This is a genomic window from Solemya velesiana gill symbiont, assembly GCF_002020805.1.
Lineage (GTDB): Bacteria > Pseudomonadota > Gammaproteobacteria > Chromatiales > Chromatiaceae > Sedimenticola_A.
In genome coordinates this window covers 1-49,591 of record NZ_MPRJ01000019.1, presented here as the reverse complement: position 1 = coordinate 49,591, position 49,591 = coordinate 1, and the positions used below count along the sequence as shown (strand labels likewise).

43 protein-coding genes, 4 pseudogenes and 1 riboswitch are annotated in these 49,591 nt (G+C 57.3%); of the genes and pseudogenes, 20 read left to right on the top strand and 27 right to left on the bottom strand.

The window, feature by feature from the left end; genetic code table 11:
* Positions 1-115: 115 nt before the first annotated feature.
* Together BOW53_RS04445 and BOW53_RS04440 are read right to left on the bottom strand one after the other, a co-directional pair.
* Positions 116-655: a hypothetical protein gene (locus tag BOW53_RS04445; protein WP_078486306.1), complete on the bottom strand. Its 540-nt coding sequence runs from the start codon at positions 653-655 to the stop codon at positions 116-118.
* Positions 656-697: 42 nt separating this feature from the next.
* Entirely contained in the window at positions 698-1,690 is a 993-nt protein-coding gene (locus BOW53_RS04440; protein ID WP_078486305.1) for an outer membrane protein assembly factor BamB family protein, read from the bottom strand.
* A gap of 132 nt (positions 1,691-1,822) precedes the next feature.
* Here BOW53_RS04440 and hemH point away from each other — a divergent pair, with 132 nt between their 5' ends.
* Together hemH and BOW53_RS04430 are read left to right on the top strand one after the other, a co-directional pair.
* Positions 1,823-2,836, top strand: coding sequence for a ferrochelatase (gene hemH / locus BOW53_RS04435; protein WP_078486304.1), 1,014 nt, complete (start codon positions 1,823-1,825; stop codon positions 2,834-2,836).
* 13 nt (positions 2,837-2,849) lie between these two features.
* Positions 2,850-3,602 carry a hypothetical protein gene (locus tag BOW53_RS04430; RefSeq protein ID WP_078486303.1) on the top strand — a complete coding sequence of 251 codons (753 nt, stop codon included), beginning with the start codon at positions 2,850-2,852 and terminating at the stop codon, positions 3,600-3,602.
* On the opposite strand, the gene BOW53_RS04425 is transcribed toward BOW53_RS04430, so the two are convergent.
* Positions 3,562-4,422 carry an HDOD domain-containing protein gene (locus BOW53_RS04425; protein WP_078486302.1) on the bottom strand — a complete coding sequence of 287 codons (861 nt, stop codon included), beginning with the start codon at positions 4,420-4,422 and terminating at the stop codon, positions 3,562-3,564. The two genes, BOW53_RS04430 and BOW53_RS04425, sit on opposite strands and share 41 nt — an antisense overlap.
* Before the next feature lie 370 nt (positions 4,423-4,792).
* Here BOW53_RS04425 and BOW53_RS04420 point away from each other — a divergent pair.
* The 7 genes and pseudogenes from BOW53_RS04420 (at position 4,793) to BOW53_RS13080 (ending at position 10,356) form a co-directional block, all read left to right on the top strand.
* Positions 4,793-5,764: pseudogene (locus BOW53_RS04420) on the top strand (AAA family ATPase).
* A gap of 55 nt (positions 5,765-5,819) precedes the next feature.
* Complete coding sequence (locus BOW53_RS04415; protein WP_078486301.1) at positions 5,820-6,737, top strand: DUF58 domain-containing protein; 918 nt, start codon at positions 5,820-5,822, stop codon at positions 6,735-6,737.
* The gene (locus BOW53_RS04410; protein WP_078486300.1) at positions 6,734-7,252 is read left to right on the top strand and encodes a DUF4381 domain-containing protein; all 519 of its coding nucleotides are present in this window, start codon (positions 6,734-6,736) and stop codon (positions 7,250-7,252) included. The genes BOW53_RS04415 and BOW53_RS04410 overlap by 4 nt, the downstream gene beginning before the upstream one ends.
* The gene (locus BOW53_RS04405) at positions 7,245-8,291 is read left to right on the top strand and encodes a VWA domain-containing protein (RefSeq protein WP_078486299.1); all 1,047 of its coding nucleotides are present in this window, start codon (positions 7,245-7,247) and stop codon (positions 8,289-8,291) included. Before BOW53_RS04410 ends, BOW53_RS04405 begins: the two co-directional genes overlap by 8 nt.
* Positions 8,284-9,309: a vWA domain-containing protein gene (locus BOW53_RS04400; RefSeq protein ID WP_078486298.1), complete on the top strand. Its 1,026-nt coding sequence runs from the start codon at positions 8,284-8,286 to the stop codon at positions 9,307-9,309. The genes BOW53_RS04405 and BOW53_RS04400 overlap by 8 nt, the downstream gene beginning before the upstream one ends.
* Positions 9,306-9,659, top strand: a pseudogene (locus tag BOW53_RS13840) (tetratricopeptide repeat protein); the annotation flags it as partial. The gene BOW53_RS04400 and the pseudogene BOW53_RS13840, both read left to right, overlap by 4 nt.
* A gap of 166 nt (positions 9,660-9,825) precedes the next feature.
* Positions 9,826-10,356 (top strand): hypothetical protein, encoded by a 531-nt coding sequence (locus BOW53_RS13080; protein ID WP_245831995.1) that lies wholly within the window; start codon positions 9,826-9,828, stop codon positions 10,354-10,356.
* Here BOW53_RS13080 and BOW53_RS04390 read toward each other — a convergent pair.
* Positions 10,357-10,580: pseudogene (locus BOW53_RS04390) on the bottom strand (dodecin). It abuts the gene before it with no gap.
* Between the two features lie 123 nt (positions 10,581-10,703).
* Between BOW53_RS04390 and BOW53_RS04385 the strand changes: the two are divergent.
* The 4 genes and pseudogenes from BOW53_RS04385 to BOW53_RS04370 all read left to right on the top strand — a co-directional run bounded on the left by BOW53_RS04385 (position 10,704) and on the right by BOW53_RS04370 (position 14,001).
* The gene (locus BOW53_RS04385) at positions 10,704-10,955 is read left to right on the top strand and encodes a KH domain-containing protein (RefSeq protein WP_078486295.1); all 252 of its coding nucleotides are present in this window, start codon (positions 10,704-10,706) and stop codon (positions 10,953-10,955) included.
* Between the two features lie 61 nt (positions 10,956-11,016).
* Entirely contained in the window at positions 11,017-12,003 is a 987-nt protein-coding gene (locus BOW53_RS04380) for an MBL fold metallo-hydrolase (RefSeq protein ID WP_078486294.1), read from the top strand.
* A 73-nt stretch (positions 12,004-12,076) separates the two neighbouring features.
* Positions 12,077-13,081 (top strand): annotated as a pseudogene (locus tag BOW53_RS04375) (phosphotransferase).
* A complete protein-coding gene (locus BOW53_RS04370) occupies positions 13,078-14,001 on the top strand; it encodes a 3'(2'),5'-bisphosphate nucleotidase CysQ family protein (protein WP_078486293.1) in 924 nt (307 codons plus the stop codon). Before BOW53_RS04375 ends, BOW53_RS04370 begins: the two are co-directional and overlap by 4 nt.
* Before the next feature lie 68 nt (positions 14,002-14,069).
* On the opposite strand, the gene BOW53_RS04365 is transcribed toward BOW53_RS04370, so the two are convergent.
* From BOW53_RS04365 to BOW53_RS04355, 4 genes are all read right to left on the bottom strand, one after another.
* Entirely contained in the window at positions 14,070-14,432 is a 363-nt protein-coding gene (locus BOW53_RS04365; protein ID WP_078486292.1) for a hypothetical protein, read from the bottom strand.
* A gap of 10 nt (positions 14,433-14,442) precedes the next feature.
* Complete coding sequence (locus BOW53_RS04360; protein WP_172838762.1) at positions 14,443-14,913, bottom strand: glycosyltransferase family 25 protein; 471 nt, start codon at positions 14,911-14,913, stop codon at positions 14,443-14,445.
* Positions 14,900-15,070 carry an MGMT family protein gene (locus BOW53_RS12720; RefSeq protein ID WP_172838761.1) on the bottom strand — a complete coding sequence of 57 codons (171 nt, stop codon included), beginning with the start codon at positions 15,068-15,070 and terminating at the stop codon, positions 14,900-14,902. The genes BOW53_RS04360 and BOW53_RS12720 overlap by 14 nt, the downstream gene beginning before the upstream one ends.
* A gap of 121 nt (positions 15,071-15,191) precedes the next feature.
* On the bottom strand, positions 15,192-15,584 hold the full coding sequence (locus BOW53_RS04355) for a hypothetical protein (protein WP_245831994.1): 393 nt from the start codon (positions 15,582-15,584) through the stop codon (positions 15,192-15,194).
* 183 nt (positions 15,585-15,767) lie between these two features.
* Here BOW53_RS04355 and BOW53_RS04350 point away from each other — a divergent pair, with 183 nt between their 5' ends.
* The 3 genes from BOW53_RS04350 to BOW53_RS04340 are packed head-to-tail and all read left to right on the top strand — an operon-like array spanning position 15,768 to position 17,938.
* Complete coding sequence (locus BOW53_RS04350; RefSeq protein WP_078486290.1) at positions 15,768-16,661, top strand: phosphoribosylaminoimidazolesuccinocarboxamide synthase; 894 nt, start codon at positions 15,768-15,770, stop codon at positions 16,659-16,661.
* Positions 16,662-16,701: 40 nt separating this feature from the next.
* Positions 16,702-16,959, top strand: coding sequence for a glutaredoxin family protein (locus tag BOW53_RS04345; RefSeq protein WP_078486289.1), 258 nt, complete (start codon positions 16,702-16,704; stop codon positions 16,957-16,959).
* Positions 16,952-17,938, top strand: a complete 987-nt coding sequence (locus BOW53_RS04340) for a serine/threonine protein kinase (protein ID WP_078486288.1) — start codon at positions 16,952-16,954, stop codon at positions 17,936-17,938. The genes BOW53_RS04345 and BOW53_RS04340 overlap by 8 nt, the downstream gene beginning before the upstream one ends.
* 37 nt (positions 17,939-17,975) lie before the next feature.
* Here BOW53_RS04340 and BOW53_RS04335 read toward each other — a convergent pair whose 3' ends face one another.
* The 14 genes from BOW53_RS04335 to BOW53_RS04270 form a co-directional block, all read right to left on the bottom strand.
* Complete coding sequence (locus tag BOW53_RS04335) at positions 17,976-18,287, bottom strand: hypothetical protein (RefSeq protein ID WP_135606996.1); 312 nt, start codon at positions 18,285-18,287, stop codon at positions 17,976-17,978.
* A 439-nt stretch (positions 18,288-18,726) separates the two neighbouring features.
* Positions 18,727-20,031: a DUF58 domain-containing protein gene (locus BOW53_RS04330; protein ID WP_078486286.1), complete on the bottom strand. Its 1,305-nt coding sequence runs from the start codon at positions 20,029-20,031 to the stop codon at positions 18,727-18,729.
* Positions 20,028-20,996: an AAA family ATPase gene (locus BOW53_RS04325; RefSeq protein ID WP_078486285.1), complete on the bottom strand. Its 969-nt coding sequence runs from the start codon at positions 20,994-20,996 to the stop codon at positions 20,028-20,030. The genes BOW53_RS04330 and BOW53_RS04325 overlap by 4 nt, the downstream gene beginning before the upstream one ends.
* Positions 20,993-22,279, bottom strand: coding sequence for a DUF4350 domain-containing protein (locus tag BOW53_RS04320; RefSeq protein WP_078486284.1), 1,287 nt, complete (start codon positions 22,277-22,279; stop codon positions 20,993-20,995). Before BOW53_RS04320 ends, BOW53_RS04325 begins: the two co-directional genes overlap by 4 nt.
* Positions 22,266-23,777, bottom strand: a complete 1,512-nt coding sequence (locus BOW53_RS04315) for a DUF4129 domain-containing protein (protein WP_078486283.1) — start codon at positions 23,775-23,777, stop codon at positions 22,266-22,268. Before BOW53_RS04315 ends, BOW53_RS04320 begins: the two co-directional genes overlap by 14 nt.
* Positions 23,764-24,753, bottom strand: a complete 990-nt coding sequence (locus BOW53_RS04310; RefSeq protein WP_078486307.1) for a stage II sporulation protein M — start codon at positions 24,751-24,753, stop codon at positions 23,764-23,766. The genes BOW53_RS04315 and BOW53_RS04310 overlap by 14 nt, the downstream gene beginning before the upstream one ends.
* Positions 24,753-25,454: an RDD family protein gene (locus BOW53_RS04305; RefSeq protein WP_078486282.1), complete on the bottom strand. Its 702-nt coding sequence runs from the start codon at positions 25,452-25,454 to the stop codon at positions 24,753-24,755. The genes BOW53_RS04310 and BOW53_RS04305 overlap by 1 nt, the downstream gene beginning before the upstream one ends.
* 29 nt (positions 25,455-25,483) lie before the next feature.
* Complete coding sequence (locus BOW53_RS04300; RefSeq protein WP_135606995.1) at positions 25,484-26,680, bottom strand: BPSS1780 family membrane protein; 1,197 nt, start codon at positions 26,678-26,680, stop codon at positions 25,484-25,486.
* Between the two features lie 382 nt (positions 26,681-27,062).
* Entirely contained in the window at positions 27,063-28,127 is a 1,065-nt protein-coding gene (gene fba / locus BOW53_RS04295; RefSeq protein ID WP_078486280.1) for a class II fructose-bisphosphate aldolase, read from the bottom strand.
* A gap of 13 nt (positions 28,128-28,140) precedes the next feature.
* On the bottom strand, positions 28,141-29,616 hold the full coding sequence (gene pyk / locus BOW53_RS04290; RefSeq protein WP_078486279.1) for a pyruvate kinase: 1,476 nt from the start codon (positions 29,614-29,616) through the stop codon (positions 28,141-28,143).
* Between the two features lie 54 nt (positions 29,617-29,670).
* Complete coding sequence (locus BOW53_RS04285) at positions 29,671-30,852, bottom strand: phosphoglycerate kinase (protein WP_078486278.1); 1,182 nt, start codon at positions 30,850-30,852, stop codon at positions 29,671-29,673.
* 155 nt (positions 30,853-31,007) lie between these two features.
* A complete protein-coding gene (gene gap / locus BOW53_RS04280) occupies positions 31,008-32,012 on the bottom strand; it encodes a type I glyceraldehyde-3-phosphate dehydrogenase (RefSeq protein WP_078486277.1) in 1,005 nt (334 codons plus the stop codon).
* Positions 32,013-32,100: 88 nt separating this feature from the next.
* The gene (gene tkt, locus BOW53_RS04275; protein ID WP_078486276.1) at positions 32,101-34,110 is read right to left on the bottom strand and encodes a transketolase; all 2,010 of its coding nucleotides are present in this window, start codon (positions 34,108-34,110) and stop codon (positions 32,101-32,103) included.
* A 346-nt stretch (positions 34,111-34,456) separates the two neighbouring features.
* Complete coding sequence (locus BOW53_RS04270) at positions 34,457-35,011, bottom strand: thioredoxin family protein (RefSeq protein WP_078486275.1); 555 nt, start codon at positions 35,009-35,011, stop codon at positions 34,457-34,459.
* Positions 35,012-35,359: 348 nt separating this feature from the next.
* Between BOW53_RS04270 and metK the strand changes: the two genes are divergently transcribed.
* The 4 genes from metK to BOW53_RS04250 all read left to right on the top strand — a co-directional run bounded on the left by metK (position 35,360) and on the right by BOW53_RS04250 (position 39,894).
* Positions 35,360-36,532 carry a methionine adenosyltransferase gene (metK, locus tag BOW53_RS04265; RefSeq protein WP_172838760.1) on the top strand — a complete coding sequence of 391 codons (1,173 nt, stop codon included), beginning with the start codon at positions 35,360-35,362 and terminating at the stop codon, positions 36,530-36,532.
* Between the two features lie 93 nt (positions 36,533-36,625).
* Positions 36,626-36,706, top strand: a riboswitch (S-adenosyl-L-homocysteine riboswitch).
* Between the two features lie 14 nt (positions 36,707-36,720).
* On the top strand, positions 36,721-38,136 hold the full coding sequence (ahcY, locus tag BOW53_RS04260) for an adenosylhomocysteinase (protein WP_078486273.1): 1,416 nt from the start codon (positions 36,721-36,723) through the stop codon (positions 38,134-38,136).
* A gap of 128 nt (positions 38,137-38,264) precedes the next feature.
* Positions 38,265-39,116, top strand: coding sequence for a methylenetetrahydrofolate reductase [NAD(P)H] (metF, locus tag BOW53_RS04255; protein ID WP_078486272.1), 852 nt, complete (start codon positions 38,265-38,267; stop codon positions 39,114-39,116).
* Positions 39,117-39,162: 46 nt separating this feature from the next.
* Complete coding sequence (locus BOW53_RS04250) at positions 39,163-39,894, top strand: 16S rRNA (uracil(1498)-N(3))-methyltransferase (RefSeq protein WP_078486271.1); 732 nt, start codon at positions 39,163-39,165, stop codon at positions 39,892-39,894.
* 31 nt (positions 39,895-39,925) lie between these two features.
* Here BOW53_RS04250 and BOW53_RS04245 read toward each other — a convergent pair whose 3' ends face one another.
* From BOW53_RS04245 to BOW53_RS04225, 5 genes are all read right to left on the bottom strand, one after another.
* The gene (locus tag BOW53_RS04245; RefSeq protein WP_078486270.1) at positions 39,926-40,390 is read right to left on the bottom strand and encodes a chemotaxis protein CheW; all 465 of its coding nucleotides are present in this window, start codon (positions 40,388-40,390) and stop codon (positions 39,926-39,928) included.
* The gene (locus BOW53_RS04240) at positions 40,387-46,263 is read right to left on the bottom strand and encodes a hybrid sensor histidine kinase/response regulator (RefSeq protein ID WP_078486269.1); all 5,877 of its coding nucleotides are present in this window, start codon (positions 46,261-46,263) and stop codon (positions 40,387-40,389) included. The genes BOW53_RS04245 and BOW53_RS04240 overlap by 4 nt, the downstream gene beginning before the upstream one ends.
* An 89-nt stretch (positions 46,264-46,352) precedes the next feature.
* The gene (locus BOW53_RS04235; RefSeq protein ID WP_078486268.1) at positions 46,353-48,389 is read right to left on the bottom strand and encodes a methyl-accepting chemotaxis protein; all 2,037 of its coding nucleotides are present in this window, start codon (positions 48,387-48,389) and stop codon (positions 46,353-46,355) included.
* A gap of 81 nt (positions 48,390-48,470) precedes the next feature.
* Positions 48,471-49,016, bottom strand: a complete 546-nt coding sequence (locus BOW53_RS04230; RefSeq protein ID WP_078486267.1) for a chemotaxis protein CheW — start codon at positions 49,014-49,016, stop codon at positions 48,471-48,473.
* Between the two features lie 8 nt (positions 49,017-49,024).
* Entirely contained in the window at positions 49,025-49,390 is a 366-nt protein-coding gene (locus tag BOW53_RS04225; RefSeq protein WP_135606997.1) for a response regulator transcription factor, read from the bottom strand.
* Positions 49,391-49,591 lie beyond the last annotated feature (201 nt).

Genomic DNA, 49,591 nt, shown 5'->3' with positions numbered 1-49,591 from the left:
CCACTGGCTTCTAGGCTTTGCTGTCTCATCGTTTTCCTGGGAGTGGAGATCAATAGATCGATGGTATACGATTTTCGAAATTAATCAGAGTTGCCTTAGCTTTTCTATGGGCCAGCTATTTATAGCGATCATGATTGAACACCAGGTCACCACCGGGTGCCGCCTTGTGACAGGCGATACAGCCCGCGATCGCCCCCTTGCCTACCAGGCCCGCCAGGGAAGCACCCTTGGGATTTTTCAACACTGAACCATCCGGCGCGTACTTGACCCAGAACCAATCCTTTGTCTCGGGATCGAGGCCGGCACGCTTGTACATCACGGTAACGGCCTTCAACCACTTGGCAGGATCATCCGCCACGGCCTGCTTGCCGACCCCTTCACCCCCGTAGTTGCGTTTTATGATCACCACATTGGTCTCACCACCAACGTTGAGAGGTGCCTCAATGGTATCGAGAATTGCGCCGTGGGGATGTACACCGGTATAGGGCGTCGACATCAGTGAACCCTTGCCAACAAGCCCGCCACTCTGCATCGCGCTCCAGAGCTTACCCGCATAGACTACATCTTCATCGCTTCCAGACATGCCAGCCGCCGAAGCGGTACCAGCCAAAGTAAAGGCAAGCGCCCCCACAGATACCAGCATTTTCATATTCATTTCTCACTCTCCCGATGTATTGGTGGAATCACACACAGGTGATCAGTTCACACTTAAGGAGACCGAGGAGGATTGGAGATTATTTCTCACCCTGTAAAAAAAGAGGGCTTGATTGTCTGAAACATAGAATCCGACCAGGGGATCACCGTACAACTTCCCCTGCTGCACAACTGTTCCGGCTGCGACATTCAGAAACAGATATCGGCCATCATCCACAATCACCATGAGCTTGCCGGCACGTTCCTGTGGTGGGGTTACCAGTTTGCTGCCAATAGCTGTTTGCCATATCAACTTCCCGGAATCCGGATTCAGCAGCCGTAACATACCGCCCATGCTTCCTGATACGATACCCTGATCTGTCATAGCCATCATCAGGCTGGGGGTAGAAAAGCACCTCTGCCAAAGCACTTCGCCATTCAGCGTATCAAGGACGACGATGTCGCCACTGAACGTAGTCACGGCGACACGCCGCTCATCCAACAACAGCGGACGATAGACCATTTCATGGAAGAGTTGCCGCCGCCACACCTGTTGCCCGGTTTCGGTGTCGAGCGCCCAAACCACACCATCCTGTCCACCTGCGATTAGCTGCCCCTTGGTGATAACAGGCGGGTAGACCCAACCATTTCCCGGCTTAACGTTCCAGCGCGCTTCACCGTTTTCCGCGACAAGCGACCTGATCACGCCATCCTTGCCAGCAAAGTAGATAGTGCCCTCGTGCTCTACCGGCGAAAAAACCTCCTCACCAACTGACTGATGCCAGAGCAACTCGCCACTGCCACGATCCAGCCCATAGAGACCGGCAGCACCACCTGCGAAAACCATCGCCTCGCCCACCACAGGCTCGTGCAGTTGAATACCGTTCAGCGCATGCCACACCGCTTTACCTGTAACAGGATCAAATCTGCTGAGCCCCTGCGAGGCGACAAACAGGTCATCCTGGTGAACAGGATTATCGATGGGGTGACGCATCTCCCCTGCCTGTGCCATCCACGAGACCAAACCAATCCCAAACGCAACGAGAAACCTCTGCATACCCACCTCCAAGCCTCTGCTCTACTCTAGGACCGGGGACATCAGGTGGATATTTCCACGGGCATCCCCTTTGCCATTCGGGTGGTTAATGCGAAACTAGCGGAAAGAGTTTATGAGAGAGATGGCGGCCAAATGAATTACCAGGGTCCAGCACCCAGTACCGATCAACCAGAATGCACCGGCGTTCTACTGACAAATCTCGGCACACCGGACGCTCCGACGACAAAGGATGTCAGACGCTATTTGAAAGAGTTCCTGAGCGATCCCCGGGTCGTTGAGACGCCGCAGCTTATCTGGTGGCTTGTCCTCAACGGCATCATCCTGCGGACACGCCCATCCAAATCTGCCGAGGCCTACCAAAAAGTCTGGACAGACAACGGGTCACCCCTGCTGGACATTTCGCGGCGCCAAGCCGCCGCGCTTGACGCAAGGCTGAAACTAAAGTCGGCCGGCCCTATCAAGGTAGCGCTGGCCATGCGCTATGGAAACCCGTCCATTGCCGACGGCCTGGAAGCGCTCAGAAGAGCCAATGCACGAAGGGTCATCGTACTCCCCCTCTACCCCCAGTACTCGGCAACCACCACGGCTTCCACCTTCGATGCCGTATCCGACGTGTTGAAACAGTGGCGCTGGATTCCGGAACTGCAATTCATCACCCACTACCAGGACTACTCGGGGTACATATCCTCCCTGGAAAACAGTGTCAGGAATTTCTGGCAGGAACATGGGGAACCGGATCGCCTTTTGATCTCGTTTCATGGCATTCCAAAGGATTACGCCGACGCCGGCGACCCCTACCCCGAAGAGTGCAGCACCACGGCACAGCTGCTGGCTGATGCCCTGGGTCTTGACAAGGATCGCTGGGCAATGGCCTTCCAGTCCCGGTTGGGACGCAAGGAGTGGCTGAAACCCTATACGGACGAAACCCTGAAAAACTGGGGAGCAGAAGGTGTCGGCAGGGTTCACGCGATCTGCCCCGGCTTCTCGGCGGACTGCCTCGAAACCATCGAGGAGATAGGCGAGGAAAACAGGGACTATTTTCTTGAAGCGGGCGGCACCGAATACCGCTATATTCCATCCCTCAACGACAGGCAGGACCACATCGAGGCACTGGCCGATTTGGTATTGTCCAACAGTTGGCGTTAGAGTTGGAGACACCATGAAACTGAATATGCTGTTAGCTCTCCTGTTATCCATTCCCGCCATCGCTTATGCCAGCGACCGATGGAGTGGCCAGTTGCATGATGGCAGCCGAATCGATATCGATTCAAGCAACCGGGCTACCCGCTATGGCAACAGCGGAGAGAAGCAGCTCTGGAATGGCGTTCACCGCATGGATGACGGTTCAGTGGTCATCATCAAGGAGGGCGTGGTAATAAGCCGCCCGCAACAGTCTTCCATCTCACCAGTTCAAAAACCCGAGGCATCTGATGCCCAACTGGTTTCACCCTGTGTTGAACTCTCCATCAAGGTATGCGGATTCAATGGCCAATGCCGCGACAATGAAAGTTGTGAACCTGCCAGGCAACTGGTAAAACTCGAACCGCAGGAAAATTGGCAGAACAAGGGATCCGGCCCCAACAGCACCACGGAGCAGTGCCGGCAAGCCCTTGTGAATGAGGACTATTTCAAGCCCTGCAATGCAGCCCCTGACTCGGACACGCCCACCCCTTGCCAGCAACTGGTCACCCATGTCTGCGGTATGGATAACGAATGTGGTGACAGCAGTGCCTGCTCTCCGGCAAAGCAGCTGCTGGATATCGAGAGAGATGAGCGCAGTGCCAACCGCTACCCGCACAGAATGACACCCACGTCGAAGCAGTGTCTCGAGGCGGTAATAAACACCGAATACTTCAAGAGCAGTGCCGGAACTAAAAAATCTTTGACCCCAGATCCCGGCTCTGCTGCATAAGCTTGGCCTCGCCACCGGGCACCATCAACTCCTCGATACCCAGTCTCTGAAAGGCGGCCACCTTTGTCCTGTCCAAGCCTGAATAAGGGTGACTGGACTTGGTATAACTCAGAATATTGGCGACCTGAACAAGATCCACGTAGTCCACCTCATCCGAGGGCGGCTCCCTGTCCAGGTGGTCATGAAGCGCCACCACCTCCATCAAGACGGGCTCAAATTTCCAGTGGGCGAGCAGTATCTTTCCAACCGCCATGTGCAGACCGGACACAACCTTATCCAGGTTCTTTTCATTGGTGTAGAGTACTTCGTAATCCTTTGCCTTGAGCAATACAGGAATCACGCCGACGTCGTGGATCAGTCCGGCCAGCAGTGCCGTATCCTTCTCCAGTTGGGGAAACTGTTCGGCAAGCATAGCGGCTTTTGACGCCACGACTACGCTGTGCTGCCACAACCTGTCCATTCGCTTTTTGATGATAGCGATGCCTGTCTTGAATACATCACGCATGGAGACCAGGTAGATCGCCTGCTTGACGCTGTCGAAACCGATTCGGGTAATCGCCCGGGAAACCGAGGTTACCGGGTCGGAACCGTGAAAAATCGGGCAATTGGCATAGCGCACAAGGCGTGCGGCTATGGCGGCATCCTTGGCGACGATGCGGGCGACATCATCGGCCGAACTGTCCGCATCGTTGACAACCAGCAATGCCTCCAGCGCCACATCGGGAAGCGTTGGCAGGGTCAACCGATCATGGAGGATGTCCTCCTTGATATCGGCAACAAATTCCTTGACCGGAAATTTTGGCTTTTTTTCAGCTTCCATCAGATGTCTGCAAACAGTTTGCAACCCCCAATAAAACTCTAGTACGCAAACGATTGAAATGACAAGAAGTCTTCAGGCCGGATTGGGAGGGATTTTATAAATCGTGAGCCATTCGGAACAAACATCCCTCCACCCAGGGTACTGAATTAATTTCACCTCCTTTCAGTATTCATTAATACTCAAATCTTCAAACAAACTTCAGCTGCTTGCATCCTAACTCAGAAAAGCACAGGATAGGCCGTTCAGGGGTAAGGAGGTACTAGGCAGACACCGGAAATAACAACAAAACCGGGCATCTGGCAAAGGTCCACAAAAGACCTGAAAAACCCTCTGCAAAAAAATAAACACAACGCAGTAGTAGTAACCACGCATGAATTCCACAGATCTCAATCCTGTACGGGAGCATATAGCGTCCCGCGTCGTCGGTCAGCAGAAGCTGGTAGACCGCATGCTGATCTGCCTGCTCTGCAATGGACACCTGCTGGTGGAGGGGATGCCCGGCCTAGCCAAGACCACGGCGGTCAAAACCCTCTCCGAAGCCATTGCCGGCGATTTTCACCGTATTCAGTTCACCCCCGACCTGCTGCCGTCGGATCTCATCGGCACCGATATCTATCGCCATGAGAAGGGGGAGTTCGAATTCCGCCAGGGCCCGCTGTTCCATAACATCCTGCTGGGGGACGAGGTTAACCGCGCACCTGCCAAGGTGCAGTCCGCCCTGCTGGAGGCGATGGAGGAACACTAGATCACCGTCGGCCAGCGGACCTATCCACTGCCGGAGCTATTCATGGTGCTCGTCACCCAGAACCCCATCGAGCAGGAGGGCACCTACCACCTGCCCGAAGCCCAGCTCGACCGTTTCCTGATGCAGGTGTGGGTGGACTACCCCGACCGCGACCAGGAGCTGACCATCCTGGAGATGGACAGCAAGATCCAGCAGTCTGAGTCCACTCCGCCACCGACCAAGCCTCTGAGCCAGGCGGACCTATTCGCCATGCGCAAGGATGTTGCCAACGTCTACCTGGATCCCAAGCTCAACGACTACATCGTCGACCTGGTGCAGGCCACACGCCACGCCGGTTCTTACGATGAGACCCTGTCGCGCTGGTGCCGTTTCGGCGCCTCCCCCCGCGCCGCCATAGCCCTGGCCCGCTGCGCCCGTGCGAGGGCCTGGCTGAGCGGCGATGAATTCGTCACGCCGGGACACATCCAGGAGATTGCACCGGAGATCCTGCGTCACCGCATCCTGCTCAGCTTCGAAGCCGAAGCGGAGGGTGTAAGCAGCGACGACTTCATCAACCGTCTCATTTGGAATGACCAAACTACGCGCCTGGCGCCTTGATTGGCACTTTTTCAGGGGCAACAGGCACGATTCAATTAGTGTTAACAGGCCCTAAATGCTTCACCCCCGACTTGACGACCTGCTGGAGCTGAGGCACCAGGCCCACTCACTGGGCATCGCCTCACACCACCTGGTCAACTCCAGTTTCAGCGGACTCTACGCCTCGGTGTTCCGCGGTACCGGCCTCGACTTCGAGGAGGTGCGCGCCTACCGTGAAGGCGACGATATCCGCAACATGGACTGGAAGGTCACCGCGCGCACCAACAGCCCCCACCTGAAGATCTTCAGGGAGGAGCGGGAACGCAGCGTGGTGCTTTGCGTTGACCAGGGCCCCCATATGAGCTTCGGTACCCGCGGCACATTCAAATCGGTTCAGGCGGCCCGGGCCGCGGCCCTGCTCGGCTGGGCAGCCAACGGTCTCAACGACAGGGTTGGCGGACTGCTTTTCGGCGACACTTCGGAGGGACTGAAGCACTTCCACCCCACCAAGGACCGCCGTGCGCTTTGGCGTCTGCTCAAGGCCCTTTCCGAACCATCTGGCGAAGCACTGCCGGATACTGATCCGCTGCTGGGCGCCCTGCACCAGGCAGAGACGGGAGCCGGCACCGGCAGTCTTATCTTCGTGATCGCAGACATGAACCGCGGCACTCATCACCTGGACACCGTGCTTGGCCGGCTCTGCCTGCGCCACACCGTGGCGATCATCCCCGTGGACGATCCAGCAGACAGGGAGCTCCCTGCAATCGGCCGCGCCCTGTTCCGTGACCCCTCCGGCGAACTGGTGGAGATTGATACCGATGATCAGCAGGGACGGGAAGCCTACCGGCAGCGCTGGCGGGAGAACCGTCAGTTCCTCAACGGTTCGGCAAACCGTCTCGGCATTCCGGTCATCCCCATCACCACCCAAGGCGATGTGCGCCAGGAGCTGATGCGCGGCATGCGCCTTAGCGGACGCACAAGGGTGCTGCGATGATGGGCGGGGCACTGCATGACATCCATGGTCTCGACCCGGTCTCCTGGTGGCCCCTGGCACCGGGCTGGTGGCTCGTGATTTTGAGTGGCGCCGCACTGGTGCTGTTGACCTGGGCCCTTGTGAGATACCTGGTCGCTTACCCGCCAGGCAGTTGGCGCAGCGAAGCCCACGCTGCCCTGACACACCTCAAGCGCCGTTTCAGAAATGGCGAAATCGACATCAAGCAGGCCGCAACGGAACTCTCGGAACTGCTGCGCCGCATCGCCATCGCCCGCCTGGGGCGAGAGCACCAGGCAAGTCTCACCGACGAGGCCTGGCTACGCTGCCTGGGTGAGACAGACCAGAGCGGTTTCGACTGGGAACGCAAAGGGCAGCTCCTGATCACCCTTCCCTATGCCCCTGAGAATCAACAGGCCGGACACGAACAGATGGCCGACTTGATCAGGACCACCACCAACCTGATCGCACCACAGAAAAAGAGCGCAAAGGACAAAGTTGAGGCAACCGATGATTGACTTCCACTGGCCCTGGATGGCCCTGCTTCTGCTGCTGCCCCTGCTGGCTCGTTTCCTCTGGCCCCGATTCAGGCGCCCGGAAGAGACTGAAGATGAGGGTGGCTTCCATGTCACCCTGCTGCACCCCTCTGCCCAGCAGCTCCAGGGCGCTTTCCAGTCCCGCCAACCCCGCCCCGCCTTTGCGGGCAGGGTGCAGGAACTTCTGCTCTACCTGCTCTGGATCTCCCTCACCCTGGCGATCATGCAACCCCAGTGGCTGGAGCCACACACCGAGCTGAAGACCCAGGGCTACGACCTGATGCTGGCGGTGGACACATCCCGCTCCATGACCGCCCTGGACTTCAGCCAGAACAATCAGCCGGTGAGCAGGATGTCAGTGGTCAAGGGCGTGATGGGTCGCTTTATCGAGGGTCGTGGCGGTGACCGCGTGGGCCTGGTGGTATTCGGCAACCAGGCATTTGTCCTCTCCCCGCTCACCCTGGACCTGCGTGCCGTCGACACCCTGTTGCAGGACGTTACCCCTGGCATGGCGGGAGACGCCACCGCCATGGGGGACGCCATCGCCCTGGGCGTGAAGAAACTGCGTGAGCGTCCCGAGGGTTCACGGGTACTGCTGCTGGTAACCGATGGCGAGAACACCGCCGGCACCATACCCCCCGTGGAGGCTGCCCGGTTGGCTGTCCGTGAAGGCATCAAGGTCTACGCCGTAGGTGTGGGCAGCAACCAGGAGGAGGTGATGATCCGCTCCTCCGACGGCCAGTACCGCATGGAGTCGGATATCGGCCTGGACGAGAAGAGCCTGGAGCGAATCGCCACCCTTACCGGCGGCGGTTACTTCCGTGCCACCAACACCCATGCCCTGGAGGAGATCTACCAGCGTATCGACGCCATGGAGAAGACCGAGGCCGAGCAGCGCACCATCCTGATCCCCCACCCCCTCTACCGCTGGTCCCTTGGGGCGGCGATGCTGCTGTTGCTGGCCCTGGGCCTCTTTCCGGAGGGCCGCAAACGCCTGCCCAGGAGTGCTGCCAATGCCTGAGTTTGCATTTCACTTCGCACAACCCTGGTGGCTACTAGGCCTGCTGCTGATCCTGCCCGTGGCCGGCTGGCTGAGATACAGTGCCGTACAGGGCAGGTATGCGCGTATCCATGACTACGCCGATGCCCATCTTCTACCGCATCTTACCAACAGCCGCGAACTGAAGCCTGAAGAACGCTGGCGCCGTTTCGGACTCTGGGTCGCCCTCTGGTGCATGGCGGTTCTGGCCATGGCGGGTCCCCGCTGGGACTACACCCGGGTACAGCTCTTCAGCCCCGGTTCCGACCTGGTCATCCTGCTGGACATCTCCCGCTCCATGGAAGTGGCTGATGTTCAGCCGTCGCGCATGACCCGTGCCTGCCAAGAGATCGAAGACCTGGTCGACCAGAACCCCGCAGTACGGATCGGTCTTATCGCCTTTGCCTCCGTGGCCCATGTAGCCTCGCCAATCACCGAGGATACGGCCACTATCAAGACGCTCCTGCCCCACATCTCTCCCGACCTGGTACGGCTCCAGGGCAGCCGCCTCTCCGTGGCCCTCGAGCGGGCCAGGCAGCTGCTTGCAGGCCAGCCCGAAAAGAGCACCCGCAGCATTCTGCTGATCACCGACGGCGATTTCGCAGATCCCAATCTGGAGGAGCAGATCAAAAGCCTGGCAGATGACGAGATCACCCTTCATGTCATGGGTGTCGGCTCACCTGACGGCGGCCCTGTGCCTGCCCACATGGGACGCTTCATGCTCGACAACCGCGGTAAAACCGTTGAATCCCGACTCGACGAAGAGACGCTGGACCGGTTTGCGAAGGCCGGAGGCGGCACCTATATCACTGCAAACTTCCGGGATAACGACACCCGGCAGATACTGAAGTCTGCCACCGAGGACAGCAAGGCAGGAGAGAAGGCGGACGAAACGGCGAAGATCTGGAACGAGCGCTTCTACTGGCTGTTGGTGCCGGTGCTGTTGATTCTGCTGACCCGCTTCAGAAGAGAGGCCGTGGCAGAGAGGGCGAAACGATGAAGCGATCGACTCACCTCCAATCACTACTGCTGACGCTCCTGCTCGCGCCCCAGGCGGGCAATGCCGACTGGTTCGAAAACCCCCAGCAGAAAGGCGACCGCCTGTTCAAGCAGGACCGCTACGAGCAAGCGGCAGAGACCTTCCAGGACAACTACCGCAAGGGCGTTGCCCTCTACCGGGCTGAAGAGTACGACACTGCCGCAGAAGCGTTCGAAAAGAGCGATCGCGACGAAGTCCGCCAGGACGCCCTCTACAACCTGGGCAACACCCGTTACCGGCAGGACCGGTTCGCCGATGCCATCAACGCCTACGACCAGGCGCTCGAGGAGGATCCTGAACACCCCGATGCCCAGCACAACCGCAGACTGGCCTTGGCGATGCTGGCCGAGACCGATCCCGAGGCCGCGGAAAAGATCAAGGAAGAACAGGAGAAGAAGGAGCAAGAGCAGCAGCTGGCTGCCCGAAGGCATCAACCCGCTGATCCTTATTCCCCTGGCCGCAGCTGTCGGCTTCCTGGTGGGCATCGGCCTCCTCTCCTGGCTTCGCAACCGCCGTTTTGCCCAGGTGGTCGAGGAGGAGATGGCCCAACTGATTGTCTTCGCCCTGGAGCACACCTCGGCCTTCCTCACCTGGCTCTCGCCGATAAGGCGTCTGCAGAAGATCCGGCAGCTTCTCATCCGCGCCCTGCCCCATTCATTCAGGCTCTGGTTCTGTGTAAGGCTGGTGGAGAATGAAGAGGACCCCATGGATTGGAGCTACATGTTGCGCTTTCTCGCCAACAAGCATCTCGACATCCCGGTACAGCAGTCATTGCCAATGGTTGGCCGACAGCTTGCGCAGATCCATAGAGGTACCAGCGAAGCGGCCATGGTAATTCTGATGAAGGAACTGGACAGCAGCCTCTATGGAGGTACTGAGCTCGATTTTGAAGTCTGGAAGAAAAAGTTCCGGCGCCAGCTCAGACCCTCTCTCAATTTCCGCAAGGGATTGGCCAGTAAGAGAGAACCCAGGCTACCGCCACTCAACCCGGTACAACCGTCCCGCTGATCAGTGGGACGAAGATGCATCCTCAAGGCGAAAACCCACCTTGATCACTACCTGCCAATGGGCAACCTTACCGTCCACGATGTGACCACGGGTCTCCTTGACCTCGAACTAATCCATGTTACGGATACTCTCTGAGGCCCTGGCCAATGCATTGTGTATGGCATCGTCAGAGCTCACGGTAGAGGAACCTACCAGTTAAACTTTCTATAAATATGGGCACCCATAATCCGTCCTTTATTTCTGTTATTTCAAAACACGACAACCGATACATGATACGCAATATCTCCTGATTTCGCTTTCTGCAACGGAATAAAAATTTTCGACTATCCTACACAAAGAGCAATAACATGAAGTCGGAGGAGATCATGAATACCGGCATTGCCGACGTCGTCATTCACATCGACCAGAAACTCGACCCCGAACAGACCGATAAGCTGGAGCAGGATTTCCTGGAGAGAGACGGCGTTATCTCTGCCGATTTCAATCCCGACAATCCCCACCTGGTAGTACTGAAATTCGACCCCAAGGTAATCAGCAGCCGGGACCTGATCGACATCCGCCGCTTTGCCGGTTATCACGGAGAACTGATCGGCTTCTAGCACTGGCCAGTCCAGCGCCCCCTACCGCCTTGCGCAGTGCAATATTCCATGGCAGAGTGCCATGGAACAAAAGCTGACACGCAGGCGAAAAAATAACGTGGAACTCTCATATCGTGACCTGGGACAAGGCATCTACTGCATAGAGACCTACTACCAACGCACCAACCTGGCGAGCTGTTACCTGGTTGTAGAGAATAGCGAGGCGGCGCTCATCGATACCGGCACCGCGAATACCGCTCCCCTGATCATGGATCTGCTTGCAGAGAAAGGGCTGGCACCAGAGCAGGTCAAGTACGTCATCCCCACCCACGTCCACCTGGACCACGCTGGCGGCACAGGCCAACTGATGTTGCTTCTACCCGAGGCCACCCTGGTCTGCCACCCTTTCGGCATCCGCCACATGATCGACCCTGCAAAGTTGCAGGCCAGCGCTACGGCGGTCTACGGCGAGGAGCAGTTCAGAAAGGACTTTGGCGAGCTGATGCCTGTGGACGAAGAGAGAGCGGTGAAAGCGGTAGACGGTTTCCCCATCGACCTTGGCGGCCGCGAACTGGTCTGCATCGACACCCCCGGGCATGCCCGACACCACCTTTGCGTATGGGATGCCAAGAGCCAGGGCTTCTTCACCGGCGACACCTTCGGCATCGCCTACCCGGAACTGATTACCGACAAGGGGCCGTTCATGATGCTGCCCTCAACCCCGGTTCAGTTCGACCCTGATGCCTGGCATGAGACCCTCGACCGAATGATGTCCTTCGAGCCCAAACGCATGTACCTCACCCACTTCTGCGCCGTAGACAATCCCGAACAGCTGGTATCTGCCCTGCACAGGCAGATCGACGACTACGTGGACATCGCCATCAACACCACGGCAGAGAACCGCTACGAATCCCTCAAGCGCCAGCTCCAGGAGTACTACACCGGACAGCTCGAAGCGCATGGTGTGGATCTCGACAACATCCCCTTCGACGCCATCCTGGATATGGATCTGGGACTCTGCGCCCAGGGACTCGATGTATGGATGCAGCGCAGGGAACAAGCAACGTAAACTGCAGAACTACTGATTGAACCCCTCCCCGCTCAAGGTATCATTGCCGGATCAATTAATTCGGCATTGATTCATGGATTCACACGTTCGCGACATCATCCTCCGTTCCACCGGCGCAGACGACCTCTTCCCCGGCGGCACCATCCAAAGCCTCTGGAGCGGCTATGGCAGCATCGACCGCTACGGGCTGATCGGATTGGAGATGAATACGGTGATCGTCAAGCATGTACGCCTGCCGGATCAGAGCAGACACCCCCGCGGGTGGAATACCGACCGTTCACACCAACGCAAACTCCACTCGTACCAGGCAGAAACCGCCTGGTATGAACAGTGGGCGGCGCGCTGTGACGATCACTGCCGCATTCCACACTGCCTCGCCCTGGAGCACCGTGACGGCGAAGTGTTGATGGTGCTGGAAGACCTGGACAGCAGTGGCTACCCCGCCCGCCGAAACCATGTCAGCCAAACCGAAATGGAAAACTGCCTGAGCTGGCTCGCCCACTTCCACGCCACCTCCATGGGAGAAAAACCTGAAGGCCTATGGAAGATCGGCACCTATTGGCACCTGGATACCCGCCCCGACGAACTGGCAGCCATGGAAGCGGGAGAGCTCAAGCAAGCTGCAGAGATTTTAGACCAGGCGCTGAACGAAGCCCCCTATTAAACCTTTGTCCACGGCGATGCCAAGCTGGCCAATTTCTGCTTTTCACCGGATGGCACCCAGGTAGCGGCGGTGGACTTCCAATACGTCGGAGGCGGCTGCGGCATGAAAGACGTGGCTTACTTCATCGGCAGCTGTTTCGACGAGCACGATTGCGAGCGCTGGGAGCAATCCCTGCTCGACACCTACTTCGCAGAGTTGCAGCAAGCTCTCGTCATTCACCAGCCCCACATCAGTGCAACCGAAGTGGAAGCGGTCTGGCGCCCTCTCTACAGCGTTGCCTGGACCGACTTCTATCGTTTTCTCAAGGGCTGGAGTCCCGGGCACTGGAAGATTCATAGATACAGCGAACGCCTTGCTCACGAGGTCGTGAGCCTACTGCATGGCAACCGGCCTAGTTCAGAGAGGGACTTATGAATTTCAGCGATCATCAGCTGCAGGGGTTGATGCGACATGCCATGGACGCCGCCCGTGCTGCCGGCCGTATCATCGCCGATCACCGACGGTCCGGCATCCAGGTTGATCAAAAAGAGCGCGGCGCCAGCGTGGCGTCCCAGGTCGTCATCGAAGTGGATCACAAGGCACAAGCCGCCATCCTGGAGGTACTGGAACCTACTCTCATCGAACACGACCTTGCGCTGCTCACGGAGGAGTCGCCTGATGACGAACAACGCCTGGTAAAGCCCGCCTTTTGGTGCATCGATCCAATGGACGGCACGCTGGCCTTCATCAACGACACCCCGGGTTATGCCGTCTCGATTGCACTGGTGGCCCAAAACGGCAGTCCATTGATCGGCGCGATCTACGATCCGGTGGATAATTGCCTGTTCCACGCCATTCGCAACCGGGGCGCATATAAAGACGATGCCCTTATCGAGATTCCCCCGCTGGACCCTGAACAGCCCCTGGTACTGCGCACAGATTCAAGCTTTCAGGATCACCCCTGGGTTGAGCAGACCCGCAAAGGACTGGATTGCATTGCCCAAGAACTGGGCCTGAATGGCGCGGACATACAGTTCCCTGTCGGCGCGGTAATGAATGCCTGTGGCATCCTCGAATCGCCCAACACCTGCTACTTCAAGTATCCCCGTACCGGTAACAGCGGCGGCTCCCTCTGGGACTACGCTGCAAGTGCCTGCCTGTTCAGCGAAGCCGGTGGTGTGGCGTCCGACATACAGGGTAACCCCATGGATCTCAATCGACCGGACAGCACCTTCATGAATCACCGAGGACTGCTGTTTGCTGGTCACCAAGTTTTAGCCGAAAGGATAATCACCCTAAACAGGGCCCTTGCTGATACCGACAAGCAGGGTGGGGGCAGCACTGTCTCAACCTGATGCAAGAAACGGGCATCCAATAAGATTTGGTGGAATCCGTCAATCGACAGTTCCCAGAGACGTATAACTCAGGAGATCTTCAGACTCGTGTGCTTGACAATGGAGTGCCTGAATTTACGAACCCTTCTATAAAACAGATCCTTGAGCGGAATGCCCGGTCTCTTTGTCTTGAATTTCTTCCTGACTTTTTCCACACTGGACAACGAGAGATCGTGATCGCCATGCTCCACCACTTGGGGTGAACAGGCATATGCATCGAATTTCGTGATATCCACACACCAGTCGGAAACATGGATAACAGGATACGCCTGGGCCAGATATTCCGAGGCGGTATCGCGGGAAATATAATATCCGACCGCCAGCCACGGGGCTTTATTCAACTTGTATGCCCTCGCAATACCTTCCAGGTCGACATACTTCGACGGATTCACGTATGCATTTTTATGACAGAAAACGAGTAAACGGAACTGTGCATACAGCTGCTTTTCGTACGCTAACCGCCATGGAAGGCTGAAAGCCGAAGGACGTCCGGGGCAATAATAGGTTGTCGAAGGCCGAGTCGATTTTGGGGACTTGGATGTCCCAAAATCTTTCACGAGGTCGAAGACTCGCTTGTATCTCTTTGAAACGTGCAGTCAGTATCGCATCATCCTCTATGATGATTGCCCCGCTGTATCCAGCTTCAACAACCCTGTGGTAAGCCTTCAAGTGCGACAGCGTAGTAGCGAACTCACTATCATGCATGTAGCGCTTCAACTTGAGCAACGACGCTTCACGGTCTATCTGCCGCTCATACTCCTCATCGAGCTTCTTTCTGCCGTCGACTGAATCGATGAATTCGAAATCAATCCCAAGGTCATCGAACTGTTGTTTTATTTGAGATCTACGCTGAGCCTCGTCAGCAAGGGACAATACGAAGATAGGGCAGTTGATGCAGTGCCCGCGCACGCACGGACTCGGGAAGGCCCAACAGAGCACTGATCTCTTCCACACCCAGGTTCCACGAATCCAGAACGGTCATGGTCGCGCGGGTCAGGGTTTGGCGCTGGTCCTGGTCAACAGTATTCATATCTGCCCTCTTTGCTGCGGGTCAGCAGCTCTATTTCCTACTATTTCCTTAGGATTTTAGCAGCAGTTCCCTCTTCTATTAACCAGAAATCGGTAAGGGAATTGCGACTCGTGATCGGGTTCTAACCGAAAAGCTTCTGCCACCAGCGCTTGCGGTTACCCGGCAGCGGTGGATTGTCACTATAACCGCATGAAACGCCAAGATTATTTGGATCATATATTTTGATAAAGGAGGGCTCAGGAGGATGATCTGAATAGACGATCCCGCAGTAGTCTTCATCATGCTCCTCACGCAGCAGAACATCGATTTCATCGATGAATTTCAGCAACTGCTCCCGGTTTACAGGCGTTTCCGGGGGTGTTTCACCCACGGCGTAGAGATACCAGCCGTCATCCGCCTGGTTTTTCAGGGTATCCCAGAGGTCGTCCAGATTGTGCCAGCGCAGGGCCGAGGTAAAACTACCTCTGAATGCCTCGATATACTGCTGGTTCTCCGGTATTTGCACTTCGCTCATCACTACACTTGGCTGTCTTGTTCACTCATTCGACCCGAATCGGGTCCGAAAAATTTCATGCAGTGTAACAACTGTACGAATCGATTTACATCCACATAGCCCTCCCGAATACCCTAAGAATACTGCCTCTCCGCCGAATGGATAGGTATAATGCCTAGTTTTCCATCTTCTGAATTTAAAGCCATGAGCCAAGTTGACGCCCTGTTGGAATCGAATCTTCCCCACCTGAAGCTGCTAAACCGCGGAAAAGTTCGCGATATCTACGATGTGGATGAGAATCACATGCTGATCGTTACCAGCGATCGCCTGTCGGCGTTCGATGTCATCCTGCCCCAGCCCATTCCCGGCAAGGGCGAGGTACTGACCCGCGTAGCCAATTTCTGGTTCAATCGCACCAAGGAGATTACCCCCAACCATCTCTCAGACAAGCCCCTGTCTGAAGTGGTACCCGATGAAGGCCAGCGCGCCACCCTGGGTGATCGCGCCCTGGTGGTTCGCAAGCTAAAGCCCCTGCCCGTAGAGGCGGTCGTACGGGGCTACCTGATCGGCTCCGGCTGGAAGGATTACCAGAGAACAGGCGGTGTTTGCGGAATCCAGCTGCCGGAGGGTCTGCAGCAGGCGGACAAACTGCCCGAGGCGATCTACACCCCCTCCACCAAGGCGGAGATCGGCGAGCACGACGAGAATATCAGCTTCGAACAGACCGTCGAACTACTGGGCCAGGAACTGGCGGAAAAGGTACGTGACATCAGCCTTCGTATCTACACCGAGTGTGCCGCTTTTGCCCGAGAGAAGGGCATCATCATCGCCGACACCAAGTTCGAGTTCGGCCAGGATGGGGAGGGCAACCTCTACCTCATCGACGAGGTGTTGACACCTGACTCCTCACGTTTCTGGCCAGCCGATCAGTACCGGCCGGGCATCAGCCCCCCAAGCTTCGACAAGCAGTACGTGCGCGATTACCTGGAGACCCTGGATTGGGACAAGACCCCTCCCGGCCCCGAACTGCCCCAGGAGGTCATCGACCAGACCTCCGCCAAGTACCGCGAAGCGGAAACCCGCCTGACCGGTAATTGATCGACTGGAATTTAGGGGTGCAATAGCGCCCCTTTAATATATGAATAAAACATCCCCCCGGGTCACCCTCTACTCCACCCGCCAGTGTGGATACTGCCGACAGGCAAAAGCCTTTCTGCAGAAGAAAAAGGTACCCTTCGCCGAGTACGACGTGGAGCGCAACCGACGCGCCTTCAACGAATTCCACCGCGCCGGTGGCCGTGGTGTGCCGTTGATCGTAATCGGCAACCGCAGCTTCAACGGCTTTCAGCCCAAGCAGCTCGAAAAGGCGTTGCGCGCCGCCGGTTTCAATGTCTGAGCAGCCAGAGCACCCTTATGACAACCTGACGCCGGACACCATTCTGGGTGCCCTGGAATCACTGGGCCTGCATCCCGATGGCGGTATGTTGGCACTCAACAGCTACGAGAACCGCGTTTACCAGATCGGCATCGATGATGATGCACCCCTGGTAGCCAAGTTCTACCGTCCTGAACGCTGGAGTGACGAGTGCATTCACGAGGAACATCGTTTTAGCCTGGCCTTGGCCGAGGAGGAGATCCCGGTCATCGCCCCGCTGGTCATCAACGATGAGACACTGCATGAATATGAAGGCTTTCGTTTCAGCCTTTACCCGAGACGGGGTGGCCGCTGGCCCGAGCTGGACGAGCCTGACAACCTGGAGTGGATTGGCCGCTTAATGTCCCGGATTCACCAACTGGGGGCAAGCCAGCTGTTCCAGCACCGTCCCGACATCGATATTGCCAGCCTGGGCAGTGAGCCCGTTGAGTTTCTGCTTAACAATAAACTGATCCCCATCGAACAGGATCGCAGCTACCGGGAGGTGACCGGGGTACTGCTCGAAAAAATAGGGGAATCATTCGACAAAGCGCAGCATCGCCGGATCAGGCTGCACGGCGACTGCCACCCGGGAAATATTCTCTGGACAGACGACGGATCCCACTTCGTGGACATGGACGACTGCCGCAATGGTCCAGCCATTCAGGACCTCTGGATGCTGCTCTCCGGGGAACCCCGTGAAATGGCATTACAGCTCAGTTTCGTTCGGGAAGGTTACGAAACCTTTCGGGAACTCGACACCAGGGAGGTACAACTGATTGAACCCCTGCGAACCCTGCGCATGATCCACTACGCTGCCTGGCTCGCCCGGCGCTGGGACGATCCGGCATTTCCAAAAGCCTTCCCCTGGTTCAATACCACCCAGTACTGGCAGGAGCATATCGCAACACTGCAGCTCCAGATCGAGGCATTGGATCGGCCACCGCTGCCTCTTTATTGATCGAGGCCGGCGACCAAATCTGTCTCCGGGTTAATTTTCAGAGCTGGGTACCCAGGCTGAAGCAGAAGATGCTGAACAGCACCCACAGGGTCGGCCCGGTCATCAGTCGCTCCCAGAAGGGTGGTCTTATTGGAGTTGGCCTTGGAGGGAGCACTTGCGGCTGGGTTGACTGGGACTTGATCAGCCGCTGTGTCTTGTCGGGATCGAATGCACCAGGCTCCGGCTCAGAGCAGGAGGCTTCAGCCTGGTAGGCTATAAATTGAGTTTCCGCCACAAAACGGTCTTCATGCGGGGAGAGTATCCGGGTCTCTTCACCATCCAAGGACTCGCCCGATTGAGACTTCACCATAACCCTCTCCTGTTCGGTAACGGCGGACTGTGCATCAGCGGATGAGTCCTCGGGTTCGAGCCTGACAACCATGCCTAAGCGAGTCTTCGACCTCGTGAAAGATTTTGGGACCCTCTAGCGTGCTGCGCACACGACGGGCAAGCAGTGCGGCCTCACGGCTACCGGGGACTAACCGCCTCGGCTTTCAGCCTTCCATGGCGGTCAGCGAACGAATGCGTCCCTGGAGACATTGGGCCTAAGCTCACCGGTGTAGATAACACTCAATTGCTGCGCCACTGACATACCCCCAATCAAAAATTCATAACCAACCAATCCCGGCCAGTCCAACTGCACCCAGCCATGCTTTTCAGGATTTTAAATTTTACTCACTTCCCGAATTCAATGCAGTGCACCAACGCACAGTTCCACTTAAACCGCGAGATAGGAAAGAAGTGTACCGCTAGAGACGCCCGGAGGCTTTGACCATGAAGTATTGGTTGACCAGGGCCACAGGCAGTTGAGGAGCGAGAAGGTCCAGGGTGAACGCGCCCTGGTGGCGCAACATTTCGTGATTGCGGGAACGGTTCTCCAGGTAGTCGTGCACACCATGAAACCGCAGCGCACCGGAAAAATCACCAACCGGACGCTGGAGGATTTTATCCAGAACCTCCTCGCGGAGATCAGCGACCACTACCAGGTGACGTCGCGACAAAAGGCGAACAGCTGCCACAAGGTCCTCGCTGTCCTCGTCCCGGGTGTTGGTGATCAGCACTACCAGGGCACGCCGGCGCTGTAAAGGCATCAACTCCCGGGCCGCCTCGAGATAATCCGCTGCCTCGGTCGTTGCTTCGATATCATAGGTCTGGGATACCAGGCGGCGCACCACGTCACCCCCCTTGGTAGGTGGGTACCAGCGACGCGCACCGCCGAAGGCGAGCAGGCCGACGGCGTCCCCCTGCCCCGCTGCCACGTAGGAGAGCAGCAGCACCGCATTCAATGCCTGGTCCAGGTGCTGACCCTGCTCTTCGGCATGGCGCATGCGCCTTCCGCAATCGAGCATGAAGAGGATCTGCTGGTCGCGCTCGTCCTGGTACTCCTTTGAGATCAGTTTGCGATAGCGGGAGGCGGCCCTCCAGTCGATCTGGCGCAGGCTGTCTCCGGCACGGTACTCCCGCAACTGGTGGAAATCATTACCCTTGCCCCGGCGCTGGCGATGCTTTACACCGATCTGGCTCAGGCGATTGTCTGTTGCAAGCAGGGCATAGTGACTGATGGCCCGAAAATTGGGAAATACCTGGGTACGACTCTCAACACTGAGATGACACTTCCGCTGCCACAGCCCCATGGACGATCCGATTAGCAGGTCGACACCTGCGAACACGCCATCTCCCCTCGATCGGGGTCGCACCCGGTAGGTGAGTCTGCCAACTTGGTTGGGAGGCAGTTCTATTACCCGGGGCATATCCTCCGGGATAAAATTCGCCGGATGGTGATCATGCACAACCAGGCTTTTGGTCCGCTCCGATAGATTACGTATTTCCAGGGTCACGCTGCTCCAGACGCCCACAGGTATGCTGCCCCTGATATCACGCGAGACCTCGGGAACAGCCGCTGAACGAAGCAACAGGTAGTCCAGCAGCAAGCCGCCGAACAGGAGAACCGCCGCCATGTTGCGGACAACCTCCAGCCACGGGAGGTAGACGCTAAACAGTGCAAGCGCCACAAGTGCGGCTCCCAGGTAGAGTATGCGCAGGGTTGGCGTCATTGCCTGGGGGCATCCACGTTCTGCAGGATGTCCGACAGCACATCGTCCGGCTGGTAGCCCTCGATCTCGAGATCCGCTGTCAGCTTAACCCGGTGCCGCAACACCGGCAGGGCAACCTGCTTCACATCGTCCGGGGTCACGAACTTACGCCCTTCGAGCACCGCATTGGCCCGGGCTGCACGCAGCAGTGAGATGCTTCCACGGGGACCGCTGCCGTTTTCGATTCCGCTCCATTCCCGTGTGGCACGAGCGATACGCACGGCATAGGCAACGATCTGCTCATCCATCTCCAGCCGGGCCGTATAGGCCTGCAGGTTTTCGATCTCTTCGGGCTGGAGCACTTCATTTACGGCGCTAACATCCAGCTTATCGCCAACGGCACCGCCGGTTACCTGCTGTACCATCATGTGCTCCTCCTCCTGGCTGGGATAGTCGATGAACACCTTCACCAGGAAGCGGTCCAGTTGGGCCTGGGGCAACGGGTAGGTACCCTCCTGCTCAATGGGATTCTGGGTAGCCAGTACCAGGAAAGGGAGCTTGAGCTGGAATGACTGCCCTTCGATTGTAACCTGCTGTTCCTGCATCACCTCCAAGAGAGCAGACTGGGCCTTGGCGGGTGCACGGTTGATCTCGTCTGCAAGGAGAAAGTTGCAGAATACGGGACCCTTGCGCACCCGGAACGAGTCGCTCTTCATATCGAACATGATATGGCCGCTGATATCGCTGGGCATCAGGTCGGGCGTAAACTGCACCCGGTTGAACGCCCCGCCGATGGCCGCTGCAAGACTACGCACCAGCAACGTCTTGCCCAGGCCGGGCACACCCTCCACCAGGACGTGCCCTCCCGCCAGCAGTGCAATGGTGGCATCCCGTATCACCTGCTTCTGGCCAATCATGGCCCGCCCTATCTCCTGCTCCAGCAGACCGACCTTCTCGAGCACCACACCTAGTTCCTGTTCACTCATCGCTGTTCTCTCTTATAGCTCAATCCCGACACCAGGCGCTGCAGCACCATTGTCGCCTTGATGAAATCCTGTTCCGCCGCCACCTCACCGTAGAGGGTTCTGTACACGGCATTGGCAGTCAACCCGCTCTTCTCCCCAATCCATTCGCAGCGTTGTCCTATCTCCATTCCGTTCAGCCCTGGATGACGCTTGCGCCACGCCTGTTCAATCACGCTGCGATTGTTCTCGAACAGTTGCCTGCCACGATCAACCCGCCAGCCAAATTCGGCAGTGGCATCGATATGCTCAAGCAGGTTCCTGCGTATCCGCTCCTGCAGCAGCCTGGGGCCGGTATAGAGCAGCATGCGCCAAAGGGCAGCCAGCAGCAGGGCAGCCAGCAACACCACAATGAAAGGAGCATGCCGCCACAACAACTCCGGCAGTGAAGGCATATCGGTGCTATAGAGCAACCACGCCTTGCCGCTGTCCCGTGTGAGCTCGGACAGCAGGTAGGCGTGATCCCATTCACCTATTTTCTCGTTCCTGAATAGGTCGAGATCACTGAGGACCGTTACCACGCCATGCTCGACAGGGTATTGCAGCAGGTGAAAGCCCTCTTCCGATGCCAATCGCCATGATGCCCAGTCATCCACATCTTCCAGGTAGCGGTGCCCCCTGAATGCCGCCGTGACCTCCCGGCCCTGGGAGGGAACATCGATCAGCACGATACTCAAATCATCCTCATCGCTGCTTTCAGCTCCCTCGTCATCTGTAACGTCCTGCCCTTCCTGCCCCTCGATGCACACCTGTTCTCCCTCTACAGATGCTTCACCGTTCCCCATGCCGGCGGCAGGCATCTCAATGCATTCCCCAGACCATGCAAACTCGGAAGGCATCAACCGAACCCCAAGTTCCTCAAGCAACGCGTTGCCCTCCTCATCCTCGTCCCAATACGCCGGGGGTGTGACGATCAGGCGACCACCCTGTTTCAACCACTCGACCAGGTTATCGAAGCGCTGGGGAGCAAGCCGGTTGCCGAGACACCCGATCAACAGGGCATCCTCCACGGGAGGCAGGTTGGCCAGGATATCCCGACCAGAGACACTCTCCACCTCCATCCCGGTTCGCCTCAAGTAGTGCTCTGCGGCAAGGAACTTGTTGCGCCTCGCCTCCGGGGAGATTTCCACCAGCACATCACTGTAGTGGCGTTCATGGTTGTTCAGAAACCAGCTCACATACCAGCCGATGCCGGCAACCAGCAACAAGCCGATCACGATCAGGGCGATGCGATTAGCCCTGGACATGACCGTATACCATGCGCCAGCGGTTGCAGAGCATCTCCACGTCATCCCGCCCGGGCGTGACGTGGGCATAAGCCATACTCAACCAGCGCGAAGTGAGTTGAGTGAAATACTCTACCTCGTCCTCATCCCTGTTCATCCTCACCAGTTCCAGGCATTCCCCCTCTGTCGCACTGGCGGGTATCTCGAGGTGGTGATCCTGAACCAGCCGTACCAGTGCCCCTCGGTAGAGGAGGCTGAGTGCGCTCCTGATCCGCCCGTCCCTGACCAGCAGGCTGGCTTCAGCGGCAATATCCTTGGGCAGTGTATCGGGACGTATATCCAGGCCGAACAACTCCAGCGGCACCTGCCTGGACCGGCGTCCACGACCGTCTCCCTGCAACATATCCAGAAACCAGTCGCGATTACCGACGATTTTATAGATCAGAAAGACAACCACCAGAACCGCAAGCCCCCAGAGCACAACCTCTCCAACCGCAGCGTATTCCTTGAAGAAACCGCCGATGATATCGAATAACAACTCCAACCATTCAAGCAGTCCTTCAGTATCAGCTTCATCGCCACGGTCCTCTTCGCCGACATATTTCCAGTAACCGTGCTGCTCATAGCGCCCGAAGGTCTCATCCTGCAGCACCTCTTCCACCACCTGTTTCGATTTCTCAGGCGTTATAACTTCCGCCGCCATGGAAAAGTCGGGAACTGAAAAGGAAGCCAGGGCCGCCACAAGCACCAGCGCAGTCACACCGGACGCTCTTTGCTTACCCTGTTTAAGACGCTCGGCAGTTCGCCTGAAGTTGATCTCGATGTCCCAGCCTTCCAGCTCGCTGCGCCTGTGGAGGTAGAGTGCAAAACCGCCCGCAACGTAGAACGGGGCAATAACCGACATCGCTATCAGCGTGACAGGAACCTGCAGCCACTCGCCGACCCTGCCTTCTGCAAACACCAGCATTTCAACATCGATCCAACGCAACTCTTCAGGAATCAGGAAGTAGAGAACGAGTATCATCGAGGTCTCAAGAATGGTCTCAAGAATCAAGCCCACAAAGGTAAGCCAGGTAGCTGCGTGCTGACCCTGTCCGAGTATAGAAATACGGCTGCTGCGCGCCTTTCTTCTCAGCCCTTCCAGCAGAGCCACCGGCATATTGAATGAACGATTGGGGCTGAAACGCCGCCATGTCAGGTTGGCAAACAGTTGTGGTCGCACGATACGCCACCACTGGCGAGCCACATCTTTGCGGGTCAACGGCTCGCCGAACACCGCCCGGCTCATCCAGAACAGAAGGGGTGGCTCGTAAAACGGCTTGAACCACCAGAGCGCCAAGAGCAATATCCAGACTTCGCCGCCAGCGAGTAACAGTGCCAGCAATCCCAGGGGCAAGGCGGTCATGAACCAGAGTTGCCACAGCGGCATGAACCAGCGCCGAGCCAGTGTAAAGCCGAGATCGATGGCTTCCCAATGCCCGCGCTTGCGCAGTGCGATCTGCAGACTACCGATTTCCACCAGCCCCCCTACCTGCAAATACAAAATAGAGAATGACCAGCAGCCAGAGCATTGTGGCTAAAAAATACTTGACGGTGTTTGGCACCGCGCTGGCAGACCAGAAGGCCTCGATGAAAGCGGCACCCAGCAGCATCAGTGCCGCCCCCATGACCAGGGGAAGTGCCTGGCGTCCCCTGCGCCGTATGGAGTCAATCCGTCGCAGCTGTCCCGGCGCCAGCATACCGTGACCGAGTGAGAGTCCCGCTGCGCCGCAAATGATGATAGCCGTCAGCTCCAGTGACGCGTGGCTGCTGACAAAGCCCCAGAAGGTTTCATGGTAGCCAATGCCGCTGAGGTGTCCTGCAACCCCGCCGATGACCATACCGTTGTAGAGCATGGTAATGACCGTACCGATGCCCGCAAGGATACCCATGGCAAAGGTGCGAAAACCGATGCCGATATTGTTGAAAATATAGAAACCGAACATGACGAAGTTGGACTCGCTGCTGCGCTCCAGGGTACGGCCCGGCCTGGCGTTGTCCGATGCATACATCTCCTCCATCGCTTCCACCTGGTCAGCACTCATCACGCTGTAGATGAAATCCTGATCGCTTGCGCAGTATCCTCCGATGATCAGCGCCGGCAAGAGAAACAAGGCAAGAGAGAGCAGAAAGTAGTTGCCATGGCTTCTCAGGCTTCGTGGAAAATCGGTTGCGATAAATGCAAGCAACCGCCATAACCAGGCCCCACGTCGTTTATAGAGTTGCTGATGACCACGAAGTACCAGGTGATGCAGTTGGGCAACCAGGGCAGGACTGTAGCGGCGGCTACGGGCAATGGCATAATGATTACAGACCTTGCGATAGAGATGGGGCAGCGCAGTCGCTGACTCCGCATCAACCTTTCGCCTGAAACGGCTTCTCTCCAGTTGATCCAGGAGATCCCCCAACTCGCTCCAGACAGGTTCGAAATGTTGTTCGAAGGCGTCCTGATGCATCAGCGCCCTCTCGTCAGCCACTTGGCGTAGGACCAGAGTCTGTTCACTGCATCCTGGTTTTCTTCGCCGGTGACGCTTTGCAGCAGGTTTGCCAGCTCCCAGCGCCGCTCAGGGGTAAGTTTTTCACTGCGCTCGGCGAACTCGATAAAGAAGCGCAGTTCGTCCACAGTGAGGCCGGGGGGTGGCGGCTTGGATACGACATCAGGAAGCTCACCCCGTTTCTCCTCTTCATCACGATAGACCACCAGGGTGCCTGCAGCCATATCGCCAAGACGCTGAAAATCACGATTTGCCAACATCACCAGCAGACCGACACCGTACAGCAGGGGCAGAAAATCAGCTGCTCTTACCAGGTTTCTGATAACAGACGCGGAAAATGAGATCGGCGTACCGTTGTCGTTGATTACCACCAGCCCCATCGCACGCTTGCCCGGCGTGGCACCTGTGCGTATCTCGAAAAAAACCGGGTAGAACCATTCGATGAGAAAGAAGCCGATCAAGATAAGCGCAGTGCCGATACCGCCAAAAAAGGAACCGACTCCCAGGATAAGGCCATAGGCCACCATTCTGATGGCGAGATCAATGGCCCAGGCACAGGCCCTCACGATAGGGCCCGCCAGTCGTAACTGGAGCTCTATACCCTCGGGTGTCTCATAGGTACGAACGGTGTCGGTGGTACCAGCCTGTGCAGTGATTTCCATTTATCAACCGGCAACCAAATGACCCACAATCAATCGAAGTAGATGTCCCGATAGGCGACATAGATCGAAGCCGTAATCACGGGAATCAGGACCAGGAATCCAAGAAACACGGGGATCGCCGCCAACACGCCCAGAACCAGGGATGCCAACCCATAGACAAGGAACGGTAGCACATTCTTCAGCGCTCCCAAGAAGCTCAGCTTCATTGCCGCAACGGCGGAGAGTCCATCAAGTGCGACCAGGGCAGGTGCAAACCAATAAGCCATGAACAAGGGAATGAAGAGCATAAACGCAATGCTGACCGGCAGCATAAAAAATGTGTAATCTGGCATCACCGCGGCACCGGCTGCTGGATCCTGAAGGGTCATCATCTCCGCACCGACCACGGAAAACACATCCATCATGATGACGACAGCACCAACCAGGTAGAGCACCCCCACCAGCACGAGCTGTCCAAAATTCTGCTGAAAACCGCTGAACAGGTGACTGACGGTAAAGTCCTCCCCTCTATCCTGGGCACTGCAACCGATCATAAAGCCTGCCCCGATGACAGGTGATAACAGCGTGGTGGCCAAAGAACCAACAAGCGGGACCATACTCAAGATCAACAAGATGACGATCCAGACCACCAGGGCGAGAATCCAGGCTACGGGATTCTGCCTGAACAGTCCGAACCCCTTTGTGATCCAGCGCCAGCCATTGCCGGCAGGTACAGACCCGGGGCCGTGCAAGTCACCCAACTCACGATCCTGGGCTACGTTGGCGGTGGGTGCCTGGTAGGGATTTGCAGGATCACTCTCCTGCTGCTGAGCAGATGATTCTGCCTGGTGTGCGAGATACTTGGATATCACGATGCCGCAATCGAGACAGTTACCTTCATCAATGCGGGCAGAACCACAATTGGGGCACAGCTCCCCGGTATTGGCCTGGTCTGCACCCTCATCCGCCGCAGGTGTTTTACTCGATTCGAGAGCCTGACGCCCGACAGCAGGATCCATCTGTTCGACGATGACCTCCATGCCGAGCTTTTGCAGGACCTTCTTGTACTTGGCAGCATCATCGGCATTCAGCCCCCTCTTCATCACCACTTCACGATCGGCATTGGCAAGGGCCTCAGCCTCGGCCTCGGATATACCGAAACGACTGACGAATCCCCCGATAAATGCACCCTTGTCGGTACCTGGCATCAGGCTACCAGTATATACGATCTTGAATTCCCCGGCCATCGACATCGCTCCCTCTTTTTTACTTGTTGATTGCCGTACAGTGCAGCTGAATGTTTCATTCTAATGCACGGGAAGGATTAAACAATGTTAATTCCCTGGATAATCCAAGCATTTGTTTCTTCGCTACTTCAAGGAACAGCGGGCCAGTGGAAGTCACTCGCTCAGCCTACAGATTAGGCATTCCCAAATTCAGCTTCAGTGCGTAATTCCCTGGATTCCGGCATCCGCCGGAATGACGGCTTTTGTACACAACCGATCTGCATACCGTACATCCTGTACATCGCCGCTCCTGTGCATCCCTGCACCCGCGGCATACCGTACATCCTGTACATAAAAAAAGGGGCGCCGAAGCGCCCCTTCTTTCGAACGTTGAACCCGTGTCTTAGTTGACCTTGGGGTCCAGCTCACCAGCTTCGTACTTGCCGAACATGGTCTCCAGGGAGATCGGGGTGATCTTGGAGGCCATACCAGCAGAACCGAAAGCTTCGTAGCGGTTCTTGCAGATTTCGGACATCGCGTTGGTGGCTTCCTTGAGGAACTTGCGGGGATCGAAGTTGCTCGGGGCGTCGTGCAGGTGACGACGGACGGAGCCGGTAGAGGCCATACGCAGGTCGGTGTCGATGTTGACCTTGCGAACGCCGGACTTGATACCTGCAACGATTTCGTCAACGGGCACACCGTAGGTCTGACCCATGTCACCACCGTAGTCGTTGATGATCTTCAGCCAGTCCTGGGGTACGGAAGAGGAACCGTGCATAACCAGGTGTACGCTGGGGATGCGATCGTGGATCTCTTTCACGCGGTCGATACGCAGGATCTTGCCGGTAGGCTCCTGGGTGAACTTGTAAGCGCCGTGGGAGGTACCGATGGCGATAGCCAGGGCGTCAACACCGGTCTGCTTGACGAAGTCAGCAGCTTCATCGGGGTCGGTCAGCAGCTGATCCATGTCCAGCTTGCCTTCGGCACCATGGCCGTCTTCCTCGCCCATCTCGCCGGTCTCCAGGGAACCCAGGCAGCCCAGCTCACCTTCAACGGAAACACCAACAGCGTGAGCCATATCAACGACCTGCTTGGTGACGTTGACGTTGTACTCGTAGCTGGAAGGGGTCTTGCCGTCGGCTTCCAGGGAACCGTCCATCATCACGGAGCTGAAACCGGACTGGATGGAGCGTGCGCAGATAGCGGGAGAAGCACCGTGGTCCTGGTGCATGCAGATCGGAATGTGCGGATACATCTCGATAGCCGCTTCGATCAGGTGACGCAGGAAGGGCTCGCCCGCGTAGGAACGTGCACCGGCAGAACCCTGCAGGATCACCGGGCTGTCCACGGCATCGGCAGCCTGCATGATGGCATGCACCTGTTCCATGTTGTTTACGTTGAAAGCCGGCAGGCCGTAGCCATTCTCGGCAGCGTGATCCAGAAGCTGGCGCAGGGAAATGAGAGCCATGTTCTTCTCCTTTTCAGTAAGTCTTTCTTATTAATTCCAAATTAATCGTTTGCCGGCACAAATGCTCGCCGACCTTCAGGACCTTCATTACATTGGTGCCACCCTCGACACCGTTGAGGTCCCCCTTGGTTATAATCACCAGGTCACCATTCCGCACCGCACTGCGGCGCAGCAGTTCGTCCACAACCTCGATATTGGCGGTCTGGCTGTCCATCCCGGCGACGTCAAAGCTGATGGGATAGACACCGCGGAACAGGGTCACCTTGCGTCGCGTGGCAACGTGATCGGTCAACGCATAGATCGGGATACCCGAGCTGATGCGCGACATCCACTTCGGCGTGGAACCCGACTCGGTCAGAGCGGCGATAGCCGCTACACCCAGGTGGTTCGCAGTGTACATGGTCGCCATGGCAATAGCTTCATCGATGCGACCGAAAACCGAATCGATGCGGTGACTGGATTTTCGTACAGCAGACTGCTTCTCCGCCTCACGACAGACACGATCCATGGCCTCTACAGCCTTGACCGGGTACTTGCCCGCAGCACTCTCGGCAGAGAGCATCACCGCATCGGTACCATCCAACACGGCGTTGGCGACGTCAAACACCTCTGCACGGGTAGGCATCGGGTTCGAGATCATCGATTCCATCATCTGGGTTGCCGTGATGGCGACCTTGTTCAGTGAGCGCGCTTTCTTGATCAGCTCTTTCTGCACAGCAGGCAGTTCAGCGTCACCAATCTCAACTCCCAAATCACCACGGGCGATCATGATGGCCTGGGAAGCTTCGATGATCTCTTCCACGCACTCCAGCGCTTCAGCACGTTCGATCTTGGATACGATACCGGCGCGTCCACCCGCCTCTTCCAGCAGACGCCGTGCTTCATGTACATCATCCGCACTCTGCACAAAAGAGACCGCGAGGTAATCCGCTTCGATACTGGCAGCGAACTTGATGTCCTCCCGGTCCTTGTCAGTCAGGGCAGGAGCGGACAGTCCACCACCCTGCTTGTTGATACCCTTGTTGTTGGAGAGGGGCCCACCAATTGTCACCTTGCAGTGGACTTCGCTGCCTTCGACACCTTCAACCCAGAGCACGATGGCTCCATCAGCCAGGATCAGGGTATCACCACGCCTGACATCATCGATCAGGTCCGGGAAGGTGAGTCCGATACGCTCCTGGGTACCTGCATTGAGATCACAGTCGGCATCAAGGATGAAGGGATCGCCTTCTTTCAGGGTGATTGCGCCGTCCTTGAAACGGCCAATTCTGATCTTCGGCCCCTGCAGGTCGGCCAACACGCCGACCTGGCGCCCACTGGCACGGGCCCGATCACGGATAGTCTCAGCCCTGACCCGGTGCTCTTCATGAGAGCCGTGTGAGAGGTTGAGTCGTACCACATCGATGCCTGCGCTGATCAGTTGATCAAGCACCTTGGGGTCATCAGTAGCAGGACCCAGCGTGGCTAAAATCTTCGTTCTTCTAAGCATAATATCTCCGGGCTCTGCCGCCGATCCTCACAGCGGCAGAGCCCATATGGACCTTTAGCCCTTGGCACACTCTTCGAGCATGGCGACGGCAGGCAGGGTCTTGCCTTCCAGGTATTCCAGGAACGCACCACCGGCGGTGGAGATGTAGGAGACCTTGTCGTAGATGTCGTACTTCTGGATCGCCGCGATGGTGTCACCACCACCAGCCAGGCTGAAGCAATCGGAGTTCGCGATGGCCATGGAGACGGTCTTGGTGCCTTCGCCGAACTGATCGAACTCGAACACGCCTACAGGACCATTCCAGACCACGGTACCGGCGTTAGCGATGATGTCGGCCAGCTCATTGGCGCTGTCAGGACCGATATCGAAGATCATGTCGTCGTCGGCAACGTCACCGGCTGCCTTCAGGGTAGCCTCGGCGGTTTCGCTGAACTCCTTGCCGCAAACCACGTCGGTAGCAATGGGAATGTTGGCGCCGCGGGCCTTCATCTTCTCGACCAGGGCCTTGGCGGTGTCCACCAGGTCATCTTCGCACAGGGACTTGCCGACGTTGTTACCCATGGCCTTGAGGAAAGTGTTGGCGATACCGCCGCCGACCACCATCTGGTCAACCTTCTCGGAGAGGGCCTCCAGAACAGTCAGCTTGGTGGATACCTTGGAGCCACCGACGATGGCCACCATGGGGCGGGCAGGATTTGCCAGGGCCTTGGCCAGGTTATCCAGCTCGTCGGCCAGCAGCAGGCCGGCGCAGGCGGTGGGTGCGAACTTGCCGGCACCATGGGTGGAAGCCTGGGCGCGGTGAGCAGTACCGAAAGCATCCATTACGAAGACGTCGCACAGGGAAGCGTATTTCTTGGCCAGCTCTTCGTTGTCCTTCTTCTCGCCCGCGTTGAAGCGCACGTTCTCGAACAGGACAACCTCGCCGTCGGCCACTTCAGGCGCGTTCTCCAGGTAGTCGGGGATCAGACGCACGGCGGTGCCCAGCTTGGCAGACATGTCTTCAGCGATAGGCTGCATGGAGTTCTCTGCATCGACCTCACCTTCGGTGGGACGACCACGGTGAGACATCACCTGGACCTTGGCACCTGCTTTTACACAGTGCTCGATGGTGGGCATGGAAGCGGTGATACGGGCATCGGAGGTAACCTTGCCGTCTTTAACAGGTACGTTGAGATCAGCGCGAATCAGGACACGCTTGCCGGCGAGGTCGAGATCGATCAGCTTGATGAAGGACATAGAGAGACTCCTTGTAAGCTATCTTTGTTGGTATTTGAAAGGTATTAGATGAAATGGTTATTTCAGCTAATGCCTCTCGGGCATCTGGTGCAGGCTGAAGCCGGGTGGGCCATGCACGAGGCATGGCCCACCCGGCCAAGCTACAAGCTCAACGCTTAGTTGGCAGATACGTGCTCAACGAAGCGCAGCATGTTGGCGGTGTAGCCGTACTCGTTGTCGTACCAGGAGACAACCTTGACGAAGGTACCGTCCAGCTGGATGCCTGCGCCGGCATCGAAGATGGAGGAGTAGCCAACGCCGCGGAAGTCGGTGGAGACAACCTTCTCATCGGTGTAACCCAGGGTGTCACCGATACCAGCGGTCTCGGAAGCTTCCTTCATGGCGGCACAGATGTCGTCGTAGGTGGCTTCGCTATCCAGTTCGCAGGTCAGGTCAACCACGGACACGTCGGAGGTAGGCACGCGGAAGGCCATGCCGGTCAGCTTGCCGTTGAGTTCGGGCAGTACCACGCCAACAGCCTTGGCAGCACCGGTGGAGGACGGGATGATGTTCTCCAGGATACCGCGGCCGCCGCGCCAGTCTTTCTTGGAAGGACCGTCAACGGTCTTCTGGGTAGCGGTAGCAGCGTGAACGGTGGTCATCAGGCCACGCTTGATGCCCCACTTGTCATTCAAAACCTTGGCAACGGGAGCCAGGCAGTTGGTGGTGCAGGAAGCAGCGGATAAGATGGCCTGGCCAGCGTAGGTGTCGTGGTTAACACCGTATACGAACATGGGGGTGCCGTCCTTGGAAGGAGCGGACATAACCACCTTCTTGGCGCCAGCGTCGATGTGCTTCTGACAGGTCTCTTCAGTCAGGAAGAAGCCGGTGCACTCAAGAACGAGGTCAACACCAACATCGGACCAGGCCAGGTTGGCGGGATCGGTCTCTGCGGTCAGGCGAATGGTCTTGCCGTTAACAACCATGTTGTTGCCATCGACACCAACTTCACCGCCGAAACGGCCGTGTACGGAGTCGTACTTCAGCATGTAGGCCAGGTAATCAGCATCCAGCAGGTCGTTGATAGCCACAACCTCGATACCGGGGAAGTCACGGGCGATAGCACGGAAAGCCATGCGGCCGATGCGGCCAAAACCATTGATGCCTACTTTGATAGTCATTTTCAGATCTCCTTGAGAACGTAATTTCAGTCTTACTTGAAAGCTTTAACAGCGGGCGGCCATCGAATGGCCGCCCGTCATTGGTGGATTAACCGATGACGTCGGTTACAGCCTGGGCCACTGCGTCAACAGTGATGCCGAAGTGCTTGTAGACCTCGCCCGCGGGTGCAGATTCACCGAAGGTGTCGATACCGATCACCTTGCCGTTGAGACCGACATACTTCATCCAGAAGCCGGTAACACCAGCCTCTACTGCAACACGTGCGGTAACGCTGGAAGGCAGTACAGACTCGATGTAGTCGGCGTCCTGGGCGTCGAAAGTATCGGTGGAAGGCATGGAGACGACGCGGATGTTCTTGCCGCTCAGTGCTTCCTTGGCCTGCATGGCCATCTCGACCTCGGAACCGGTGGCGATGATGATCGCGTCAGGGGTACCGTCGCAGTCGGAGAGGATGTAGCCACCCTTGGCGATTGCAGCGATCTGGTCCTCGGTACGCTCCATGTGAGCCAGGCCCTGACGGGAGAGGATCAGGCTGGTGGGACCGCCCTTGCGCTCCAGGGCAAACTTCCAGGCAACCGCGGTCTCGACCGCGTCACAGGGACGCCAAACGGACATGCGGGGAATCATACGCAGGGTAGCGGTCTGCTCGACGGGCTGATGGGTAGGACCGTCCTCGCCCAGACCGATGGAGTCGTGGGTGTAGACGTGGATCGGGCTCTGCTTCATCAGGGCCGCCATACGCAGGGCGTTGCGTGCGTACTCGGAGAACATCAGGAAGGTCGCGCCGTAGGTCTTGAAGCCGCCGTGCAGCTCGATACCGTTCATGATGGCGGACATGCCGAACTCACGTACACCGTAGTGGATGTAGTTACCGGAGCAGTCGCTGGCGCTCAGACCCTTGGCACCGGACCATATAGTCAGGTTGGAGCCGGCTAGGTCAGCGGAGCCGCCCATGTACTCGGGTACGAAAGCACCGTAGCCTTCGATGGAGTTCTGGGAAGCCTTGCGGCTGGCGATTTTCTCGGCTTTCTCGTCCACGGACGTGATGAAGGCCTGGGCCTTCTCTTCGAAGTCGGCGGGCAGGTCACCGGCCATGCGGCGCTTGAACTCTGCAGCCAGCCCGGGGTGAGCGGCAGCGTAGGCGTCGAAGCGGGCGTTCCACTCGGACTCTGCATCGCCACCCTTGCCCTTGGCGTCCCAACCGGCGTAGACATCTTCAGGCACTTCGAAAGGACCGCCGTTCCAGCCCAGTGTTTCCTTGGTCAGTGCAATTTCGTCTTCGCCCAGAGGAGCGCCGTGGCACTCTTCCTTGCCCTGCTTGTTGGGAGAGCCGAAACCGATGAGGGTCTGGCAGCAGATCAGGGAGGGCTTGTCGGTAACAGACTTCGCTTCTTCGATGGCAGCCTTGATGGCGTCGGCATCGTGACCGTCCACCTTGGGAATGACGTGCCAGCCGTAGGAGTCGAAACGCTTGGGGGTATCGTCGCTGAACCAGGCGGGAGCCTCTTCACTGCCGCGCACTTCACCGTCGATGGAGATGTTGTTGTCGTCGTAGAAGCAGATCAGCTTGCCCAGGCCCAGGGTACCGGCCAGGGAGCAGGCTTCGTGAGAGATGCCTTCCATCATGCAGCCGTCACCCAGGAATACGTAGGTGTCGTGATCGACGATGGTGTGGCCATCGCGGTTGAACTGGTCAGCCATCGCCTTCTCGGCGATTGCCATACCCACGGCATTGGTGATGCCCTGGCCCAGGGGACCGGTTGTGGTCTCAACGCCTGGGGCGTAGCCATACTCGGGGTGACCCGGGGTCTTGGAGTGGAGCTGACGGAAAGATTTCAGATCGTCGACGCTCAGGTCATAACCGGTCAGGTGCAACAGGGAGTAGATCAGCATGGAGCCGTGACCGTTGGAGAGTACGAAACGGTCGCGATCCGCCCAGTTGGGGTTGGATGGATTGTGCTTCATGTAGTCGTTCCAGAGCACCTCGGCGATATCTGCCATACCCATGGGCGCACCAGGATGGCCGGAGTTGGCTTTCTGAACCGCATCCATGCTCAGTGCACGGACGGCGTTAGCGAGTGTTCTACGTGAGGACATAAGCCCCTCCTCTCATAAAGACTTGTTAGAAATTTTATATTCCGGTCCAGGGCAGACCTGATGCTGCCCAAAAATCGAAGGCGCCCCGTCTCTTGGACCCGTTGCGAGCAACAGGTCTACTGTTTAACCCCGTTTGGGAGACGCCGGCTGGAGATGTCCATGACCTTGAGGTGCGACTTGCCACCTGGAGGAGAAATCGAAACTTCAGCCTCCGCCAGGATTCTCATCCGTAAAACGCTTATTTTGCCCCTTTCGCCACTTCCGGAGCAAGCCAACTGGCTTTATGGGGCATAAAAAATACCGATGCCATATTACAGGGGGAGGATTACCGCCTGTTTACGGCACTTCAGTCCCTCCACTTGATGGAACAGCCCATGCTGGGGATCTGCACAGCCGGACCCCGGCCGGTCTCGGCAACCTGCTTCATGGCTTCAAACAGGTCGCGCCGCACGCCTTCCGGTGCGGCCTCCTTGCGGCTCTCGTCCAAGCGTCCACGGTACTGCAGTCCCAAATCAGCGTTGTAGCCGAAAAAATCGGGGGTGCAGACAGCGCCATAGGCCTTGGCCACCTCCTGGCTCTCGTCCAGCAGGTATGGGAAGGGGTAACCGAACTCATCGGCCACCCGAACCATATTCTCGAAGGAGTCCTCTTCATACTCGGCGGGATCATTGGACATGATCGCCACGCTGTTGATACCCAGCTCTTTGAGCGCCAGGGTATCGCGCACCAACCGTTCGTGGATCGCCTTCACGTAAGGGCAGTGATTGCAGATGAACATCACCAGCAGCCCATTGGGACCAGCGCAATCCTGCAGGCTCCAGGTCTTGCCGTCTACGCCGGGAAGCGTGAAATCCACAGCGGGCTTATCAAATTCGCAAACCGGGGTTTCCAGTGACACCATGGTCGCGACTCCTTTTCTTATATTCAACCAGCGGGCCATTTTGTCATAAGTAATCAGTAATGCGCCCCGCTTTATTTATCCGATTTTCTTATTCAAACGGTAAATATAACTGATTCGTTTCCAATGAATCTCATAATTTTTCCAGCTTTTTAGAACAATCTGTTCTAAATACATGCATTTCCCGTACGATATTGACAATTTGACAGGTTACCGGATAATGCCAACTGCGCCGATTTGAAATCAGATTGCGGGCGCGTTACAAATGCGGCTAAAGCGAACCCCGAATCGAATAACGGAAACCCGCCTTAGCTCGCGCTTGGCGGGTTTTTTAATGGAAAACAAATAATTATGAGCGATTACATCTTCACTTCCGAGTCAGTTTCCGAAGGCCACCCGGATAAGATGGCGGACCAGATCTCCGATGCTATCCTGGACAAAATAATAGAGCTCGACCCCCATCCCGAGCTCGCGCGCGTCGCCTGCGAGACCATGGTCAAGACCGGTGCAGTTATCGTTGCCGGCGAGATCACCACCAACGCCTGGGTCGATCTCGAAGAGGTCATTCGCGAGGTGGTCTGTGACATCGGTTACACCAATTCGGACATCGGCTTCGACGGCAACACCTGCGCCGTGATGTCCCTGATCGGCAAGCAATCCGGCGATATCGCCATGGGGGTCGACCGCAAAGCCCCCGAAGAGCAGGGCGCCGGAGACCAGGGCCTGATGTTCGGCTACGCCACCAACGAGACCGACGTACTGATGCCCGCCCCCATAACCTACGCCCACCGCCTGGTGCAGCGTCAGTCCGAGATGCGCAAGGAGCACATCCTGCCCTGGCTGCGCCCGGACGCCAAGAGCCAGGTGACCCTGCGCTATGAGAACGGTGTCGTCACCGGCATCGACGCCGTTGCACTCTCCACCCAGCACGATCCCGACATCGAGTACAACCACCTGCGTGAGGCGGTAATGGAGAACATCATCCAGCCTGTACTGCCCAAAGAGTGGCTGGACAAGTGCCCCCAGGAGAAGATCCATATCAATCCCACGGGCTCCTTCATCATCGGCGGTCCCGTGGGAGACTGCGGCCTGACCGGGCGCAAGATCATTGTCGACACCTACGGTGGCGCAGCTCGCCACGGTGGCGGCGCCTTCTCCGGCAAGGACCCCTCAAAAGTGGACCGCTCCGCCGCATACGCCGGCCGCTACGTGGCCAAGAACATCGTCGCCGCCGGCCTGGCGGACCGCTGCGAGATCCAGGTCTCCTATGCCATCGGCGTGGCCGAACCGACCTCCATCTCCATCGAGACCTTCGGTACCGCCAAGGTGGCAGAGGACAAGATCGCGGAGATCGTACGTGAGCACTTCGACCTGCGCCCCTATGGCATCCTGCGAATGCTTGACCTGGTCAAGCCGATTTACCGCAAGACGGCGGCCTATGGCCATTTCGGTCGTGAAGAACCTGAATTCACATGGGAGAGCACCGATAAGGCCGCTGCCCTCAAAGACGCCGCAGGACTGTAAAAAAGGGACGCAGAGTGCACTGCTTGGCGCACTCTGCGTTCTATCTGGATATTTAAGCCAAACTGCTTATACTACGCACCTAATCACACCACCCTCACCGAGGAGCGCTGCAACAGGCTTGACCTGCCAGGCTCGGGAGGCTATCCAAACATTTTGCAACGGCGCTCAGTTTTTTCGGAGACTGAACTATGAATGCCGTTGTGAACAACGATTTCGCCGATTACAAGGTTGCCGACCTCTCCCTGGCCAACTGGGGCCGCAAGGAGATAGCCATCGCCAACACCGAGATGCCCGGCTTGATGGCCCTGCAGGAAAAGTATGGCGAAGAGAAGCCCCTGAAGGGTGCCCGCATTGCCGGCAGCCTGCACATGACTATCCAGACCGCAGTGCTGATCGAGACCCTGGTCGCCCTGGGCGCCGAGGTACGCTGGGCCTCGTGCAACATCTTCTCAACCCAGGACCACGCTGCTGCAGCCATCGCCGCACAGAACATCCCGGTTTACGCCTACAAGGGCGAAAGCCTGGAAGAGTACTGGGCCTATACCCACAAGATCATGGAGTGGGCCGATGACGGCACCCCGAACATGATTCTCGACGATGGTGGTGACGCCACCCTGCTGATCAATCTCGGCGCCAAGGCCGAGCAGGACATTAGTGTGCTGGACAACCCGACCAGCGAAGAGGAAGAAGTACTCTACGCCGCCATCAAGGCGCGCCTGGCAGAGCAGCCGGGCTGGTACTCGAACATTCTGAAGAACATCCAGGGTGTCACCGAAGAGACCACCACCGGCGTTCACCGCCTCTACCAGATGCAGGAGAGTAGCGAACTGCCCTTCCCCGCCATCAATGTCAACGACTCGGTCACCAAGTCCAAGTTCGACAACCTCTACGGCTGCCGCGAATCCCTGATGGATGGCATCAAGCGCGCTACCGATGTGATGGTGGCCGGCAAGATTGCCTTGGTACTCGGTTACGGCGACGTGGGCAAGGGTTGCGCCCAGTCCTTCCGCGGCCTCGGCGCCACGGTATGGGTTACCGAGGTCGATCCCATCTGCGCCCTGCAGGCGGCTATGGAAGGTTACCGCGTAGTGACCATGGAAGAGGCTGCTCCCCTGGCAGACATCTTCGTCACCGCCACCGGCAACTTCCACGTCATCACCCATGACCACATGGCGGCCATGAAGGACCAGTCCATCGTCTGCAACATCGGCCACTTCGACAACGAAATCGATGTTGCCAGCCTGGATAAATACAATTGGGAGAACATCAAGCCCCAGGTGGACCACATCATCTTCCCTGACGGCAAGCGCATCATCCTGCTGACCGAGGGACGCCTGGTGAACCTGGGCTGCGCCACCGGCCACCCCAGCTTCGTGATGTCCAACTCCTTTACCAACCAGGTGCTGGCCCAGATGGAGCTGTTCGTCCGCGGCGACAACTACGAAAACAAGGTCTACATGCTGCCAAAGCATCTGGACGAAGAGGTTGCCCGACTGCACCTGGCCAAGATCAACGCCAACCTGAGCACCCTTAGCCAGGAACAAGCCGACTACATCGGCGTACCGGTGGAAGGCCCCTACAAGCCCAACCACTACCGCTACTGATCTGCCCGAGAGGTGTAGGAGCACAGAGGACGCAAAGGCGCTCAGAAAACTCTGAGTTAAATGGGTGATGCACATCGCGTGACACCACCACCCATCTCTGCGAACTCTGTGCTTTTTGAACAAAGACTATGGATTCACAAAAGAAATTCGAGAAGACCTTCAGCTTCGAGCTGTTTCCGCCCAAGACCGAGGCGGGTATGGAGAAGCTTCAGGCCAATGTGAAAGAACTGGCGGCGGTCAACCCACTCTATTTCTCCGTCACCTATGGCGCGGGCGGCTCTACCCAGGAGCGCACGTTTCAGAGCGTCGAGTGGTTGGTCTCACAGAAGCTGGATACCGCACCCCATCTCTCCTGTATCGGCAGCAGCCGGGAGGAGATCATCGAGATCCTTGAGCATTACAAGAGCCAGGGAATCCACCGTGTCGTCGCCCTGCGGGGTGACCTGCCATCCGGGGCGGGGCTCGGTGGCATCGGCGACCTCAACTATGCCAATGAACTGGTCACCCTTATCCGTGAAACCTTCGGCGATCACTTCCATATCGAGGTGGCAGCCTATCCCGAGTTTCATCCCCAGGCACCCAGTGCCGAGGCGGATATACTCAACTTCAAGCGCAAGGTGGACGCCGGTGCCAACGCAGCAATCACCCAGTACTTCTACAATCCGGACGCCTATTACCGGTTTGTGGACAGTTGCGAAAAGCTTGGCGTCGACATCCCGATCGTTCCGGGCATCATGCCGATCACCAACTACACCAACCTGATCCGGTTTTCCGATGCCTGCGGCGCCGAGATACCCCGCTGGATAAGAAAGCGACTGGAGGGCTACGGGGACGATATCGCAAGCATCAAGGCCTTCGGCATCGAGGTGGTGTCAGCCATGTGCGACACTCTGTTGCGGCACGATGCCCCTGGGCTGCACTTCTACACCATGAACCAGTCCGAGCCTGCACTGAAGATCTGGAAAAACCTGGGACTCTGACCCGGCGTCGGGCTGTATCCTGATAACCGAGTGAAGCCAGCGTACGATGGGAGAACACCGGATCTATACCCAGCTACCCCTGGCCGCAGGTGATGTGGTATCCCTCGAAGAGGGCCCACCACATCACCTGCTCAAGGTACTGCGACTGAAACCGGGAGCTGAGTTGACCCTGTTCAATGGCAACGGTTGTGATTATGGCGCACGCATTATCGACGCCGGCAAGCGCTCGGCCCAGGTAGAGATACTGGACCAGGGCGTGGAGGAAGCAACCCCGGCCCTGCGCATCAGCCTCGGCATCGGAATTTCCAAAGGCGAACGCATGGACTTTGCCGTGCAGAAAGCCGTGGAGCTTGGGGTAAGCGAGATAACCCCCCTGATTACAGAGCGGTGCGTGGTCCGCCTCTCAAGGGAGCGCATGCATAAACGCTGCAACCACTGGCGGCAAGTGGCGATATCCGCATGCGAGCAGTCAGGCAGGCGCCGTGTCCCGTTGGTAATCGACCCCATGGAACTGGATGACTGGATCGAATCCTCTGACAGCACGCCGGGCCTGCTCCTGGAGCATCGCTCGGAGCGGGTCATAGGACAGTTGCCTGCTCCCGGTACAGGCATTCGGCTGCTGGTCGGTCCGGAAGGGGGGCTTTCGGAAGAGGAACGGACGTTTGCCCTGCGACACCGGTTTACCGGCGTGCAGTTAGGCCCGAGAGTACTGCGCACAGAGACCGCCCCCCTGGCAGCCATCGCTGCAATTCAGACCCTGTGGGGAGATTTTCGTTAGGAAAATCGAGGGGGTATGGGCGCGAAGTCGCCTATTCGAGCACGTCGCCCAGGGCCATATCCAGGGCATCCAGGTCCGGAATCCAAGCCTTTTGCCCGGATATCATGACCTCTTCCACAACCATCGACCCGGCATCTTCATCCTGCTCAATGGGAGCCACTGTGTCCCTGGTCACCCTGACCAGGTGAGGAATAGCCTTCAGCAATATACCGATGTAAGGACGATCGGGATTGCCGTTGAGGGTGTTGCAGATCGCAATGCGCGCACGATGCTCGGGAGGCTCAATCGCAGAGCCGGCAATCGTCTCGAAAGATACCAGGGGTACTCCCTGCTGACGCCATGAGAAAGTACCCAGCAACCAGGCAGGAGCATCCTCGTTTCTTGATTCAGGCGGGGTATAACCGACAACTTCGGTCACGGTAGCGTTGGGCAACAACAGCTGCCCCGTCTGCAGAGGCAGGAGCACACCACGAATCTCACTTGGGACCTTACTCATTTGGCCTCCTCAGACAACACAGAATTGATATTGTCCAGCAGATCGCTCTCCTGGTAGGGCTTACCGAGGTAGCGTTTAACACCCAGTTCCATTGCCAGGGTTCTGTGTTTGTCACCGGTACGGGAGGTGATCATGATAATCGGAATGTCGCGCAGCTCTTCCGAGTTACGCATGTGCCTGGCGAGCTCGTAACCGTCCATGCGCGGCATCTCAATATCCAGCAGCATGATATCCGGACGGTGATCCTGCAGCTGTGCCACCGCATCCACACCATCCTTTGCCGTCACCACGTGCATACCGTGACGCTCGAGCAGACGGCCGGTGACCTTGCGCACCGTAATGGAGTCATCCACCACCATGACCATGCGCCCGAATCCGGGTTCATGCTCTTCTTCAACCACTTCGACAGGCGTAACCGCGGTGTGAGCAACATCCATGCGTACCAATGCGGTTACGTCGAGAATCAGGGCAACTCGACCATCACCGAGGATTGTGCCGCCGGAAATCCAGCGTACGGTACTGAGCTGCAGGCCTACCGACTTGACCACGATCTGGCGGTTACCCATCAGGTTATCCACCTGCAGGGCGACGCGATGCTCACCGGCCCGTATCAGGAGCAGCGGATACCACTTGCGCTGTTCCGAGAGTTGAAGCTGACCCACACCGAGCAGGCTCCCGAGGTAACGGACCTGGTAATCCTGGCCGGCATATGAGTAGTGCTTCTGCTCACCCCTGTAGCAGGCTTGTAACTCCTGGTAGGTGGCCCGCACCACACCCTCGATGTTGGAGTGGGGAATGGCATACACTTCGTTCTCGAGCTCCACCATCAGGGCATCAGAGATAGCCAGGGTAAGGGGGAGGCGAATGATGAAGCTGGTACCCTGGCCCGGCTGGGACTGAATATCCAGTGAACCGCCAAGCTGTTTGACCTCGCTGACCACAACATCGAGACCAACGCCGCGACCGGCAATCTGGGTCACCTCGTCCGCCGTACTGAAGCCATGCTCCAGAACAAACTGGAGAACATCGTTATCCGTGACCTTCGCATTGGGATCGAGCATGCCCCGGTCAATCGCTTTTTCCCGGATGGCGTCGATCTTCATGCCACCGCCGTCATCGCCGACGGTCAGCAGCACATCGTTGCCTTCACGCTGGAGCTTGAGTTGGATCCTGCCTGATTCGGATTTACCGGCCTCCACGCGCTTTTCAGGGCGCTCGATACCGTGGGAGACGGCATTTCTGAGAATGTGTTCCAGGGGACCAATCATGCGATCGAGGATACCCCTGTCCAGCTCACCCTCGGCACCTTCCACTTCCAGCAGGGCCTTTTTACCCACGGGATTACAGGTCTGACGAACCACGCGGTGAAGACGCGGCACAAGCTGTGCAAAGGGCACCATACGGGTGCGCAACAGGCCATCCTGAAGGTCCGTGGTCAAACGGGTCTGCTGCAGAAGCAGGGTTTCCGTCTCCCTGTGCTGTTCGGAGAGATAGCCGTTGATATTTGAGAGGTCGTTTACCGTCTCCATCAAGCTTCGCGACAGCTGTTGCATGGTGGAGAAGCGGTCGAGCTCGAGGGGGTCAAAGGATTCGTCGACCTCTATACCCTCTTCCTTGTCTTTCTCGTAACGAAACAGGATCTGCGCTTCGGTCTCGATTTCAAGATGGCGCAGCTGTTCACGCAGACGTTCTACGGTCTGCTCAAGCTCCGAGAGGTTGAATCCCAGGTCACCGTTCTGCTGCTCGATTCGGGCACGGTAGATACTGACCTCACCGGCATTGTTTACCAGCCTGTCCAGCAATTCGGAGTTTACCCTGACCTTCTCACGACCCCTGCTCGGCATGGGCTGGGAAGGCGCGGCAGGTGCACGCTCCTCTGCACCCAGTTCCAGGGCCGGTTCCGCCTCTTCAGCAGGCATCGGCTCGGGCGCTTCCTCAACGGCCTCCGGTATCTCTTCAGTTACCGCTTCGAGCGCCAGTTCCTCGACGATCTCAGCTTCTATAGCCTCTTCCGGCACTTGGGGTTCGGCTTCCGCCTCTGCTGGTTCAGCAATGGCCTGGTCCACGAGAAAGACCTGCTCAAGCCGTCCCACCAGATCATCGGCACGGCGCAGCCGCATGCCATGCCCCAGCTCCTCAACCTGCTCCGCGAGGCGGTCGATAACCTGCTGCGAAAGCTCGAATACCTCTGCCGTAGGCTCGATTCGGGCGTGGTCCACACCCGTGAGGAGAGATTCGAATGCATGACTCAGATCTCCCACAGGCATTGCACCTGACAGGCGGGCCCCGCCTTTCAGGGTGTGCAGGGTGCGCTCAAGTTCGGCAACGGGTTCATTGTCCGTTGGCTGTTGATGCCAGTTCTGAAATGAGTGCTGGGCTGATTCGATCAGTTCCCTGGCCTCTTCCAGGAAGATCTCGAGCAGCTCAGGGCCTGCCTCGATGGTGACATGCTCCTCGTCTTCCTCTACCGCTTGCTCCATCTCCTCAACAGGTTGGAGAGCTTCTGCGGCTTCCGGTTCCGGAATCTCTTCGGCTACGGTCTCTTCTTCTGAAATCTCCGGAAGGGCTTCAGCGACAGGTTCCAGTTCAGCTTCAGGCTGTTCCTCTATAACAGCCTCTGGCTCGAACGCTTCCGCTTCAAACTCGTGGATCTCTTCTGCAACAGGTTCCAGTTCAGCTTCGGGCTGTTCCTCGGCAACCGCTTCCGGAAATTCTGAGACCTCTTCAACGAGTTCGGGCTCAGCTGTTTCCAGCCCGGCTCCAGGCTGATCTTCTACAACCGTCTCCAGCTCAAGCGCTTCTTCGGTAAACCACGCTATCTCTTCCGGCTCGGCAAATGCGACTTCCGGGGCAGCCTCCTCCCCGACAAGTTCACCAATCTCAAACGCTTCACCCGCTTCCAGCGCCTCTTCCGAGAAAGCGGCTTCTTCAGCAGGCGATTCGACCTGCTCCGCCTCGAGCAACCCCTCACCCACCATCAGCTCAGGCATCAATTCGACTTCCCCTGTTTCAGCCTCTACTGCCTCCCATGCGGATGCAGCAGCCTCCTCTTCAGGGGTAACAGCACTCTCCAGGGCCTTGTGGCGGACCTTGATCTCCTCGTGCAACGGTGACCAATCGGGCATTTCAGCGCCCGGCACATTGATCACCCCGAGGAAAGACTCGAACAGTTCGCAACAACGCCGTGTGAGCGAGAGGAAGTCCTCGTCAGCCGAGGTATGGCGGTCTGCCAGCGCATTGACCAATGCCTCCATGTCGGAGCTGATCTCAGCCATGGCATCGAAGTCAGCCATGTGGGCACTGCCATGAAGTGTATGGAGGGCTCGGGAAAGCTCGCCATCGATCCGGCAGGCCAACGGGTTATTGCCGCATGCGGCGACAAAGTCGTGCAGGGTCTTGATGTGTGTATTGGACTCGGTGTCGAAAATCTCGCGCAGTCCTTCGTCCATGGAAATAGGCGGTGCAGCCTCGGCCGGCTCGGCCAACTCCTCTTCCGCCATCTCTGGAGATGGAAACTGCACTACTTCTGCAACCGGCTCCTCAGCTTCGCCGATCTCTTCCGGCGGTGCTTCTTCAGGCTCAGCGGCAGCTGCAGCCGCTTGCTGTGCCTTGCGAGAAGGATCAGCCAGATCGAAGGCCCGCTCCATCATGCTGTTCACATCGACCTGGGGTACGGTTCCCTGCTCCTGGCAGTCGATCAACTCGGGAAGTATCTCAGCGGAATCATCCAGCAGGCTGAGAATATCGGGGGAAACGGATATGGTTTCGTCGATCATCCGGTTGAGCATGTTTTCTATAGACCAGGCGAACTCGCCAATGGTCATGGCACCAACAAGGCGGCCGCTTCCCTTCAAGGTATGGAATGAACGCCTGAAGGTGGACAACGCCTCCTTGTCATCGTGGTCGGCGTGCCAGCGGGGCAGGTATTCCTTGATGACCGCCAACTCTTCACGCGCCTCTTCAATGAAGATATCCAGAATTTCGGGATCGATATCCTCAAGGGGCGGTTTCTCGGCTGATGGTATGGGCTCCGGTACCGCTTCAACGCCTTGTTCCGGCTCGGCGACTCCAGCCTCTTCTGCAACCGGCTCAGCTTCCATTTCAGGCGCAGCAGGCTCTGCGAATTCTTCCTCCGCGAGGAGCGCCTCTTCGAGAACCTCCAGCTCAGGAGCTTCGCGGGTTATGCCCAGCTGTTCAAATGACTGCTTGGCTACATCGAGTATCTCGATGTGAATGCCGCGCCCTTCGGTAACAGCCTCCATGAAATACTCGATACTGGTAACTGCATCTGCAAAAACGTTGAGATCGTCACTGCCAGGAATGGAGGAAGCATCGAGCAGTTGATGTTGCACGTAACCTGACAGGCCATCCAGCAACTGCGCCGGCTCATCCAGGCGGAGAATGCGAAAAGCACCCGCTATGGCCGAGAAACGCTCAGGCACATTGGCCAACAAAACACTCGACTCCGGTGAAGCGATATAGCTGACTATCGCCTCCTTGTTCTTGGCCATATCGATGCTGGCTTCATGGAGCACCGAATCCACCAGGCGGTCAAACTCGCCTTCAGGCAGATCGGGAAGCAGTTCTGCCAGGTCAGGCTGCTTGGCCCAACGCTCATGGCGACGAGCCACCGTAAGATTATCCAGCGATGTCTCGATAAACAGGATATCGGCAGCAAGTGCCATCAACTCCGGATCCTGGGGAGTAGACGAATTGGCCAACACGTCGGCTATCCAGTCGGCCTGGCGCTTGAGACGCTGGCGCAGTTCACCCTGCCCGACCATGCCGAGGGTATCGGCGAGCTTGCGCATGAGTTCCTGGACATTCTCCAGCCTGGCAGCGTCTTCAGTGCCGGTTCGGATGAACAGATCCACGCCATCCTTGATCATGGTGAGGTCAGTGGAAATTGCGCTTCGAACTGAATTGAGAAGATCCTGGGACGGCGCCTGCAGCTCCTCTCGTCCCTCCTCGATATCAGCCTGGCTGACCAGACTGTGATCAAGATCGTAGACAGCCTTTATCTCTGCAACATGTGGATTGCTGGAATCGGCACAAGCGGTGTAGTGGAGAAGGTTCTTCAGCAGATCATTGGCCGGGGCCTCAAAGACAGCCTCCTCGCCATCATCGATAATACGCTTGATCTCCCTGTCCACTTTACCGATCAACAGCTTGGTGGCACTTCCCACCTCGAGGCTGCCGTCTCGCAGCGCGGATGCTACGACCCGGGCGACACGAAACAAGCGCTTCACCTGTTCGGTACCGGCATTCCCTTCCAGCTGTTTGAAGAAGATGTACTCGATTCGACCAAGCCCGCCTTCTACATCCCCACCCCTGAACCAATCCAGCAAGCCACGATGAAACTGGTGCCTGACACCCTTGGTAAAGGCTCCGAGTTCCGGATTCGGCTCACCCTGGAGCGCATCGGTTGCGAGTTTCTGTTCGAGAGCGGGGGCAAACAGTGCGACTTCCGAAAACAGCGAGGCGTCCCGGGTGGCACGAAGTTCGTTGAGGATGGGCAGAATCAGGATCGGCTCGTCCCTTGCACCCGATTCAAGTTTTTCCAGGTAATCCGATAATTGGATCAGGCCAAGCATCAATGCTTCTGCGGCTTCATCCCGTTTTTTCAGGCGATTCTCTTTGAGGGCGATGGCAACCTGCTCCATCTCCTCGGCCAGCATGACGGCACCGTAGATCTGCACCATCTGCAGGGTGCCGAGCACTTGGTGCAAGCGCTGGATACACTCGTCGATAAGCGCCTCGGAGTCGCCTACCTCCTCGAAGTAATCATCGAGAGAGCGCCTAGCGGCCTCCAGTGACGAGTCCAACTCACCCCTGATCCATTTAAGCGTACTGTAGTCTTGAGCGTCGCTCATACCAGATCTTCTGCTCCTGGGGTGCGTTACGCCTATACCCGATAGGTTCCATACACCCGGTCAATCGTTTCCTTACAATAATCTGCCCATTATTCCGGGAGGCGGAAACCGGATACCGACCGCTGCAGTTCATCAGCCAGGTCAGCCAGGGTTCCAATAGCGCCAGCCGTCTGACTGGTACCTTCTGACGTCTGGGTCGTAATTTCCTGAATTACGCTCATGGTATCGTCGATTCGACCCGCTTCAGAGGACTGCACCTGTGCAGATTCTGCCACCTTGGCAATACGTCCTGAGATCTGATTGGATACGGTTTCAATCTCTTGAAGCGCTTCACCCGCATCCTCTGCCAACTGCGCACCGGACACCACTTCGGTGGTGGTAGCTTCCATTGAGCTAACCGCTTCATTGGTATCGGCCTGAATGGTCTTTACCAGTGCTTCAATCTGCTTTGTTGCGTTACCGGAGCGTTCTGCCAGGCGCTGTACCTCGTCCGCAACCACCGCGAAACCGCGACCTGCCTCACCGGCCATTGCCGCCTGCATCGCCGCGTTCAAAGCGAGAATGTTGGTCTGGTCAGCAATATCGTCAATCAGCTCAACGATACCTCCAATCTCCTGGGAACTCTCACCCAGTCGCTTGATTCGTTTTGAAGTTTCCTGGATCTGCTCACGAATGGTATCCATGCCCTGAATGGTTCGGCGTACCGTGTTGGCGCCAGTGCCGGCGATCTCAACCGAGCGCTGGGCAATCTCGGACGATTCTGTAGCGTCATCCGACATCTGGTCGATCGCGCTTGTCATGGTCTTGATGGAGTCCGTGGCATTGGTGATCTGTTCGGCCTGGTGCTCACTCGCCTCAGCCAGATGCATTGCCGTTGCACGGTTTTCCTGTGCAGATGCGGATACCTGTTCAGAAGTCTGGTTAATTGTGGTTACCAGGCTTCGCAGTGCTTCAATTGCGTAGTTGATGGAGTCAGCGATTGCGCCGGTAACGTCCTCGGTTACCGTTGCCGTTACCGTGAGGTCACCATCAGCCAGGTCACCCATCTCATCGAGCAGGCGCAGAATAGCCTGCTGGTTACGTTCGTTCTGGGATTTACTCTCTTCCTCCCGGCGTTTCGCATCCATCAACATGAAGTAACCGAGAAGCAGGAGGAACATGGCTGACAGCGCGCCCAGGATGGCAATCATCACCGGACCGGCCTTGATGCCAAAGACGCTGACACGACCGGGTGACTGACCGTATACCTTCAGCAGGTTATCCGCCTCTTCGTTCACCTTGTCCGATACACTGGTTACCCGGCTCGCAGCCTCCAATGCAGGCAGCACCGCAGGTACAGTCTCGATGATCTCTCCGGCATGGTCGTTGATTGAACTGAAGAGCATGGCCACTTCACGCAGTTTCGTGACTGCCGTGGCATTGGTGATCTTGCTGATCTCCAGGTCCTCACTACCCTGAAGCATGCCGTCGAGTACGCGACCGAACAGGTCCGCATCCCGGCTGAACTGGTCGATTGCCTGGCCACCCACCAGTACCTTGGCCACGTTTTTGTCGATACGCTCTGCCAGCATGAGCTGGCGGGAAGCCGTGGAGATCTGTGCAGGGCTGGCATTCTGCTCAATCAGGATATCAATTACCTCCTGGGACAATGCCTGCAACTGGGGAATAAACTCGGTGATCACATTCACGAATTCACGAACCGAGAGAATGGAGTCCCTGTTGGAGAGAATGTCGTCAGCGTTCTGACGCAACTCCAGCCAGACATCATCCATTTTCTTCAGTTCCACGCGCACTTCCGAAGGGGTAGGCGGCAAATCGATTTTTGGCACACCCCGCTTCAACTCGGTAACTAGCCGCTCAAATCCGTCACGGGATTGACGCAACTGACCGAACGCATCCTTGTCACCGGAGGCCGCCGAGAGAGCGTCCTTCGCGATTCTCTGAGAGATTACCCGTTGTTCTGCAGCACGCAGGAGGTATGCTTCGTCGTTTGCATCCCACTCAGCCACGTGGGCGAATGTCAAAAGCGCCAATACAATTGTAACCAGCAGTCCTACCGATAAAAGAACAACGACCTTATTTCCTGCGAACCCGCCGCCCGCACGTCTTGCAGACCTTCTTGCCATTTCAGTCTATCTCCAGAAAAAACACGCTCTTGCGATTTCTCTATTTTGTCTTGAAAAATACAAATGGTTCTTCGCCGCCAATCAGGCTGCAGCCACCTGAAACCCCGGATTTTCCGCCAACAGCTTGGTACTGAATACCGGCCATGTCTCGTTATCGAGGTTATAAGCGCTCCTGACGTACTGCCGCACTACGCCTGGAAGCATCGGCACCTCGGCACCCTGATCATCCGAGAAATGGCGCATGCCGTGTACATCACCCACTAACAGTCCAACATACAATCCTTCGTGATTGATCACCAGAACGCGAGAGCGCCTTCCGGTTACAATATGTTTCCCCCCGAGAAAAACCTGCAGATCGATGATCGGGAGCAGGTTGCCTCGAATATTTGCGATCCCGACAACCCAGCTCTTGGTGCCTGGAACCCTGGTAATCGAGGCGGGGTAGTTGAGAATCTCGGCAATTTCACCCAGCGGCGCCACGATCCGGGTACCAGCAACGGTACAGAGCACCCCCTCCCAGAACCGCTTCCCTTCATCCTCCTTGGGGAGTCCTTCAGCATGATGCATACTCCTGCGCTCGATTTCGCGCAGCTTGAGTAAAATATCCGCTGGTGTGTTACTTGCCATATCTATCTTCAGTCGCCCAGAACCGTTCGAATCTTTGCCAGGAGTTCAGCCGAAGCGATGGGCTTGACCACGTACTCCTTGGCGCCTTGACGCATACCCCATGCACGGTCCGTCTCCTGATCCTTGGTGGTAACCATGATCACGGGGATATCCGCGGTCTCTGGATCCTTTGTCAGCTGGCGGGTTGCCTGGAAGCCGTTCAGGCCAGGCATCACCACATCCATCAGGATGACATCCGGCTTGGACTGCCGTGCCTCTGCAATTCCGCTTTCACCGTCAGCCGCGGTGATGGCGACATATCCTTCGCCTTCAACAATATTCTTGATGACGTGGGTTTCAGTAGGCGAATCGTCAACGATCAATACCGTGCGCAGGGATCCATCGGCGCCTTGAGCCGTTGAATCCGACTGATCCTCCGTTCCGCCTTTCTTGAAAAAGTTTCTCATAATAGTTGTGCCTTTCTCCGAGAATGCCAGGGGCGGTTTCGGATAATAAGTGCAATTGGTAGTTGAAGGGCCAGCTGGTAGAGTCGGCGCTTCTCCCGACCAAGAGACGAAGCACTTATGAGCTACAAC

What these genes read in the sequence shown, in the direction of transcription:
- BOW53_RS04250 (WP_078486271.1), top strand. Translation starts at nt 39,163, where the DNA reads ATGGGAGAACACCGGATCTATACCCAGCTACCCCTGGCCGCAGGTGAT.
- BOW53_RS04400 (WP_078486298.1), top strand. Translation starts at nt 8,284, where the DNA reads ATGCCTGAGTTTGCATTTCACTTCGCACAACCCTGGTGGCTACTAGGC.
- BOW53_RS04320 (WP_078486284.1), bottom strand. Translation starts at nt 22,279, where the DNA reads ATGTCCAGGGCTAATCGCATCGCCCTGATCGTGATCGGCTTGTTGCTG.
- BOW53_RS04445 (WP_078486306.1), bottom strand. Translation starts at nt 655, where the DNA reads ATGAATATGAAAATGCTGGTATCTGTGGGGGCGCTTGCCTTTACTTTG.
- BOW53_RS04380 (WP_078486294.1), top strand. Translation starts at nt 11,017, where the DNA reads ATGGAACAAAAGCTGACACGCAGGCGAAAAAATAACGTGGAACTCTCA.
- BOW53_RS12720 (WP_172838761.1), bottom strand. Translation starts at nt 15,070, where the DNA reads ATGAATACTGTTGACCAGGACCAGCGCCAAACCCTGACCCGCGCGACC.
- BOW53_RS04310 (WP_078486307.1), bottom strand. Translation starts at nt 24,753, where the DNA reads ATGCATCAGGACGCCTTCGAACAACATTTCGAACCTGTCTGGAGCGAG.
- BOW53_RS04340 (WP_078486288.1), top strand. Translation starts at nt 16,952, where the DNA reads ATGTCTGAGCAGCCAGAGCACCCTTATGACAACCTGACGCCGGACACC.
- BOW53_RS04240 (WP_078486269.1), bottom strand. Translation starts at nt 46,263, where the DNA reads ATGAGCGACGCTCAAGACTACAGTACGCTTAAATGGATCAGGGGTGAG.
- BOW53_RS04330 (WP_078486286.1), bottom strand. Translation starts at nt 20,031, where the DNA reads ATGACGCCAACCCTGCGCATACTCTACCTGGGAGCCGCACTTGTGGCG.
- BOW53_RS04355 (WP_245831994.1), bottom strand. Translation starts at nt 15,584, where the DNA reads ATGAGCGAAGTGCAAATACCGGAGAACCAGCAGTATATCGAGGCATTC.
- metF (WP_078486272.1), top strand. Translation starts at nt 38,265, where the DNA reads ATGGATTCACAAAAGAAATTCGAGAAGACCTTCAGCTTCGAGCTGTTT.
- BOW53_RS04305 (WP_078486282.1), bottom strand. Translation starts at nt 25,454, where the DNA reads ATGGAAATCACTGCACAGGCTGGTACCACCGACACCGTTCGTACCTAT.
- BOW53_RS04415 (WP_078486301.1), top strand. Translation starts at nt 5,820, where the DNA reads ATGCTTCACCCCCGACTTGACGACCTGCTGGAGCTGAGGCACCAGGCC.
- BOW53_RS04370 (WP_078486293.1), top strand. Translation starts at nt 13,078, where the DNA reads ATGAATTTCAGCGATCATCAGCTGCAGGGGTTGATGCGACATGCCATG.
- gap (WP_078486277.1), bottom strand. Translation starts at nt 32,012, where the DNA reads ATGACTATCAAAGTAGGCATCAATGGTTTTGGCCGCATCGGCCGCATG.
- BOW53_RS04285 (WP_078486278.1), bottom strand. Translation starts at nt 30,852, where the DNA reads ATGTCCTTCATCAAGCTGATCGATCTCGACCTCGCCGGCAAGCGTGTC.
- BOW53_RS04300 (WP_135606995.1), bottom strand. Translation starts at nt 26,680, where the DNA reads ATGGCCGGGGAATTCAAGATCGTATATACTGGTAGCCTGATGCCAGGT.
- pyk (WP_078486279.1), bottom strand. Translation starts at nt 29,616, where the DNA reads ATGCTTAGAAGAACGAAGATTTTAGCCACGCTGGGTCCTGCTACTGAT.
- BOW53_RS04335 (WP_135606996.1), bottom strand. Translation starts at nt 18,287, where the DNA reads ATGGTGAAGTCTCAATCGGGCGAGTCCTTGGATGGTGAAGAGACCCGG.
- BOW53_RS04245 (WP_078486270.1), bottom strand. Translation starts at nt 40,390, where the DNA reads ATGAGTAAGGTCCCAAGTGAGATTCGTGGTGTGCTCCTGCCTCTGCAG.
- BOW53_RS04270 (WP_078486275.1), bottom strand. Translation starts at nt 35,011, where the DNA reads ATGGTGTCACTGGAAACCCCGGTTTGCGAATTTGATAAGCCCGCTGTG.
- tkt (WP_078486276.1), bottom strand. Translation starts at nt 34,110, where the DNA reads ATGTCCTCACGTAGAACACTCGCTAACGCCGTCCGTGCACTGAGCATG.
- BOW53_RS04385 (WP_078486295.1), top strand. Translation starts at nt 10,704, where the DNA reads ATGAAGTCGGAGGAGATCATGAATACCGGCATTGCCGACGTCGTCATT.
- ahcY (WP_078486273.1), top strand. Translation starts at nt 36,721, where the DNA reads ATGAATGCCGTTGTGAACAACGATTTCGCCGATTACAAGGTTGCCGAC.
- BOW53_RS04405 (WP_078486299.1), top strand. Translation starts at nt 7,245, where the DNA reads ATGATTGACTTCCACTGGCCCTGGATGGCCCTGCTTCTGCTGCTGCCC.
- BOW53_RS04430 (WP_078486303.1), top strand. Translation starts at nt 2,850, where the DNA reads ATGAAACTGAATATGCTGTTAGCTCTCCTGTTATCCATTCCCGCCATC.
- BOW53_RS04345 (WP_078486289.1), top strand. Translation starts at nt 16,702, where the DNA reads ATGAATAAAACATCCCCCCGGGTCACCCTCTACTCCACCCGCCAGTGT.
- BOW53_RS04425 (WP_078486302.1), bottom strand. Translation starts at nt 4,422, where the DNA reads ATGGAAGCTGAAAAAAAGCCAAAATTTCCGGTCAAGGAATTTGTTGCC.
- metK (WP_172838760.1), top strand. Translation starts at nt 35,360, where the DNA reads ATGAGCGATTACATCTTCACTTCCGAGTCAGTTTCCGAAGGCCACCCG.
- BOW53_RS04440 (WP_078486305.1), bottom strand. Translation starts at nt 1,690, where the DNA reads ATGCAGAGGTTTCTCGTTGCGTTTGGGATTGGTTTGGTCTCGTGGATG.
- fba (WP_078486280.1), bottom strand. Translation starts at nt 28,127, where the DNA reads ATGGCTCTCATTTCCCTGCGCCAGCTTCTGGATCACGCTGCCGAGAAT.
- BOW53_RS04230 (WP_078486267.1), bottom strand. Translation starts at nt 49,016, where the DNA reads ATGGCAAGTAACACACCAGCGGATATTTTACTCAAGCTGCGCGAAATC.
- BOW53_RS04350 (WP_078486290.1), top strand. Translation starts at nt 15,768, where the DNA reads ATGAGCCAAGTTGACGCCCTGTTGGAATCGAATCTTCCCCACCTGAAG.
- BOW53_RS04235 (WP_078486268.1), bottom strand. Translation starts at nt 48,389, where the DNA reads ATGGCAAGAAGGTCTGCAAGACGTGCGGGCGGCGGGTTCGCAGGAAAT.
- BOW53_RS04410 (WP_078486300.1), top strand. Translation starts at nt 6,734, where the DNA reads ATGATGGGCGGGGCACTGCATGACATCCATGGTCTCGACCCGGTCTCC.
- BOW53_RS04325 (WP_078486285.1), bottom strand. Translation starts at nt 20,996, where the DNA reads ATGAGTGAACAGGAACTAGGTGTGGTGCTCGAGAAGGTCGGTCTGCTG.
- hemH (WP_078486304.1), top strand. Translation starts at nt 1,823, where the DNA reads ATGAATTACCAGGGTCCAGCACCCAGTACCGATCAACCAGAATGCACC.